The 56,515-nt window shown below is 72.5% G+C and carries 51 protein-coding genes (1 of these 51 cut by a window edge); 30 read left to right on the forward strand and 21 right to left on the reverse strand.

Annotated elements, in window-relative coordinates; genetic code table 11:
* From ACZ7KF_RS23595 to ACZ7KF_RS23605, 3 genes are all read right to left on the reverse strand, one after another.
* Positions 1-186, reverse strand: the 5' portion of a protein-coding gene (locus ACZ7KF_RS23595) for a nuclear transport factor 2 family protein (RefSeq protein WP_471078318.1). 351 nt of this gene lie to the left of the window's left edge; the window shows 186 of its 537 coding nt (coding positions 1-186); it begins with the start codon at positions 184-186; its stop codon lies off the left edge, out of view.
* Positions 183-1,142 (reverse strand): dihydropteroate synthase, encoded by a 960-nt coding sequence (gene folP, locus ACZ7KF_RS23600; protein WP_471078321.1) that lies wholly within the window; start codon positions 1,140-1,142, stop codon positions 183-185. The genes ACZ7KF_RS23595 and folP overlap by 4 nt, the downstream gene beginning before the upstream one ends.
* Before the next feature lie 122 nt (positions 1,143-1,264).
* The gene (locus ACZ7KF_RS23605) at positions 1,265-3,079 is read right to left on the reverse strand and encodes a phosphatidylglycerol lysyltransferase domain-containing protein (protein ID WP_471078324.1); all 1,815 of its coding nucleotides are present in this window, start codon (positions 3,077-3,079) and stop codon (positions 1,265-1,267) included.
* 227 nt (positions 3,080-3,306) lie between these two features.
* Here ACZ7KF_RS23605 and ACZ7KF_RS23610 point away from each other — a divergent pair, with 227 nt between their 5' ends.
* Together ACZ7KF_RS23610 and ACZ7KF_RS23615 are read left to right on the forward strand one after the other, a co-directional pair.
* Positions 3,307-4,434, forward strand: coding sequence for an alpha/beta hydrolase (locus tag ACZ7KF_RS23610; protein ID WP_471078327.1), 1,128 nt, complete (start codon positions 3,307-3,309; stop codon positions 4,432-4,434).
* Positions 4,435-4,543: 109 nt separating this feature from the next.
* On the forward strand, positions 4,544-6,175 hold the full coding sequence (locus ACZ7KF_RS23615) for a hypothetical protein (RefSeq protein WP_471078330.1): 1,632 nt from the start codon (positions 4,544-4,546) through the stop codon (positions 6,173-6,175).
* A 102-nt stretch (positions 6,176-6,277) separates the two neighbouring features.
* Here the strand turns inward: ACZ7KF_RS23615 and ACZ7KF_RS23620 are convergent, their stop codons facing one another.
* Entirely contained in the window at positions 6,278-7,585 is a 1,308-nt protein-coding gene (locus tag ACZ7KF_RS23620) for a PH domain-containing protein (RefSeq protein WP_471078482.1), read from the reverse strand.
* A gap of 116 nt (positions 7,586-7,701) precedes the next feature.
* Entirely contained in the window at positions 7,702-8,205 is a 504-nt protein-coding gene (locus tag ACZ7KF_RS23625; RefSeq protein ID WP_471078333.1) for a PH domain-containing protein, read from the reverse strand.
* Between the two features lie 31 nt (positions 8,206-8,236).
* On the opposite strand from ACZ7KF_RS23625, the gene ACZ7KF_RS23630 reads away from it, so the two are divergent.
* A complete protein-coding gene (locus ACZ7KF_RS23630) occupies positions 8,237-9,388 on the forward strand; it encodes an NADH-quinone oxidoreductase subunit D (RefSeq protein WP_471078336.1) in 1,152 nt (383 codons plus the stop codon).
* An 87-nt stretch (positions 9,389-9,475) separates the two neighbouring features.
* Here the strand turns inward: ACZ7KF_RS23630 and ACZ7KF_RS23635 are convergent, their stop codons facing one another.
* Positions 9,476-10,594: an SAM-dependent methyltransferase gene (locus tag ACZ7KF_RS23635; RefSeq protein WP_471078339.1), complete on the reverse strand. Its 1,119-nt coding sequence runs from the start codon at positions 10,592-10,594 to the stop codon at positions 9,476-9,478.
* 118 nt (positions 10,595-10,712) lie between these two features.
* Here ACZ7KF_RS23635 and ACZ7KF_RS23640 point away from each other — a divergent pair, with 118 nt between their 5' ends.
* Both ACZ7KF_RS23640 and ACZ7KF_RS23645 read left to right on the forward strand, forming a co-directional pair.
* A complete protein-coding gene (locus ACZ7KF_RS23640) occupies positions 10,713-11,918 on the forward strand; it encodes a sensor histidine kinase (protein ID WP_471078342.1) in 1,206 nt (401 codons plus the stop codon).
* Positions 11,919-12,022: 104 nt separating this feature from the next.
* Positions 12,023-12,694, forward strand: a complete 672-nt coding sequence (locus tag ACZ7KF_RS23645; protein ID WP_201820662.1) for a response regulator — start codon at positions 12,023-12,025, stop codon at positions 12,692-12,694.
* Between the two features lie 67 nt (positions 12,695-12,761).
* Here the strand turns inward: ACZ7KF_RS23645 and ACZ7KF_RS23650 are convergent, their stop codons facing one another.
* The gene (locus ACZ7KF_RS23650) at positions 12,762-13,868 is read right to left on the reverse strand and encodes a DUF5937 family protein (RefSeq protein WP_471078345.1); all 1,107 of its coding nucleotides are present in this window, start codon (positions 13,866-13,868) and stop codon (positions 12,762-12,764) included.
* A gap of 306 nt (positions 13,869-14,174) precedes the next feature.
* On the opposite strand from ACZ7KF_RS23650, the gene ACZ7KF_RS23655 reads away from it, so the two are divergent.
* Positions 14,175-14,384 carry a hypothetical protein gene (locus ACZ7KF_RS23655; RefSeq protein ID WP_471078348.1) on the forward strand — a complete coding sequence of 70 codons (210 nt, stop codon included), beginning with the start codon at positions 14,175-14,177 and terminating at the stop codon, positions 14,382-14,384.
* Positions 14,385-14,407: 23 nt separating this feature from the next.
* Here the strand turns inward: ACZ7KF_RS23655 and ACZ7KF_RS23660 are convergent, their stop codons facing one another.
* Positions 14,408-15,592 carry a threonine aldolase family protein gene (locus ACZ7KF_RS23660; protein ID WP_471078351.1) on the reverse strand — a complete coding sequence of 395 codons (1,185 nt, stop codon included), beginning with the start codon at positions 15,590-15,592 and terminating at the stop codon, positions 14,408-14,410.
* Between the two features lie 207 nt (positions 15,593-15,799).
* Here ACZ7KF_RS23660 and ACZ7KF_RS23665 point away from each other — a divergent pair, with 207 nt between their 5' ends.
* The 10 genes from ACZ7KF_RS23665 (at position 15,800) to ACZ7KF_RS23710 (ending at position 24,380) form a co-directional block, all read left to right on the forward strand.
* Positions 15,800-16,954, forward strand: coding sequence for a Rossmann-like and DUF2520 domain-containing protein (locus ACZ7KF_RS23665; protein WP_471078354.1), 1,155 nt, complete (start codon positions 15,800-15,802; stop codon positions 16,952-16,954).
* Complete coding sequence (gene panC, locus ACZ7KF_RS23670; protein ID WP_471078357.1) at positions 16,951-17,943, forward strand: pantoate--beta-alanine ligase; 993 nt, start codon at positions 16,951-16,953, stop codon at positions 17,941-17,943. The genes ACZ7KF_RS23665 and panC overlap by 4 nt, the downstream gene beginning before the upstream one ends.
* Complete coding sequence (locus tag ACZ7KF_RS23675; RefSeq protein WP_471078360.1) at positions 17,940-19,637, forward strand: L-aspartate oxidase; 1,698 nt, start codon at positions 17,940-17,942, stop codon at positions 19,635-19,637. Before panC ends, ACZ7KF_RS23675 begins: the two co-directional genes overlap by 4 nt.
* 28 nt (positions 19,638-19,665) lie before the next feature.
* Positions 19,666-20,643, forward strand: coding sequence for a carboxylating nicotinate-nucleotide diphosphorylase (nadC, locus tag ACZ7KF_RS23680; protein WP_471078363.1), 978 nt, complete (start codon positions 19,666-19,668; stop codon positions 20,641-20,643).
* A 4-nt stretch (positions 20,644-20,647) separates the two neighbouring features.
* Positions 20,648-21,445 carry a type III pantothenate kinase gene (locus ACZ7KF_RS23685; RefSeq protein ID WP_471078366.1) on the forward strand — a complete coding sequence of 266 codons (798 nt, stop codon included), beginning with the start codon at positions 20,648-20,650 and terminating at the stop codon, positions 21,443-21,445.
* A gap of 258 nt (positions 21,446-21,703) precedes the next feature.
* On the forward strand, positions 21,704-22,366 hold the full coding sequence (locus ACZ7KF_RS23690) for a hypothetical protein (protein WP_471078485.1): 663 nt from the start codon (positions 21,704-21,706) through the stop codon (positions 22,364-22,366).
* 100 nt (positions 22,367-22,466) lie between these two features.
* The gene (locus ACZ7KF_RS23695; RefSeq protein WP_471078369.1) at positions 22,467-22,646 is read left to right on the forward strand and encodes a hypothetical protein; all 180 of its coding nucleotides are present in this window, start codon (positions 22,467-22,469) and stop codon (positions 22,644-22,646) included.
* A 229-nt stretch (positions 22,647-22,875) separates the two neighbouring features.
* Positions 22,876-23,298: a BlaI/MecI/CopY family transcriptional regulator gene (locus ACZ7KF_RS23700; protein ID WP_420803421.1), complete on the forward strand. Its 423-nt coding sequence runs from the start codon at positions 22,876-22,878 to the stop codon at positions 23,296-23,298.
* 9 nt (positions 23,299-23,307) lie between these two features.
* A complete protein-coding gene (locus tag ACZ7KF_RS23705; RefSeq protein WP_225824928.1) occupies positions 23,308-23,841 on the forward strand; it encodes an amino-acid N-acetyltransferase in 534 nt (177 codons plus the stop codon).
* A 203-nt stretch (positions 23,842-24,044) separates the two neighbouring features.
* The gene (locus ACZ7KF_RS23710; RefSeq protein WP_043502963.1) at positions 24,045-24,380 is read left to right on the forward strand and encodes a histone-like nucleoid-structuring protein Lsr2; all 336 of its coding nucleotides are present in this window, start codon (positions 24,045-24,047) and stop codon (positions 24,378-24,380) included.
* On the opposite strand, the gene ACZ7KF_RS23715 is transcribed toward ACZ7KF_RS23710, so the two are convergent.
* On the reverse strand, positions 24,359-25,084 hold the full coding sequence (locus tag ACZ7KF_RS23715) for an SCO3374 family protein (RefSeq protein WP_471078373.1): 726 nt from the start codon (positions 25,082-25,084) through the stop codon (positions 24,359-24,361). The genes ACZ7KF_RS23710 and ACZ7KF_RS23715 overlap by 22 nt on opposite strands.
* 430 nt (positions 25,085-25,514) lie before the next feature.
* Here ACZ7KF_RS23715 and ACZ7KF_RS23720 point away from each other — a divergent pair, with 430 nt between their 5' ends.
* Positions 25,515-28,040 carry an ATP-dependent Clp protease ATP-binding subunit gene (locus tag ACZ7KF_RS23720; protein WP_471078376.1) on the forward strand — a complete coding sequence of 842 codons (2,526 nt, stop codon included), beginning with the start codon at positions 25,515-25,517 and terminating at the stop codon, positions 28,038-28,040.
* 78 nt (positions 28,041-28,118) lie between these two features.
* Here ACZ7KF_RS23720 and ACZ7KF_RS23725 read toward each other — a convergent pair whose 3' ends face one another.
* Entirely contained in the window at positions 28,119-31,064 is a 2,946-nt protein-coding gene (locus tag ACZ7KF_RS23725) for an NACHT domain-containing protein (RefSeq protein WP_471078379.1), read from the reverse strand.
* Between the two features lie 62 nt (positions 31,065-31,126).
* Entirely contained in the window at positions 31,127-31,750 is a 624-nt protein-coding gene (locus tag ACZ7KF_RS23730; RefSeq protein WP_471078382.1) for an HAD family acid phosphatase, read from the reverse strand.
* Between the two features lie 446 nt (positions 31,751-32,196).
* Between ACZ7KF_RS23730 and ACZ7KF_RS23735 the strand changes: the two genes are divergently transcribed.
* Positions 32,197-32,748 carry a M23 family metallopeptidase gene (locus ACZ7KF_RS23735; protein WP_471078385.1) on the forward strand — a complete coding sequence of 184 codons (552 nt, stop codon included), beginning with the start codon at positions 32,197-32,199 and terminating at the stop codon, positions 32,746-32,748.
* A gap of 1 nt (position 32,749) precedes the next feature.
* Here ACZ7KF_RS23735 and ACZ7KF_RS23740 read toward each other — a convergent pair whose 3' ends face one another.
* Positions 32,750-33,349: a TetR/AcrR family transcriptional regulator gene (locus tag ACZ7KF_RS23740; protein WP_471078388.1), complete on the reverse strand. Its 600-nt coding sequence runs from the start codon at positions 33,347-33,349 to the stop codon at positions 32,750-32,752.
* Between the two features lie 127 nt (positions 33,350-33,476).
* Here ACZ7KF_RS23740 and ACZ7KF_RS23745 point away from each other — a divergent pair, with 127 nt between their 5' ends.
* The 4 genes from ACZ7KF_RS23745 (at position 33,477) to ACZ7KF_RS23760 (ending at position 36,962) form a co-directional block, all read left to right on the forward strand.
* Positions 33,477-35,048, forward strand: coding sequence for an MDR family MFS transporter (locus tag ACZ7KF_RS23745; protein WP_471078391.1), 1,572 nt, complete (start codon positions 33,477-33,479; stop codon positions 35,046-35,048).
* Between the two features lie 158 nt (positions 35,049-35,206).
* On the forward strand, positions 35,207-35,683 hold the full coding sequence (locus ACZ7KF_RS23750; protein ID WP_471078394.1) for a helix-turn-helix transcriptional regulator: 477 nt from the start codon (positions 35,207-35,209) through the stop codon (positions 35,681-35,683).
* Complete coding sequence (locus tag ACZ7KF_RS23755; RefSeq protein WP_471078397.1) at positions 35,680-36,114, forward strand: VOC family protein; 435 nt, start codon at positions 35,680-35,682, stop codon at positions 36,112-36,114. Before ACZ7KF_RS23750 ends, ACZ7KF_RS23755 begins: the two co-directional genes overlap by 4 nt.
* Positions 36,111-36,962, forward strand: coding sequence for a class I SAM-dependent methyltransferase (locus ACZ7KF_RS23760; protein ID WP_471078400.1), 852 nt, complete (start codon positions 36,111-36,113; stop codon positions 36,960-36,962). Before ACZ7KF_RS23755 ends, ACZ7KF_RS23760 begins: the two co-directional genes overlap by 4 nt.
* 45 nt (positions 36,963-37,007) lie before the next feature.
* Here ACZ7KF_RS23760 and cseC read toward each other — a convergent pair whose 3' ends face one another.
* The 5 genes from cseC to ACZ7KF_RS23785 all read right to left on the reverse strand — a co-directional run bounded on the left by cseC (position 37,008) and on the right by ACZ7KF_RS23785 (position 41,454).
* Positions 37,008-38,360, reverse strand: a complete 1,353-nt coding sequence (gene cseC / locus ACZ7KF_RS23765; protein WP_471078403.1) for a two-component system sensor histidine kinase CseC — start codon at positions 38,358-38,360, stop codon at positions 37,008-37,010.
* Between the two features lie 13 nt (positions 38,361-38,373).
* Complete coding sequence (gene cseB / locus ACZ7KF_RS23770; protein ID WP_471078406.1) at positions 38,374-39,078, reverse strand: two-component system response regulator CseB; 705 nt, start codon at positions 39,076-39,078, stop codon at positions 38,374-38,376.
* 41 nt (positions 39,079-39,119) lie between these two features.
* Entirely contained in the window at positions 39,120-39,722 is a 603-nt protein-coding gene (locus ACZ7KF_RS23775) for a hypothetical protein (RefSeq protein WP_471078409.1), read from the reverse strand.
* A 41-nt stretch (positions 39,723-39,763) separates the two neighbouring features.
* Positions 39,764-40,303: a SigE family RNA polymerase sigma factor gene (locus ACZ7KF_RS23780; protein WP_030751823.1), complete on the reverse strand. Its 540-nt coding sequence runs from the start codon at positions 40,301-40,303 to the stop codon at positions 39,764-39,766.
* Between the two features lie 275 nt (positions 40,304-40,578).
* A complete protein-coding gene (locus ACZ7KF_RS23785; RefSeq protein ID WP_471078412.1) occupies positions 40,579-41,454 on the reverse strand; it encodes an HhH-GPD family protein in 876 nt (291 codons plus the stop codon).
* Between the two features lie 181 nt (positions 41,455-41,635).
* Here ACZ7KF_RS23785 and ACZ7KF_RS23790 point away from each other — a divergent pair, with 181 nt between their 5' ends.
* A complete protein-coding gene (locus ACZ7KF_RS23790; protein WP_471078414.1) occupies positions 41,636-42,463 on the forward strand; it encodes a hypothetical protein in 828 nt (275 codons plus the stop codon).
* Positions 42,464-42,512: 49 nt separating this feature from the next.
* On the opposite strand, the gene disA is transcribed toward ACZ7KF_RS23790, so the two are convergent.
* Complete coding sequence (gene disA / locus ACZ7KF_RS23795; RefSeq protein ID WP_225824945.1) at positions 42,513-43,637, reverse strand: DNA integrity scanning diadenylate cyclase DisA; 1,125 nt, start codon at positions 43,635-43,637, stop codon at positions 42,513-42,515.
* Positions 43,638-43,717: 80 nt separating this feature from the next.
* Positions 43,718-45,127, reverse strand: coding sequence for a DNA repair protein RadA (radA, locus tag ACZ7KF_RS23800; RefSeq protein WP_471078417.1), 1,410 nt, complete (start codon positions 45,125-45,127; stop codon positions 43,718-43,720).
* Between the two features lie 240 nt (positions 45,128-45,367).
* Here radA and ACZ7KF_RS23805 point away from each other — a divergent pair, with 240 nt between their 5' ends.
* The gene (locus ACZ7KF_RS23805) at positions 45,368-47,143 is read left to right on the forward strand and encodes a BACON domain-containing protein (protein ID WP_471078420.1); all 1,776 of its coding nucleotides are present in this window, start codon (positions 45,368-45,370) and stop codon (positions 47,141-47,143) included.
* 280 nt (positions 47,144-47,423) lie between these two features.
* Here ACZ7KF_RS23805 and ACZ7KF_RS23810 read toward each other — a convergent pair whose 3' ends face one another.
* Positions 47,424-48,272 (reverse strand): DUF3109 family protein, encoded by an 849-nt coding sequence (locus ACZ7KF_RS23810; RefSeq protein WP_471078422.1) that lies wholly within the window; start codon positions 48,270-48,272, stop codon positions 47,424-47,426.
* A gap of 71 nt (positions 48,273-48,343) precedes the next feature.
* On the opposite strand from ACZ7KF_RS23810, the gene ACZ7KF_RS23815 reads away from it, so the two are divergent.
* The 4 genes from ACZ7KF_RS23815 (at position 48,344) to ilvD (ending at position 52,945) form a co-directional block, all read left to right on the forward strand.
* A complete protein-coding gene (locus tag ACZ7KF_RS23815) occupies positions 48,344-49,276 on the forward strand; it encodes a Ppx/GppA family phosphatase (RefSeq protein ID WP_471078425.1) in 933 nt (310 codons plus the stop codon).
* Positions 49,277-49,525: 249 nt separating this feature from the next.
* Positions 49,526-50,347: a sugar phosphate isomerase/epimerase family protein gene (locus ACZ7KF_RS23820; RefSeq protein ID WP_471078428.1), complete on the forward strand. Its 822-nt coding sequence runs from the start codon at positions 49,526-49,528 to the stop codon at positions 50,345-50,347.
* Entirely contained in the window at positions 50,344-50,952 is a 609-nt protein-coding gene (locus tag ACZ7KF_RS23825; protein WP_471078430.1) for a TetR/AcrR family transcriptional regulator, read from the forward strand. Before ACZ7KF_RS23820 ends, ACZ7KF_RS23825 begins: the two co-directional genes overlap by 4 nt.
* A 139-nt stretch (positions 50,953-51,091) precedes the next feature.
* Complete coding sequence (ilvD, locus tag ACZ7KF_RS23830; protein WP_225824952.1) at positions 51,092-52,945, forward strand: dihydroxy-acid dehydratase; 1,854 nt, start codon at positions 51,092-51,094, stop codon at positions 52,943-52,945.
* 127 nt (positions 52,946-53,072) lie between these two features.
* Here ilvD and ACZ7KF_RS23835 read toward each other — a convergent pair whose 3' ends face one another.
* Positions 53,073-55,217, reverse strand: coding sequence for a serine/threonine-protein kinase (locus tag ACZ7KF_RS23835; protein WP_471078433.1), 2,145 nt, complete (start codon positions 55,215-55,217; stop codon positions 53,073-53,075).
* A gap of 154 nt (positions 55,218-55,371) precedes the next feature.
* Between ACZ7KF_RS23835 and ACZ7KF_RS23840 the strand changes: the two genes are divergently transcribed.
* Together ACZ7KF_RS23840 and ACZ7KF_RS23845 are read left to right on the forward strand one after the other, a co-directional pair.
* Entirely contained in the window at positions 55,372-55,704 is a 333-nt protein-coding gene (locus ACZ7KF_RS23840) for an SH3 domain-containing protein (protein WP_471078436.1), read from the forward strand.
* A gap of 182 nt (positions 55,705-55,886) precedes the next feature.
* Complete coding sequence (locus ACZ7KF_RS23845) at positions 55,887-56,447, forward strand: EamA/RhaT family transporter (protein ID WP_471078439.1); 561 nt, start codon at positions 55,887-55,889, stop codon at positions 56,445-56,447.
* The last annotated feature ends 68 nt before the right edge of the window (positions 56,448-56,515 follow it).

Consider the following 56,515-nt stretch of genomic DNA (forward strand, 5'->3'; position numbering starts at 1 on the left):
CCAGCCGGGATGCACGCAGGAGATCACCCCGCTGTCCGCGGGGTCGTGGTACTCCTCGTCCACGCCCAGGTCGGCGGGGGTGAGCCAGAGGGAGGAGACCTCCTCGAAGTCGCCGCGTTCGAGTGCCTCGTAGAAGGCGGTGTTGGCGGCTTCCACCTGCTCGACGTCGGTGTGAGGGGCGCTCACCGGTCTCCTTCCGCTCGGCGTGCGCTGTCCGTGCCCGGAGCCCGGCTCGTGCCGGGTGCCCCGTGTCCGCCGTCCGCGCCGGGCGCCGGGTCTGCCGTACGCGCCCCTTCCACGGCCCTCGCGACCCGCACCGCGTCCGCTGTGGCGCGTACCTCGTGCACGCGCACCGCCCAGGCGCCGGCGTGCGCCGCGAGTGCGGAGACGGCGGCCGTGGCCGCGTCGCGCTCCCGGGCCGGCGGGGGCGCTCCCTCCGGACCGGCGAGGACCCGGCCGAGGAACCGCTTGCGGGAGGCGGCGACCAGCAGGGGGTGGCCGAGGGCGCGCAGGCGGTCGAGGTGGGCGAGGAGGGTGAGGTCGTGCTCGGCCTCCTTGGAGAAGCCGAGGCCGGGGTCGACGACGATGCGGTCGGGGGTGACGCCGCCGGCCAGAACGGCTTCCACGCGTGCGTGCAGTTCGTCCACGACTTCGGTGACGACGTCCTCGTAGGTGCCCTTGACGGCGCCGCCCTGGAGGAAGCCGCGCCAGTGCATGACGACGAAGGGGGCGCCCGCGGCGGCGACGACCGGGATCATGGCGGGGTCGGCGAGGCCGCCGCTGACGTCGTTGACGAGGGCGGCGCCGGCCGCGAGGGACTGTTCGGCGACGGACGCGCGCATCGTGTCGACGGAGACGACGACACCTTCGGAGGCCAGGCCGCGGACCACGGGGATGACCCGCCGCAGTTCCTCGGCCTCGTCCACGCGCGTGGCGCCGGGCCGGGTGGACTCGCCGCCGACGTCGACCAGGTCGGCGCCCTCGGCGACCAGGGCCAGGCCGTGCTTGACGGCGACGGTCGTGTCGAACCAGCGGCCGCCGTCGGAGAAGGAGTCGGGGGTCACGTTCACGACCCCCATGACCGCGCACCGGTCCCATGCCGGAAGGCCGGCCACTCGGCCGCGCCCGCTGAGGTTGTTCATACGTTCAGCGTAGGCCCAGGGCGGAGGCGTGAACGCGCGACGGCCCGGGTGGGAGCCCCTGTGCTGGAGGGGGTGGGGCTCCCACCCGGGCCGGTTCCGGGGCCGCGCCACGGCGTCCGGGCTCAGGCGGCTCGGACGTCCCGCTCGGCCACCGCGTGCGCGCACGGGCTCGCGGCGACCGAGCGGCGCCGGCGCAGGAAGCGCGGGAGCGGCAGGGCGAGGTTGACGAAGCCTTCCGCCTGCATGGCGGCGAAGCCGATGCGGGGCAGGTCGGCGGAGGCCCGGTAGACCACGAACCGCGGCTCCCAGCGGGGTTGGAACTTGGCGTTGAACTTGTACAGCGACTCGATCTGGAACCAGCGCGAGAGGAACACCAGCAGCCCGCGCCAGGCGCGCAGCACCGGACCGGCGCCGATCTTCTCCCCGCGCGCGAGGGCGGAGCGGAACATCGCGAAGTTCAGCGAGACCCGGGCGATCCCGAACTTCGGGGCGGCCTGCAGGGCGGCGACGATCAGCAGTTCGTTCATGCCGGGGTCGGCGCCGCGGTCCCGGCGCATCAGGTCCAGGGACACGCCGTCCGTGCCCCACGGCACGAAGTGGAGGATTGCCTTCAGGTCGCCGTACTCGCCCGGCTCGTCGTCGGCCTTGTGGGCGGTGGCGATCAGGCAGTCGCCGTCGGACGGGTCGCCGATGCGGCCGAGCGCCATGGAGAAACCGCGCTCGGTGTCGGTGCCCCGCCAGTCCTCCGCCGCGAGGCGGATCCGCTCCAGCTCGGCCTCGCCGAGGTCACGGATGCGCCGCACCCGGGTTTCGTAGCCGGCCCGCTCGATGCGCTTGACCATCTGGCGCACGTTGCGCATCGCGCGTCCGGCGAGCGAGAAATCCGCGACGTCGACCACCGCCTCGTCGCCCAGTTCCAGGGCGTCCAGACCGGTCTCGCGGGTCCACACCTCGCCGCCCGTCTCCGAGCAGCCCATGACCGCGGGCGTCCAGGAGTGGGCCTTGGCCTCGTCCATGAAGCGTTCGATGGCACCCGGCCAGGCCTCGACGTCCCCGATGGGGTCACCGCTGGCGAGCATCACGCCGGACACGACCCGGTAGGTGACCGCCGCCTTGCCGCTCGGCGAGAAGACGACCGCCTTGTCGCGGCGCAGTGCGAAGTGGCCGAGCGAGTCGCGCCTGCCGTGCTTCTCCAGCAGGGTGCGCAGCCGGGCCTCGTCCTCCTCGGTGAGGCGGGCGGCCGGGTGCTCGGGGCGGAAGGCGAAGTAGACGGTGGTGACCGCGGTCAGCCAGCCGAGGGCGCCGAGAGAGAAGGCGACCGTCCAGGAGGTGTTGCCGTCGTAGTCGAGGGGGCCCTCGAAGCCGAACAGGCCGTAGACGACGTGCGTCAGCCGGTCGGCCAGGCTCGGGTCGCCGAGCATGCGGTTCGGGTGGGCGCTGACGATGACCAGGCCGAGGAGCAAGGAACCCGCGCTCATCAGGACGAAGTTGGCGAGTGCGCGCCAGCGGCTGCGCGGATCGGGCAGGGCGGCGAACTGGCTCCGGTGGCGCAGCAGGGGCACGAGCAGCGCGACCGCGATGAGCACGCCGATGACCGAGTGCCGGTAGGCGAACTGCGCGACCGCGCCCAGCGGAAGCAGCGCGACCGCCGCGCGCCACGCCCGGCGCTTGCGCCGCTTGAGCCCGTGGGCGAGGAGCAGCAGCAGTACGCCGGAGCTGAGGGAGAGCGCCGCCGCGAAGGGGCCGAACGAGCCGGGCAGCACCTCGGCGATGGCGTGCATACGGCTGTGACGGAAGCGCGGGAACACACCCGCGGCGATGTCCAGAACGCCCACGAGCGCGGCCGCCCTGCCGACCAGAGCGGGGACGGCCTCGGGGCGCGGGCCGCGCAGCACGCGCCGCGCCCGGCTTGATCGGCTCGGAACCCCGCCCGACATTTCCCCATCTATCCTGACAGACATCGCATCCCGTAGTTCTGCGAGAGACCTTGAACCCGGGCCCGGTCGGGCATCCGGCGACATTGCGCCCTCTAGGACGGTGTCTCGGGGAGAGAGGTTCACTCCCCAACGGAAAGTCGGGTCAAAGGCCAAGGAAAGCCCCGGGCAAGCCCTCGCGACGATGCGTGGGCCCGGTACGGGCGGAAAGCGCAGGCAGGAAACAGCCCATGGGTCTCACGAGCAACAAAGTGCTGGTGCTGGCGATCGTGATCGCTGCCTTGCTGTTCATCGGCACGGTATGGCTGTGGCCGCGACTGGCCCGGCAGAGCTGGCGGACCGTCAGCGGAAGGGTCGGGCTGCTGCTGTCGACCCAGTTGGCGCTCTTCGCCTCCGTGGGGCTCGCCGCCAACCAGGCCTTCGGCTTCTACGCCAGCTGGGCCGACCTGTTCGGCAAGGAGACCGAGCAGGGGATCGTCGTCGACCACTCGGTCAACGGCAGCACCGGCGGCCCGCTCCAGGTGGTCTCCACCTCGGACGTGCCCGGCGTGCGCGCCGCGCGGCCGGAGGCGGGCGGGCAGATCCAGAAGGTGGACATCATCGGGCGGACGACCCACATCGTCACGCCGGCGTACGTGTACCTGCCGCCGGAGTACTTCCAGCCGCAGTACCGCACGCGGACGTTCCCCGCGGCGGTCGTGCTGACGGGCTATCCGGGCACCGCGCGGTCGCTGGTGGACAAGCTGAACTACCCGAGCACGGCGCAGCAGCTGGCCAAGGACGGGCGGGCGCAGCCGATGATCCTGGTGATGCTGCGGCCGACCGTGGCGCCGCCACGGGACACCGAGTGCGTGGACGTGCCGGGCGGGCCGCAGGCGGAAACGTTTTTTGCCAAGGATCTGCCGGACGCCGTCCTGAGCCACTACCGGGCCGGGAAGCGGCCGGGCAGCTGGGGCGTCATCGGCGACTCCACGGGCGGCTACTGCGCCCTCAAGCTCGCCATGCACCACCCCGGCGTCTACGCGGCCGGCGCGGGCCTGTCGCCGTACTACAAGGCGCCGATCGACCCCACCACCGGTGACCTCTTCCACGGCGACCGGAAGCTCCAGAACCGCGCCGACCTGTCGTGGCTCATCCAGCACGAGCCCGCGCCGGACACCTCGCTGCTCGTCACCAGCAGCAGGATCGGCGAGCACAACTACAAAGACACGATGAAGTTCATAGAGCGGGTGCAGGCCACGAACCGGACCCGAATCTCCTCGATCATCCTCGACAGCGGTGGCCACAACTTCAACACCTGGCGGCGCGAGATCCCGCCGACGCTCCAGTGGATCAGCGGCCGGCTCACCGACCGCTGAACCGTCGTACCGGCCGACATATCCCTGACGTCCCGTGAATCACGCGGTGTGGCTGTGTTTTTACGGGGCGGGGACCCATGATTCGCCTACGCGCGGTAAGTTTCTGGCCATGCCACGTGGACGCCACCGCCATTCCCCTCCTCTGCACCGGCTGTTGCCTCCTTCGGCGATCGCCGGCGTCTCCGCCGTCTGCGCGCTGGGTCCCTGGGTGTTCTCCGAGGCCACGGTGTTGCGTGCGCTGGCCGCCGCCGCCGCGGTGACAGCGGTCGCCGGTGCCGTCGTGATGCGCCGCTGGGACGCGCAGGCGGGCAAGCACGTCGCCGAGCTCACGCGCGCGCGTGCCGGTGACGAATGGCGGTACGAGGAGCGGGTCGCCGAACTGGAGACCGATCTGGAGGAATCCCGCGAACTGCGCGCCAAGCTGGAGCAGCGTCTGCGCGCCAAGCGGGCCGAACTGGCCAAGTTGCGCAACGAGCACGCGGCCCTGCTGCGCCGGTACGCCACGGCGGAGACCGAGCGTGCGAGCGCCCTGGAGGGGCGGCGGCTGCTGGAGCTCGAAGCGGCGCCGGCCGAAGCGGGCCCCGCACCCTCGTCGTCGCCCGCGCTGCCGCCGGGGCGCGGCAAGGAGCTTCCGGCCGCCGGGGCTCCTGTGACCGCGGCGTCCGAGAGCGCCGAGTCCGAGAGTGCCGCGTCCGAGACCGCGGGGTCCGAGACCGCGGGGTCCGAGAGCGCCGAGGCCCGGGCCGGGGAGTCCGGGGCGGCCACGGACGCCGCCGAGGGCGAGCCGGCGGTGCCGTCGGTGTTCTCGGCCGAGGGGGCCCGGCTGTACGTGCGGGCCCTGACGGCTCTGGCCGGCTTCGACCGGAAGGCCCCGGCCGGGTCGGAGGACGAAGACGTGTCAGAGGCAGAGGCAGAGGCAGAGTCCGGGTCCGATGCCGAAGCCGGGCCCGGGGAGGAGACCGAGGCGGGGCTTGAGGGCCAGGCCGCGCTCAAGGACGCCCTGGTTGCCGAGGCCGGGACCGAAGAGGCCGATTCCGAGGAGGCCGGCTTCGAGAGGGCCGGGACCGTGGCCGCGACCGCGGAGGACCGCTCCGAGGACGCCGAAGCCGTGACCGCGCAGCGCAAGCCCGCCTACTCTGCTGAGCCCGCTGAGCCCGCTGAGCCCGCTGAGCCCGTCGAGTTCACCGAGTCCGCCGAGTCCGCCGAGCCCGCTGACTCTTCCGAGCTCGCCGAGTCCTCTGTGCCTGCCGAGTCCGCGGATGCGGCCGTGGCCGGTACACCGGAGGCGGGCGAGGAGGTGGTCTCCGAGGGCGCCGTCGCCGGGACCGGCCCCGCCGCCAAAGGAGAGCACGCGGCGGACGGCGTGACGGAGGGCGCCGGTGCTCCGTCGGCCGCCGAACTCGCCCGTCCCGTGGGACAGCCTCCCGCCGGCCACTTCACGGTGCCGACCGCGGTGGCCGTCGTACCGGCCGCACCCGCGCGGCGCCCCGTGGTCGAGGGCGGCTTCGACTTCTTCGGCACCGAGAAGGACGCGTCGAAGCCCGTGCTGGACTCGGTTCAGAACGAGGACCTGGCCGACGTGGTCGGCCCCGAGGCCCTCGCCGTGCACAAGGCCGAGTCCGAGGCCGGGTTCAAGCCCGCCGACGAGCGGTCCCGGGGCATCGGCCAGGTCATCGACCTGACGGCCCACGACGAGACCGAGCAGATCGACGTACAGGGGTTGCGCAGCGCGGCTTCCTGAGCCGCTGCCGGCCGTACCCACGGCAGCCGGGCCCGGCCTTCCCGCGAGGGGGGCCGGGCCCGACGCGTGAGCGGGCGGTCAGCCGGTGGTCAGCCGGGGTGGTCAGCCGGTGGTCATCCAGCGGTCCGGGAGGGCGTCCCTGCGGCCCGTACGGGACCGCTCCGCCTGCTCGGCCAGGAGCCGCGCCGCGTCGTCCGCGCCCCGCAGACCGGCTGTCACGGTCTTGTCGGCCCCCGTGTCCACGTGGACGTCGGCGAGCCCCCAGGCACGCCGCCAGGGCCCCTGGGTGAGCCGTACGCTCTGCACCTTGGCGTGCGGGACCAGCGAGAGCCGGCGGCACAGCAGGCCGCTGCGGGCGGCGAACACCGCGTCGGTGACCGCGAGCCGGTGCCCGCGCCACCACACCGGCACGCACCACCGGGCCCGGCGCGGCACCGCGGACAGTTCCCGCGGCACCGTCACACCGGGCAGCACGCGCGCGACGACCGATTCGGCGACCGCGCGCGGGGCGACCGGTATCAGCACCGAGTTGGCGGACCCGGCCACGTCCAGCTCCACCCGCACCCAGCCCGGGAACCGCCACAACAGGGGCTCCACGAGCCGTACCGTCTGCACCCGGCCGGGCGGCACCGTCTCGTGCGCACGGTCGAGGAGTCCGCGGTCGATGTGCAGTCCGTCCGGGGACTCGCTCACCGTCCAGTCGAACTCGCCGACGAACCGGCCCACGCTGCTCGCGCCGGCCGCGCCGAGCAGGGGCAGCGCGGAGGCGAGGACGGTCCAGAGGTTGTGCGTGGTGAGCCACAGCACGGTCGGTACGACCAGGGCGGCGCACAGCGAGCCCCAGGTGGAGCCCGTCAGCAGCAGGGAGCGCGCCAGCTCGCGCGGGGGCACCCGCAGCAGCGCGTGTGCCGGCGCTTCTCCGATTTCGCGCGCCGTCTCGGGCGCGAAACCCGCCGCGCGCGCGAGCAGCTCCGCGCGCAGGTCGCGCGCCTCCCGCTCGCCCAGGAAGGCCAGCTCGTCCTTGTCGTCGGTGCCGACGACGTCGATCCGCAGCTTCGCGACGCCCGCCAGGCGCGCGAGGAGGGGGCGGGAGACGTCCACGGCCTGGATGCGCTCCAGCCGGATGTGCGCGGTGCGCCGGAACAGCAGTCCGGTGCGTATGCGCAGTTCGGCGTCGGTGACCGCGTAGTGCGTGAACCACCAGGACAGGAAGCCGTAGAGACCGGCCGCGGGCACCAGCACCGCGACGCCCAGCAGGAGCATGGTGCCGGTCAGCCGCGTGAGCTGCTCCTGTGTGCCGTTCGGGTCGTGCACGGCCCAGCCGGCCAGTACGGCGAGCGGCGCCCATGCCCGGCGGAAGGGGGTGACCGGGTGCAGCCGGCGCTCGGTGACGGGCGGGCGCTCGGCTATGCCACCGTCCCCGCCGTTCCTTTCGTTCTCGCCGTGCCTACCGTCCCTGCCGCCCCCGCTGTCCCTTCCGTTCTCGCCGTCCCCGCCGTTCTCGCGGGCGGCGCGGTCCGGGGACGTCACAGGCCCGCCGATCGTGCCTCGCCCAGCTCGGTGAGCCGGTCGCGCAGACGTTCCGCCTCGGCCGGGTCCAGGCCGGGGATGGTCGCGTCGGTCGCCGCGGCGGCCGTGTGCAGCTGCACGGTGGCCAGCCCGAAGCGCCGCTCCAGCGGCCCGGAGGTCACCTCCACCAGCTGCATCCGCCCGTACGGCACCACGGTCTCCTCGCGCCACAGCACTCCGCGGCTGATCAGCAGGTCGTCGGCGCGCTCGGCATACCGCCAGGAGCGCCAGTTGCGCCCCAGCAGCCGCCAGCACCAGGCGGCGGCCACCGGCGGCAGCAACGCCCAGGCCGCCCAGGCCGGCCCCACGAGCAGCCCCAGCGGCAGTCCCGCGGCGAGCGCGAGCACCCCCGTCCACACCACCAGCAGCAGCCGGCGCACGCGCAGCAGACCGGGCCGCAGCCCGCGCCACACCGGCCGGTCCGCCGGTGCTCCGGTCTCTTCCAGGCTCCCCGTCTCCATGACGCCAGCGTACGTAGGGGAAACTGGGGCCATGACTCCTACGACGGAGACCACGGTCGGCATCGGCGGTGCGGCGGAGAGCACCGACATGGTGCTCAACATCGGGCCCCAGCATCCGTCCACGCACGGCGTGCTGCGGCTCAGGCTCGTGCTGGACGGTGAGCGCATCGTGCGCGCCGAACCGGTGATCGGCTACATGCACCGGGGTGCGGAGAAGCTCTTCGAGGCCCGCGACTACCGGCAGATCATCATGCTCGCCAACCGCCACGACTGGCTGTCGGCGTTCTCCAACGAGCTGGGCGTGGTCCTCGCCGTGGAGCGGATGCTCGGCATGGAGGTCCCCGAGCGGGCGGTGTGGACCCGCACCCTGCTCGCCGAGCTGAACCGGGTGCTGAACCACCTGATGTTCCTCGGCTCCTACCCCCTGGAGCTGGGCGGGATCACGCCGGTGTTCTACGCGTTCCGGGAGCGCGAGGTGCTCCAGAACGTCATGGAGGAGGTCTCCGGCGGGCGCATGCACTACATGTTCAACCGCGTCGGCGGCCTCAAGGAGGACCTGCCGGCCGGCTGGACGGCACGCGCGCGTGAGGCCGTCGCCGCCGTCCGCTCGCGCATGGACGTCTTCGACGACCTGGTGCTCGGCAACGAGATCTTCCGGGGCCGCACGCGCGGGGTCGGGGCGCTCGCTCCGGAAGCGGTGCACGCCTACGGAGTGAGCGGGCCCATCGCGCGCGCCTCGGGTGTCGACTTCGACCTGCGCCGCGACGAGCCGTACCTGGGGTACGGCGACCTCCAGGACGTCCTCAAGGTCGTCACCCGGACCGAGGGCGACTGCCTCGCCCGCTTCGAGGTGCTGCTGGAGCAGACCCACAACGCGCTCGATCTCGCCGACGCCTGCCTGGACCGGCTCGCCGAGCTGCCGCCCGGACCGATCAACCAGCGGCTGCCGAAGGTGCTGAAGGCGCCCGAGGGGCACACGTACGCGTGGACCGAGAACCCGCTCGGCATCAACGGCTACTACCTGGTCAGCAAGGGCGAGAAGACCCCGTACCGGCTGAAGCTCCGCTCGGCCTCGTACAACAACATCCAGGTCCTGACCGAGCTGCTGCCGGGGACGCTGGTGGCGGACATGGTGGCGATCCTGGGCTCGATGTTCTTCGTGGTCGGCGACATCGACAAGTAGACCGCGGCCGGGGCCGGAGCCGGAGCCGGAGCCGGAGTCGGGGCCGGAGTCGGGGCCGGCTGAACGGCTTGGTTCCGGCGGCGCGGCCTATGAGTCCTGCTCCAGGGGGTCCGGGATGCCCACCGGCTGGAGCAGCCAGCCGAAGTCGCCGAGGCCGCCCGGCGCGGTCAGCTCCGCGGCCTCGCCGGCGCTCGCGAGGGCGCGCACGTAGGCGGCGGGGTCCGTGGAGGCCAGCGCGAGCGGGGGGCGTGCGCCGGTGAGGTCCAGGGCGCGCAGGGCCGCGCGTTGTGTGAGCAGGCGTGCGCGGGAAAGCTCACGCGCCGTGCCGCTGATCCCCTGCGCCGTGCCCGAGGGCGCGCGGGCCGGCGTACGCGCCGGAGGGGGCGGCTGGTGGTCCGGGCTCGGTGCCGTCGCGCACGCGTCCAGCGCCACATGCGCCGTGATGTCGCACGAGCCGTCCGGCACGGGTGCCGTCTCGCGTCCCTCCCGGAAGCCGGTGAGCGTTCCGAACGGGGGGCGTGTGTCCACGGTGTGCGCGTAGTCCACGGCCACCGCGAGCCCCCGCTCCACCCGGTCCACGGCCGACGCCCAGGCCCGGTCCCGCGGCAGCCCGATCTCCGCCCGCAGGCCCTCCTCGGCCGGCAACGGCCACCAGCGCGCGAGCCACTCGGCCTCCTCGCCCGCCACGGGCTCCCCGAGCCGCTCGGCGCCGTCCTGCGCGACGAGGACCAGCCGGGGCACACCCGCGGAGTCCACCTCGACGACGTCGACGGGCACGTTGTCGAGCCATTCGTTGGCGAACAGCAGCCCGGCGACCGCGTCCGGCGGATCGCTCCGCCAGACGATCCGTTCGTCCAGGCCGGCCGGCCGGTCGGCGATCTCGACGGCGTACGCCCGCGCGCGTGCGGCCACGTCGGCCGGCAGGGCGGCGAGCACCCCGGTGACCAGCTCGCCGCGCCCCGCGCCCAGGTCGACGAAGTCCAGCACGGCGGGCCGCCCGAGCGCCGCGTCGACCCGGCACAGCAGCCGGGCCACGGCCCGCGCGAACAGCGGGGAGGCGTGCACGGACGTACGGAAGTGGCCGGCCGGCCCCTCCGGGCGCCGGTAGAAGCCCCCGGGGCCGTACAGTGCCGTGTCGGCCGCCGCGCGCCAGCCGCGCGGGCCGGAATTCCCGCGGAAGCCGTCCGCCGTGTTCCCATCCGTCACCGGACCAGACTAGGCGCCCAGATGATCACGGCCTCCACCTTGCGGAGTACGCGCGCCGGGCGCGGATCGGCCCTCCGGTTGACCCGTGCACGCATCCGGTTTCCCTACTCTGGGTTACGTGCAGCGCCTCTATGACTTCCTCCGCCGCCACCCGACATGGGTCGACACCTTCTGGGCCGTCGTCCTGCTCGGGGTGTCCGGGGTGAGCGTGGTCAATCTCGACAGGGTGGAGGAACACCACGGGACGATCCCCCTGGGGATGGCCGTGTCCGTCGTCCTCTGCGTCGTCGTGGCGCTGCGCCGCCGTCTCCCGGAGCCGATGCTGGTGGTCGCTCTCGTCACGGGGCTGGCCCAGGTGGTCCTGGACGTCGAGACGACCATCGCCGACTTCGCCATGCTGGTGATCACCTACACGGTCGCGGCGGTCGGTGCGCGCTGGGCCTCCCGGCTCGCCCTCGCCGCCGGCCTCTGCGCGGCGGTCGTGGCCCAGATCCGCTGGCCGGACCAGCACAGCAGCTTCATCGGGCAGATCGCGATAGCCGTCTTCCAGACGGTGCCCTTCGCCCTCGCCTGGGTGCTCGGCGACTCGATGCGCACCCGGCGCGCCTACTTCGCCCAGCTGGAGGAGCGCGCGGCCCGTCTGGAGAAGGAGCGCGAGGCACAGTCGAAGGTCGCGGTCGCCGCCGAACGCGCCCGTATCGCGCGCGAGCTGCACGACGTCGTCGCGCACAACGTGTCGGTGATGGTGGTGCAGGCCGACGGCGCCGCCTACGTCATGGATGCCGCGCCCGACCAGGCGAAGAAGGCCCTGGAGACGATCTCCTCCACCGGGCGCCAGGCGCTGGCCGAGATGCGCCGCCTGCTGGGCGTGCTGCGCACCGGTGAGCACCAGGAGACCGGCGAGTACGTCCCGCAGCCCGACGTCGAGCAGATCGACGACCTCGTGGAGAAGTGCCGCAGTTCCGGCCTCCCGGTCGACTTCAAGGTGGAGGGCACCCCGCGCCCGCTGCCCAGCGGAGTGGAGCTGACCGCGTACCGGATCGTGCAGGAGGCGCTCACCAACACCCGCAAGCACGGCGGGCCCAACGCGGGCGCGAGCGTGCGGCTGGTCTACTTCGACGACGGTCTCGGCCTGCTGGTCGAGGACGACGGCAAGGGCGCCCCGCACGAGCTGTACGAGGAGGGCGGCGCGGACGGGCAGGGACACGGCCTGATCGGCATGCGCGAGCGGGTCGGCATGGTCGGCGGCACCCTGGACGCGGGCCCGCGCCCCGGCGGAGGATTCCGCATCAGCGCCCTGCTGCCGCTCAAACCGGCGCACTGACCCCGCCCACGCTCACCTGAAGACCCCGCACCACCCCTGGCCGCGGCGGCCGGAGACGGCTCACCGCGGCGGGGACGGCAACCGAAGACACGGAAGAGGACCCGATGACGATCCGCGTGATGCTCGTCGACGACCAGGTGCTGCTGCGCACCGGGTTCCGGATGGTGCTCGCCGCCCAGCCGGACATGGAGGTCGTCGCGGAGGCGGGCGACGGCGTGGAGGCCCTCCAGGTGCTGCGGTCCACCGCCGTCGACGTCATCCTGATGGACGTCCGTATGCCGAAGCTGGACGGCGTGGAGACCACCCGGCGGATCTGCGCGGAGCCGGACGCCCCGAAGGTGCTCATCCTGACCACGTTCGACCTGGACGAGTACGCCTTCTCCGGGCTGAAGGCCGGCGCCTCCGGCTTCATGCTCAAGGACGTGCCGCCCGGCGAGCTGCTGACGGCCATCCGTGCCGTGCACAGCGGTGACGCGGTCGTCGCGCCGTCCACCACCCGGCGCCTGCTCGACCGTTTCGCGCCGATGCTGCCCTCCGCCGGCAAGGAGCCCCAGCACAAGGAGCTGGAGCGGCTGACCGAGCGGGAGCGCGAGGTGATGGTGCTGGTGGCGCAGGGCCTGTCCAACGGCGAGATCGCGGCCCGGCTGGTGCTGAGCGAGGCGACGGTGAAGACCCATGTGGGCCGCATCCTGACCAAGCTCGGTCTGCGCGACCGGGTGCAGGTCGTCGTGCTGGCGTACGAGACGGGACTGGTGCGGGCGGGCGGCCACGGCTGACCGGACAGGGCCGGCGTCGGCCGCCGGGGCGGCCGGGGCGGCCGGGGAGGACGCGGTGGCGAGCCCGCTAGCGGAGTATGCCCTCCAGGAAGTCGCTGCCCAGCCGGGCGACGACGGTGAGGTCCAGCTGGTGCATCACGTACCGGCCGCGGCGGCGGGTGGATATCAGGCCCGCCTTCTTCAGGACGCTCAGGTGCCGGGATATCTCGGGGGCCGTCATCTCGTGGAACTGCGCCAACTCGCCGGTGGTGTAGGCGCTGCGCGCCAGATGGCGGCAGAGCCGCATCCGCACGGGGTGGGACAGGGCCGTCATCCGCAGCGCGAGCTGTTCCACGGAGGGCGGGGCCGCCGGCTCGGGTGAGCCGACCGGGTAGTGCAGCACGGGCTGCCAGCCGTAGCGGTGCAGGACGGTCAGGTGCGGCCAGCCCAGGCTCGTCGGAACGAGCAGGAGCCCGCCGTCCACGGTGGCCGAATGGCCGATGCCCAGCTTGTCGACCGTGATCGTGGCGGCTTCCTTGTCGAGCGTCACGGTGGGCGACACCGCCGCCAGCGCCTCGGCCAGCCCCCGGCGCAGGAGGAGGTCCGTCTTGTGGCGGGCGTCCGCCGCGAGCTGGTGCCGGAGTCTGGACCAGGTCTCCGCGAAGAACGCCTCGTCGCAGTCCTGCACGAACTGCCGCAGCCAGGCCCGGATCCGCGGCGGGTCGGCCAGCAGCCGCTCGGCGAACCGGGCCTGCCGGGGTCCCCGCGCGGCGGCCACGTCCAGCGCCCGCCGGCGCACGTCGGCGTCGGCGAGCGCGGAGGGGCCGCGCGAGCCGTACGGCAGCGCACAGGTGAACTCCATCGCGGCGTCCACGAACTGTTCGTCCGTCAGTTTGTCCAGCAGGCCGAGGTCCTCGGCGAGGGTGGCGCCGGGCAGTGTGCTCCGGCCCGCGACGCCCGCGAACGGCAGGAACAGGTCCGAGAAGGTCGAGCGCCAGAGGAAGTCCGCCTCGCACATCCGGTCCGCCAGATGCGGGTCCAGCCGGGCCGTCACGCCGGTCACCCAGCCCTGCAGACCCGGGTGGTGCCCCGGCTCCGCCAGCGCGTGCAGCGCCATGCCCAGCTCGGCCAGGGGCGAGGGGACGACGGCGACCCTCTCCGGCCGCAGCCCCGCGATGTCGATGCGCACGCTCATGACTCCATGGTGCCCGCCGCCACCGACAACGAGGTTCCCGATTGACGGGGCACGTCAATCGACGCGACGTCGCCCCGCGGAGCGGCGCACTGTGGAGCACCGGGGCAGCCGCGGAGCCCGACCAGTCACCGAGCGCTCGCCGACGCTTCGGCGATCCGTCAGCGAGCCACCAGCGCTCCCTCAACATCCACCAGTGATCAGCCAGTGATCAGCCAGTGATCGGCCTCTGATCGGCCCATGACCAGTCGGTGATTCAGGCAGCGATCAGACAGCGATCACTCGCACGTCCCGAGAAAGCCGTCCGTCATGAGCATCACCCAGCAGTACCTCCTCGACAGCCACCGCGCGCGCCTGCACGACCAGCCGGAGCCGCCCGCACCGGGCCGCCACGACGCCGCCCTGGTCCGCGAGCTGCGCGACTACCGCCGCTTCCGCGCGGTGATCGCGGAGCGCCCGGCGCGCGGCCGCCTCCGGCACGCCCTGGCGCGCTGGCTGCGCCCCCGCGTGCTCGGCTGAGCCGGGTGCCCCGGCACACCCGGCTACGCCTTCTCCGGCAGGCGGTCCACGAACTCCCGTACAGCCGCGCGGACGTCGTCGGCGGTCCACTCCAGGCCCCTGCTCCGGACGACGACCTCCGTGAACGCCAGGCCGGGGCCGCCGGCGTCCCAGGCGTTCGCGAAGAGCAGCACCGAGGTCTCCTCGGCCTGGCGCACGGCGGCCTCGGCCAGCACGTCCGGCTCGTACGGCAGCCAGACCTGGAACTCGTGGGTGTGCGGCACCTCCGGGTGGACGCGGGCCCAGGGCACCCCGGCCGCCGCGAAGCCCTCGCGCAGCGCCTCGGCCACCACGCGCGCGTGCCGCACGTAATCCGGCAGCCGGGGCACCTCACGGTCCAGTCCGACGAGCGCGGACAGCGCGGTCGGGAACTGCTGGAAGACCATGCCGCCGTACCGGTGCCGCCAGGTCTTCGTCTCCTCCACCAGCGTCCTGGGGCCGGCGAGCACGGCGCCGCCGAAGCCGCCGACGGACTTGTAGAGCGACACGTAGACGCTGTCGGCCAGGCCCGCGATCTCCTCCAGCGGGCGCCCGAAGTGCTCCGTGCACTCCCACAGGCGCGCGCCGTCGAAGTGCACCACCGCGTCACGCTCCCGCGCCGCCTCGACGACCTCGGTCAGCTCCTCCCAGGTGGGCAGTACGAAACCGGCGTCCCTGAGGGGCAGCTCCAGCATCAGCGCCCCGAAGGGCTCTTCGAAGTCGCGTATCTCGGCCGCCGTGGGCAGCCGGTGCCCGCCGCCCACCCGGACCGGGCGCAGGCCGCTCACCCGGCTGAAGGCATGCCGTTCGTGCACCTCCGGATGGGACAGGGGGTGCAGGGCCACCGTCGGGTTGCCGGTGCGGTCAGCCCAGCAGCGCAGGGCCACCTGCTGGGCCATGGTGCCGGTGGGGAAGAACGCGGCGGCCTCCGTGCCCAGCAGCGCGGCGACCCGGTCCTCCAGGGCGGCCACGATCCGGTTGCCGTAGACGTCGGCCGGCTCGTCCAGGTCGTAGACCTCGGGCGCCGCGTCCGTCAGGTACGAGAGACGGTCGCGGATCGAGCTCCCCCACCCCGCGCGGGACAGGGTGCGCCGCGCCTGACGCTGCGCGGCGGCGCGCCGCTCCCGCAACCGTTCCGCCGGTGACTGGTCCGTGCTCTGCTCGATGCCCTGTGGGGCTGTCTCGGTCATGCCCTGGATCATGCCGTCCCGGCCCGGCGGGGGCACCGCGATTTCGGCGCGGAGGCCCGGCGCCGGGGCCCGGCCCGGGGGCCGCGCGCGGACGTGGGGAAACCCACAGCCTGTGGACAACCGGTCGGCCCGGAACCGAGATAGCGTTAACATGACGAGAAATCGTCCGGTACCCAGAGCGGACTGGAACGGGAAGGCCACCGTCGCGTGAGTACAGTCCACCAGCCAGACCTCAAGGACCGCCCCGCGCGGCTCACCGTCGGCGTCGTCGGCGCCGGCCGTGTGGGCCCCGCTCTGGCCGCGTCCCTCCAGCTCGCCGGGCACCGCCCGGTGGCCGTCTCCGGTGTCTCCGACGCCTCCCGCAGGCGCGCCGAGACCATGCTCCCGGACGTCCCGCTGGTGCCGCCCGCCGAGGTGCTCCAGCGCGCCGACCTGGTGCTGCTCACGGTCCCCGACGACGCCCTGCCGGGCCTGGTGGCCGGCCTCGCCGAGACCGGGGCGGTACGGCCGGGCCAGCTGCTCGTGCACACCTCCGGCCGGTACGGCGTGGGCGTCCTCGGCCCGGCCCTGCGCGCGGGCGCGCTGCCGCTGGCCCTGCACCCGGCGATGACCTTCACCGGCACGCCCGTGGACGTCCAGCGCCTCGCGGGCTGCTCCTTCGGCGTCACCGCGCCCGAGGAGCTGCGGCTGGCCGCCGAGGCCCTGGTCATCGAGATGGGCGGTGAGCCGGAGTGGATCAGCGAGCAGAACCGCCCGCTGTACCACGCGGCCCTCGCCCTCGGCGCCAACCACCTCGTGACCCTGGTCGCCCAGTCGATGGAGCTGCTGCGCAAGGCGGGCGTGGAGGCGCCCGACCGGATGCTCGGCCCGCTGCTCGGCGCAGCCCTGGACAACGCACTGCGCTCCGGCGACGCCGCCCTGACCGGGCCGGTCGCGCGCGGGGACGCCGGCACGGTCGCCGCGCACGTCACCGAGTTGCGCGAGCACGCCCCGCAGACCGTGGCGGGCTATCTGGCGATGGCCCGCGCGACCGCCGACCGCGCGCTCGCGCACGGCCTGCTGAAGCCGGAACTCGCCGAGGACCTCCTCGGGGTACTCGCGGAGGGGAGCCACGGCGGCCGGGCGCACCACGGAGGCGACGGAACCGGCGGTACGGCCGGCACCGAAGGCACCCGCGGCACCGATGGCACCGACGGCACGACCGGCACCGACGGCACCCGCGGCACCGATGGCACCGACGGCACGACCGGCACCGAAGGCACCCGCGGCACCGATGGCACCGACGGCACGACCGGCACCGAAGGCACCCGCGGCACCGATGGCACCGACGGCACGACCGGCACCGAGGGGAACGACCGATGACCACCGCCCTGCTGAGCACCGCCGAAGAGCTGCACACGCGCGTGCGCCACGGCCGCCGCGCCGTCGTGATGACCATGGGCGCCCTGCACGAGGGCCACGCGACCCTGGTCCGCGCCGCCCGGGCGATCGCGGGTCCGGACGGCGAGGTCGTCGTCACGGTCTTCGTCAACCCGCTGCAGTTCGGCGCGGGGGAGGACCTGGACCGCTACCCGCGCACGCTGGACGCCGATCTGAAGCTCGCCGAGCAGGCGGGCGCGGACGCCGTGTTCGCGCCCTCCGTGGACGAGGTCTACCCCGGCGGCGAACCCCAGGTGCGCATCTCCGCCGGCCCCATGGGCGAGCGCCTGGAGGGTGCCTCGCGGCCCGGCCACTTCGACGGCATGCTCACCGTCGTCGGCAAGCTGCTGCACCTCACCCGGCCCGACGTGGCGCTGTTCGGGCAGAAGGACGCCCAGCAGCTGGCCCTGATCCGGCGCATGGTGCGGGACCTGAACTTCGGCGTCGAGATCGTCGGCGTACCGACCGTGCGCGAGGAGGACGGGCTCGCCCTGTCCAGCCGCAACCGCTACCTCTCGGCCGAGGAACGCCGGACCGCGCTCACGCTCTCCCGCGCGCTGTTCGCCGGCCGGGACCGGCACGCCGCGCAGGAGGCGCTGCGCGCGCGGGCCCGGGAAGTGCCCTCCACGCGCGCGCGTGCCGAGGCGCTGAGCGCCATAGGGGAGTCCCGCGCCGCGGCCGACGCCCACGCGGTGGCCACCGCCGTGCCCGGCGCCCCGGCGGCCGTCCGTGCCGCCGCCCGGCAGGTTCTGGACGAGGCCGTACGCTTCGACCCGCCGCTCCGGCTGGACTACCTGGCGCTGGTCGACCCCGCCGACTTCACCGAGATCGGCGACGACTTCACCGGCGAGGCCGTCCTCGCCGTCGCCGCCCGGGTCGGCACGACCCGGCTGATCGACAATCTTCCCCTCACCTTCGGAGCCGCCTCGTGACCAGCACAGGCATACGACTGCACGCGCCCGCCCCCGGCTGGGCCATCTCCGCGGACGTGGTCGTCGTCGGCTCCGGCGTGGCCGGGCTGACCGCGGCCCTGCGCTGCGAGGCAGCGGGGCTCACCACGGTCGTGGTCACCAAGGCCCGCCTGGACGACGGGTCCACGCGCTGGGCCCAGGGCGGCATCGCCGCCGCCCTGGGCGAGGGGGACACGCCCGAGCAGCACCTGGGGGACACCCTGGTCGCCGGGGCGGGACTGTGCGACGAGGAGGCCGTACGGATCCTTGTCACCGAGGGCCCCGACGCGGTACGGCGGCTGATCTCCACCGGCGCGCACTTCGACACCGACGACGAGGGCGACATCCACCTCACCCGGGAGGGCGGCCACCACCGGCGCCGGATCGCGCACGCGGGCGGCGACGCCACCGGCGCGGAGGTCTCCCGGGCGCTCGTGGAGGCCGTGCACGCGCGCGGGGTGCGCACGATCGAGAACGCGCTCGTGCTGGACCTGCTGACCGACGCCGAGGGCCGCACGGCCGGTGTCACGCTGCACGTGATGGGCGAGGGCCAGCACGACGGCGTGGGTGCCGTCCACGCCCCCGCGGTGGTCCTCGCGACCGGCGGCATGGGCCAGGTGTTCTCCGCGACCACCAACCCGTCGGTGTCCACCGGCGACGGTGTGGCGCTGGCGCTGCGCGCGGGCGCGGAGGTCTCCGACCTGGAGTTCGTGCAGTTCCACCCGACCGTGCTGTTCCTCGGCCCGGACGCCGAGGGGCAGCAGCCGCTCGTCTCCGAGGCGGTGCGCGGCGAGGGCGCCCACCTGGTCGACGCCGACGGCGTGCGCTTCATGATCGGACAGCACGAGCTGGCCGAGCTGGCGCCCCGGGACATCGTCGCCAAGGGCATCCTGCGGCGGATGCTGGAGCAGGGCGCCGAGCACATGTTCCTCGACGCCCGGCACTTCGGCGCCGACATGTGGGAGCACCGCTTCCCGACGATCCTGGCGGCCTGCCGGGCCAACGGCATCGACCCGGTCACCGAGCCCATCCCGATCGCCCCGGCCGCCCACTACGCCTCCGGGGGCGTCCGCACCGACGCCCGGGGCCGGACCACCGTGCCCGGCCTGTACGCGTGCGGCGAGGTCGCCTGCACCGGCGTGCACGGCGCCAACCGGCTCGCCTCCAACTCGCTCCTCGAAGGGCTCGTCTACGCCGAGCGGATCGCCGCCGACATCGCCGCGACCCGCGCCGGCAACGGCCTCCCCGCGCGCGTGCCCGCGCCGGTCCCGCACCCGGACAGGCCCGCGCACCCGCTGCTCGCCCCCGAGACCCGGTTCGCCATCCAGCGGATCATGACCGAGGGCGCGGGCGTGCTGCGCTCGGAGGAGTCCCTCGCCGGGGCCGCGCAGCAGCTCCAGAAGCTGCACGCGGAGGCCCGGGACGCGCTGGAGGAGAACGGCAAGACCGCCGAGCCCGGCGTGGACACCTGGGAGGCGACGAACCTCCTGTGCGTGGCCCGGGTCCTGGTCGCCGCCGCCCGGCTGCGCGAGGAGACCCGCGGCTGCCACTGGCGCGAGGACCGGGCCGAGCGCGACGACACGGACTGGCGGCGCCACATCGTCGTACGGCTCAATCCGGACCGGTCGCTGGCCGTACGCACCACCGACACCGCAGACTTCCCCCCTATCCGGTAACACAGCGGCCCCAGGAGCAGTGACAGACGTGAGCACCGACGACCTTCCTCTCGCCCCGACCGGTGGCTGCGGCGACGGCTGCGCCTGCGGCGCCGAGGGCGACGAGGAGTACCTGGAGTGCGGGCTGGACCCCGCGCTCGCCGAGCTGCTGGCCGCCGCCGGACTCGACCCCGTCGAGGTCGAGGACATCGCCAACGTCGCCATCCAGGAGGACCTGGACGGCGGCGTGGACGTGACCACCGTGTCGACCATCCCCGAGGAGGCGGTGGCCACCGCCGACTTCACCGCGCGCGAGGCGGGCGTCGTGGCCGGCCTCCGGGTCGCCGAGGCCGTGCTCTCCGTGGTCTGCACGGACGAGTTCGAGGTCGAGCGGCATGTCGAGGACGGCGACCGGGTCGAGGCCGGGCAGAAGCTGCTGTCGGTCACCACGCGCACGCGTGACCTGCTCACCGCCGAACGCAGCGCGCTGAACATCCTGTGCCGGCTGTCCGGCATCGCGACCGCCACGCGCGCGTGGGCGGACGCGCTGGAGGGCACCAAGACGAAGGTCCGGGACACCCGGAAGACGACGCCGGGCCTGCGCTCGCTGGAGAAGTTCGCGGTCCGGAGCGGCGGGGGCGTCAACCACCGCATGTCGCTGTCCGACGCGGCGCTGGTGAAGGACAACCACGTGGTCGCCGCCGGCGGCGTGGCGCAGGCGTTCAAGGCCGTACGGGAGGCGTTCCCGGAGGTGCCGATCGAGGTCGAGGTCGACACCCTGCACCAGCTGCGCGAGGTCGTGGACGCGGGCGCGGACCTGATCCTGCTGGACAACTTCACGCCCGGCGAGTGCGCGGAGGCCGTCGGTATCGTCGGCGGCCGGGCGCTGCTGGAGGCGTCCGGGCGGCTCACGCTCGCCGACGCGCGCGCGTACGCCGACACCGGCGTGGACTTCCTGGCGGTCGGCGCGCTCACCCACTCCTCGCCGATCCTGGACATCGGCCTGGACCTGCGCGAGGCGGAGTGACGTCATGCTCCTGACGATCGACGTCGGCAACACCCACACCGTCCTCGGCCTGTTCGACGGCGAGGACATCGTCGAGCACTGGCGCATCTCCACGGACGCGCGCCGCACGGCGGACGAGCTGGCGGTGCTGCTGCAGGGGCTGATGGGCATGCACCCGCTGCTCGGCGACGAGCTGGGCGACGGCATCGACGGCATCGCGATCTGCGCGACCGTCCCCTCGGTGCTGCACGAGCTGCGCGAGGTCACCCGGCGCTACTACGGCGACGTCCCCGCCGTCCTGGTCGAGCCGGGCGTGAAGACGGGCGTGCCGATCCTCACCGACAACCCCAAGGAGGTCGGCGCGGACCGGATCATCAACGCGGTCGCGGCCGTCGAGCTGTACGGGGGCCCGGCGATCGTCGTGGACTTCGGTACGGCGACCACGTTCGACGCGGTCTCCGCGCGCGGGGAGTACGTCGGCGGGGTGATCGCGCCCGGCATCGAGATCTCCGTGGAGGCGCTCGGCGTGAAGGGCGCGCAGCTGCGGAAGATCGAGGTGGCCCGGCCGCGCAGCGTGATCGGCAAGAACACGGTCGAGGCCATGCAGGCGGGCATCGTGTACGGGTTCGCCGGCCAGGTCGACGGAGTGGTCGGGCGGATGGCGCGGGAGCTGGCCGACGACCCGGACGACGTGACGGTGATCGCCACCGGCGGACTCGCGCCGATGGTGCTGGGGGAGTCCTCCGTGATCGACGAGCACCAGCCGTGGCTGACGCTGGTCGGGCTGCGTCTGGTGTACGAGCGGAACGTCTCGCGGATGTGAGGGATCGCCGGCACCCGAACCGGGTGCCGGCGGTCTCCCGCGGCGGCGACACCGGACCGGGTGCCGGCGCCCACCCATGGCGTCGGCGTCTTCCGTGGCCGTCGGCGTCCACCCATGGCGTCGGCGTCCCCCCGCCGGTGGCCCCGGACGAGCGAAACCGGGAGCGACACGCGGCGACACAACAACGTGATCTGTCACTTTTGTCCGATTAGTCGGTAACGTCGCCGCATGCCCACGCCATACGGATCCCGCGGCGGCATGGCGTTCGGCGTGGAGGAGCTGCGAGTGCTCCGCCGCGCCCTCGCCCTCGCCCTCCACCCCGGCCACGCCTCCGCCGAGGACGTGCAGGACTGCCATCGCCTCGCCGAGTCGCTCGACGAGGCGATGCGCGAGGGGGCCAGACTGCGCGCCTTCCTGGTGGCCGACCTGGGCCGCTACCGGGACGCCCTGCCGGGTACGGCCGCCGGCTACCTCACCCTCCTGGAGGAGGCGCTGGGGGCCGGGCACCGGCCGACGGCGGACGACCTCGCCGCGCTCCGGGCGCTGCGCGGCAACCCCGCCGCGGCGGCACTGCTGGACCGTTGCCAGGCGCTGGCCGAGCACGACGTACGGGCGCGGTTCGCGCAGGGTGCGCGCAAGGTGCCGGCGCCCGCCGTACCGCCCGCGCGGACGCGTCTGCTGGCCCTTGCGGGCGGCGCGGGGGACCCCGGGGTCCGCCGGGAGGGCGAGCAGGCCGAGGGGCCGTCCGAGCCCGCGCCGAAGCCCGCGCCCGGCCCCTCGGAGCGCCCCGCGCCGGAACCCGACGCGCCGGAGCCGGGCGCGCCGAAGCGACCCATCCCCACGCCGGGCGAGGTCTTCCCGCGCCGCAAGCCGGCGCCGCCGGCCGGGCCGACGGAGTCCCGGCAACTGGCCGCGGGCTGACCGGCCGGCGGGGATCCCCGCCCCCGGACGAGGGTGAATGTGGCGGGTGATCGACGCACCCCGCCCCTTTCGCCCCATCCGCCGTGACTACTCTGGTGCCATGGACTACGTCTCCGCGCTCGTGCCCCCGGCCGTCATGGCCGTGTTCTTCATCGGACTGGTCAGGGTGATCGTGAAGACCCAGGGCGGGGCCGCCAAGACCAAGGAGGACGCGGCCGTCGACGCGGCCCTCGCCCGCGTGGAGGGCGGCCCCAAGACCTCCGCCCCCGGCGACGCCTGAGCGGACCGAAGGGCCGAAGGACCGGCGGACCGCCGGTCCTTCGGCGTACCTCCGTACCCCCCGGCCGGCCGCCCCGACGCACGACTCCCGGCGTACGGCGCTTTGCCGGCCGTACGCCCTTTTTGTTCGCGTTTGTAGTCCTAGCGCACGTCCGGCACGCCAATGCCGGGATCTCCCACTATTGTTCTGAGCTGTGCCTCGCCCATTGGGAGAACTCGAAGACGCGGTCATGACGCGGGTGTGGAAGTGGAACCGCCCGGTGACCGTTCGAGAAGTCCTGGAAGACCTCCAGCAGGAACGCTCCATCGCGTACACCACCGTGATGACCGTTTTGGACAATCTCCATCAGAAGGGCTGGGTGCGCCGTGAGGCGGAAGGCCGGGCCTATCGATATGAGGCCGTGTCGACACGCGCCGCCTACGCCGCCGCCCTCATGAACGACGCGTGGTCGCAGAGTGACAACCCGGCCGCCGCTCTCGTCGCCTTCTTCGGCATGATGAGCGAGGAACAACGGCAGGCCCTGAGGGACGCCGTGCGCATCGTGCAGGGGCCGCTGGAAACCCGGGAAGCCCCTGAAGCCCGGCAACAGGAAGCGCCGCAAGCCAGGCAAGAGGAGAACCCCGGCTCGGCAGAGGGCGCGGACGGGCGATAGCGTCCGCTCATGTCAGCAGAGCGTCCCGAAGTCTCCGCAAAAGCCATCACCGTCCGGCGGGCCCGGACCAGCGATGTCCCCGCCGTGCGCCACCTCCTCGACGCCTACGTCCGTGACCGCATCCTGCTCGACAAAGCCACCGTGACGCTTTACGAGGACATCCAGGAGTTCTGGGTCGCGGAACGCGACGACAACGCCGAGGTGGTCGGCTGCGGTGCGCTGCACGTCATGTGGGAGGACCTCGCGGAAGTCCGCACTCTGGCGGTGAAGCCGGGGCTGAAGGGAGCCGGCGTCGGCCACCGGGTTCTGGAGAAGTTGCTCCAGACCGCTCGCTGGCTCGGCGTTCGACGAGTTTTCTGCCTGACCTTCGAAGTGGACTTCTTCGGGAAGCACGGCTTCGTGGAGATCGGGGAGACTCCGGTCGACACCGATGTGTACGCGGAGCTGTTGCGTTCCTATGACGAGGGCGTCGCCGAGTTCCTCGGTCTCGAACGAGTGAAGCCGAACACCTTGGGCAACAGCCGGATGCTTCTGCATCTGTGATCGTCATTGCCCCGGTTCCCTATGTCCGAAACGCGCATGTTTCCGGACGTGGGCGGTCCGCTGAGTCACTCCCGAGGGTTTGTGTTTTTCCGGCAAAAGCGGTTTGCTTTCCGACGTACTGCAGTACTGCATATAACAGGGGCGGCGAAACGGCGGGCGCCGCACACCCCTGGTCCTCAACGTTATCGATGAAAGGAAAAGCGGTGGCACAGAAGGTTCAGGTCCTTCTTGTCGACGACCTCGACGGCGGCGAGGCGGACGAGACCGTGACGTTCGCACTGGACGGCAAGACGTACGAGATCGATCTCACGACTGCCAATGCGGACAAGCTGCGCAGCCTTCTTGATCCCTATGTGAAGGGCGGGCGGCGTACCGGCGGCCGTGCTTCGGGTGGGCGTGGAAAGGCGCGCGCCGCTTCCGGCGGCAGCCAGGACACTGCGGCGATCCGCGCCTGGGCGAAGGAAAATGGTTACGAGGTCAACGACCGCGGCCGTGTTCCCGCGTCCATCCGCGAGGCCTACGAGAAGGCCAACGGCTGATTCCGCCACTCGGCGGGATTCCCGGCGCACGCGCGCCGCAGTCGGACCCGGTGACACCACGCTGCCACCGTGTCCACCAGTCGTACGAGATCGGGGACGCTCCCCTCGCGTCCCACGGCCGACGCGGCCGTAACGACGGGCATGGCCGGCATGGCCGGCAGCGAGTCCTCGACCGCGCGTCCCGGTCCAGGGGGCCGCAGCCACACGGCGGCCCCCTGCACCCCTTTCCCGTACACGGATTCGAGGCACACGGATTCGGGCCGTACGGGTTCGAGTCCCATGGCAGCGGCGGCCGCCGCGGGCGGCAGCGGCGCCTCCAGCGTGTCTCCCTCGCCGAGGGCCCGCAGGTCCAGGGCCACGCCGCCCCACTCCAGCCACTCCAGCAACCCGGGCAACTCCTCCGCGCTGCCCGCGGCCACCAGCAGCTCCATCCGGTCGCCCCGCAGGGCCACCGGAGAGCCCGGCGCGAGATGCCGCAGTGCCGCCGCGCCCGCCTCGGCCGGCACGTCCAGGACGTCGAACCGCACCCCCGTGGGCAGCCGCAGCGGCAGGCCGGGCACTGTCGGCCACTCCAGACCGTTCTCGTACCAGCGTCGGACCCGGGTGGCCGGGTCGGCGGAGAAGCCGCCCCCGTCCGGTGCGTCCGGATCGGGGGGTCGGCGGGAAAGAGGAATCGTGGAGGTCGTGGGGACCGGGCCAACCATGCCAAGTCCAACCGCCGAATCCCCCTTCGGGTTACGCTGGGTGTCCCGCCCGCTGCGCAGAGTGCCGGAAGTGGGGGCGCGCGGGGGCCCGGGGAGGCGCAAGGTTGTTCGCCCATAGCGGAGGGAACCGGTGCGCGCGGCATGGAGTGTCAGTCCCTGCGGGTAAGACATGCCTAGTGGGAGGGGGCGACGCGCGGGAAGGGCCGTCTCACGTTCGCCATCGGCGTAGTGGCGAGTGGGGTAACTGCCTGGCCTGCGGGAACATCGTCTCGCACCATCGGGTTGGAGCAGATGTCGGCGTTCGGGGTCAGGAGGCCATCGACGGTGTCGGCAGTTGGAATGAGCGGTCCCCGCTTGCGGGACTAAGCTGCGGAAGGACAGGGAGGGGAAGTTCCCCCCACTGCCTGACCGCTCTGAGGAGCGATTAACGATGTTCGAGAGGTTCACCGACCGCGCGCGGCGGGTTGTCGTCCTGGCTCAGGAAGAAGCCCGGATGCTCAACCACAACTACATCGGCACCGAGCACATCCTCCTGGGTCTCATCCACGAGGGCGAAGGTGTCGCCGCTAAGGCCCTGGAGAGCCTCGGCATTTCGCTTGAGGCGGTCCGCCAGCAGGTGGAGGAGATCATCGGTCAGGGTCAGCAGGCCCCGTCCGGTCACATCCCCTTCACCCCCCGTGCCAAGAAGGTCCTGGAGCTGTCGCTCCGCGAGGCCCTTCAGCTGGGCCACAACTACATCGGCACGGAACACATCCTGCTCGGCCTGATCCGCGAGGGCGAGGGCGTCGCCGCCCAGGTCCTGGTCAAGCTGGGCGCAGACCTCAACCGGGTGCGGCAGCAGGTCATCCAGCTGCTCTCCGGCTACCAGGGCAAGGAGACCGCCACCGCCGGCGGCCCGGCCGAGGGCACGCCTTCGACCTCTCTCGTCCTGGACCAGTTCGGCCGGAACCTCACCCAGGCCGCTCGTGAATCCAAGCTCGACCCGGTCATCGGGCGCGAGAAGGAGATCGAGCGGGTCATGCAGGTGCTGTCCCGCCGTACGAAGAACAACCCGGTCCTGATCGGTGAGCCCGGCGTCGGCAAGACCGCCGTCGTCGAGGGCCTCGCCCAGGCCATCGTCAAGGGCGAGGTGCCCGAGACGCTCAAGGACAAGCACCTCTACACGCTGGACCTCGGCGCCCTGGTCGCCGGCTCCCGCTACCGCGGTGACTTCGAGGAGCGCCTGAAGAAGGTGCTCAAGGAGATCCGCACCCGCGGCGACATCATCCTGTTCATCGACGAGCTGCACACGCTGGTCGGTGCGGGTGCCGCCGAGGGCGCCATCGACGCCGCTTCGATCCTGAAGCCGATGCTGGCCCGCGGTGAGCTGCAGACCATCGGTGCGACCACGCTGGACGAGTACCGCAAGCACCTGGAGAAGGACGCGGCCCTGGAGCGCCGCTTCCAGCCCATCCAGGTCGCCGAGCCGTCCCTGCCGCACACGATCGAGATCCTCAAGGGTCTGCGTGACCGGTACGAGGCCCACCACCGGGTCTCCATCACGGACGAGGCGCTGGTCCAGGCCGCCACCCTGGCCGACCGGTACATCTCGGACCGCTTCCTGCCGGACAAGGCGATCGACCTGATCGACGAGGCCGGCTCCCGGATGCGCATCCGCCGGATGACCGCGCCGCCGGACCTCCGCGAGTTCGACGAGAAGATCGCCGCTGTCCGCCGGGACAAGGAGTCCGCGATCGACTCGCAGGACTTCGAGAAGGCCGCCTCCCTGCGTGACAAGGAGAAGCAGCTCCTGGCCGCCAAGGCCAAGCGGGAGAAGGAGTGGAAGGCCGGCGACATGGACGTCGTCGCCGAGGTCGACGGCGAGCTGATCGCCGAGGTCCTCGCCACGGCCACCGGCATCCCGGTCTTCAAGCTGACCGAGGAGGAGTCCAGCCGCCTGCTCCGCATGGAGGAGGAGCTGCACAAGCGGGTCATCGGCCAGAACGACGCCGTCAAGGCGCTGTCGAAGGCGATCCGCCGTACGCGCGCCGGCCTGAAGGACCCGAAGCGTCCGGGTGGTTCGTTCATCTTCGCCGGCCCGTCCGGTGTCGGTAAGACCGAGCTGTCCAAGGCGCTCGCCGAGTTCCTCTTCGGCGACGAGGACGCGCTGATCTCCCTCGACATGTCGGAGTTCAGCGAGAAGCACACGGTGTCGCGTCTCTTCGGTTCGCCCCCCGGCTACGTGGGCTACGAGGAGGGCGGCCAGCTGACCGAGAAGGTCCGCCGCAAGCCGTTCTCCGTCGTCCTCTTCGACGAGGTCGAGAAGGCCCACCCGGACATCTTCAACTCGCTGCTGCAGATCCTGGAGGACGGTCGCCTGACCGACTCCCAGGGCCGGGTCGTGGACTTCAAGAACACGGTCATCATCATGACGACCAACCTCGGTACCCGGGACATCTCCAAGGGCTTCAACCTCGGCTTCGCCGCCGCGGGTGACACGAAGACCAACTACGAGCGCATGAAGAACAAGGTCTCGGACGAGCTGAAGCAGCACTTCCGTCCCGAGTTCCTCAACCGCGTCGACGACGTGGTCGTCTTCCCGCAGCTGACGCAGGCCGACATCCTGCGGATCGTCGACCTGATGGTCGGCAAGGTGGACGAGCGCCTGAAGGACCGGGACATGGGCATCGAGCTGTCCCAGTCCGCCAAGGAGCTGCTGGCCAAGAAGGGCTACGACCCGGTGCTGGGCGCGCGTCCGCTGCGTCGCACGATCCAGCGCGAGATCGAGGACACGCTGTCGGAGAAGATCCTCTTCGGCGAGCTGCGTCCCGGTCACATCGTGGTCGTGGACACCGAGGGCGAGGGCGACGCCCAGACCTTCACCTTCCGGGGTGAGGAGAAGTCGGCGCTGCCGGACGTCCCGCCGATCGAGCAGGCGGCCGGCGGTGCCGGGCCGAACCTGAGCAAGGACGCGTAAGCCTCCGGCGATCGGCCGAGTGGCCGAGTGAGAGGGGCCGGTGCCTTCTGGGCACCGGCCCCTCGCGGCTTTCCGGGATCAGTTCACGGTGACCTCGGCGTGCGGGAAGAGAGCGGCGTAGCGCGCGTCGGGGAGCCGTTCTTCCAGCCCGTTCTCCAAGGACACCGAGCGGACTCCCGGCAGCCGCGCCGCAACGGCGGAGAGCCCCTCGTAGCTGCTGACTCCGGACAGCTCCAGATCCTCGACGTGCGGCAGCTCGGGCAGCTGCTCAAGGATGTCCACACCGTTCAGCCTGAGACTGAGGGACCGCAGACCGGTCCAGTGCTCCAGCCCGCGCAGCCCGGTGGAACGCAGGCTCTGGTGGCTCAGGTGGAGGTATTCCAGCGGCGCGTCGACCGGCAGGGCCTCGCGGAGGTCGGGGCCCGGCAGATCCGCGCCCCACACCACGAGGCTGGTGAGCGATGTCAGGGACCGCAGGCCCGTCAGGTCCCGGACGCCGAGGAGAACCAGGCTGGTCAGCGGAAGCGCGGCCAGGTGACGCAGTCCCGTCGCGGCCGGGCAGGAGATCAGCTGGAGGGTGCTCAGCGAGCTGAACGGCAGCAAGGCGCCCAGGTCGAGGAGTTCGGGATTGTGCTCCAGCAGGAGCGCCGTCACCACCTCGGGGGCCGCGGAGTGGGCGGCCACGATGTCCTCGGCCGTGTGCGAGCCGTCGAAGCGCAGAAGGGGCCAGGGGCGCATCCGGGCCAGGGCGGCCCGCTGTTCGGCGCTCCGGCAGTCCAGCAGGAGGTCCGTACGGTCCAGGTGGTCCAGGACCTCCGTCGCGTACTGCTCGCTCTCGAAGCGCCCCCACGTCCCCACCAGCTGCCGCCTTACCACCAGGCTCGGATGCTCCCGGAATCGCCGCAGCACCGCCAGCGCCCCCTCGGGCTCCTCCTCCCCCAGGAGCGAGGCGGTGACCGTCACCCCCCGGGCCTCCTGGTCCGTCAGCCCCTCTGGGCCCGGGAGCAGTTCCAGCACCAGGGGACCGGCCTCGGCCAGTGCCCTCGCGTCCCCTGTCGTCCGGGGCGGTATCAGTGCCCCGGCCCGCGCCTCCACCTCCGCGCGCACCGCCGGCTCCAGGGCCGCCGCATGTTCCAGGCAGGCCAGTGCCAGCAGGGTCAGCCGGGGTGTGTCCCGGTCGAGCAACCGCCGGAGGATCGAGGACCGTTCGCGGGGCCGGGCATGCGCCACCGCCATGCGGATGACGTCCTCCCACTGGCTGTCGCCGGCGTGGCCGACCAGGACGTCCAGGTGGCCCTCCGCCACCGCGTACCGGGCCGCCAGGTAGTCCTGGAAGGTGCGGTGGACGAAGTCCACGACGCCCTCCGCCGGTTGACGCAGCGTTCCGCTTCGCAGCAGCAGCGCCCGCAACACGGTCGCCGCGTCGCCCTGGGCCGAGGCGACCGTGGGCAGACACCGCTCCACGATGCCCTCGGCCGTGGCGATGTCCGTCTCCGTGCGGCCGCTCAGCACCAGCGCGTACGCCAGCCGCTGGAGCAGCTCCAGCTGCACTTCCTCGCCCAGTTCGACACCCGTCCCCCGTTCCCGGTCCCGGCGGCCGAGCAGCATCGTGAGGGCGGCGTCGTACAGCTCCTTGCGTCCGGTGGGGAGATAGCCCCGGCGTTCCCGGTGCAGGGCGCAGATCAGGCCGCACATCAGGGGGTTGGTGGCCAGCCGGGCCAGGTCCCTTTTGGTGCGCAGGGAGTCGAGGAGCGGGCCCTCGAACTCCTGGGCGTCCGCCGCCTGGTGCCAGCGGTGTACGAAGGTCGCGATCTCGGAGCGCCGCATCGGGGCCAGGGCCAGTTCCCGGAAGCCTTCCTGGGCCAGCCAGTCGGGGCGTACGGCGGTGGGGCGGGAGGTCAGGAGCCAGTCGTTGCCGGGGTAGGCCGTGAGCAGGGAGCGCAGCCAGTCGCGGGTGCGGTGGCGGTCGGCGGCCGGGATCTCGTCCAGGCCGTCCACCAGGACCAGACCCCGGCCGGCGGTCAGGACGCGGTCGGCCCAGCCCTCCGGCGGGGTCAGCGGGCAGCCGACCGCTTCCAGGAAGCCGGCCGGCGCGGGCAGCGGGCCGGTGCGGACCAGGGTGCGCAGGGGGAGGACGTACGGGACGCGGCCGGTGCCGCGGGCCGCGGTGACCGCCAGCCACTGCACCAGCGTCGTCTTGCCGGAGCCGGCGTCGCCGCGCAGCAGCACCCGGGAGCCCCCGGCCAGGGCCTCCTCGGCGGGCAGCCGGCCGGGGGTGACGGGCGGGCGTCCCCCGTCCTCCGGCGGCGTCTCCTCCGCGGCCGTCGCCTCCAGGCTCAGGTAGGCGACTTCCAGGGGCCAGCGGTCGGGGGAGTCGCGCAGATCGATGCCGTAGATGGTGATGTGGTTGTGCCGGTCGGCGACGTAGGGCAGGTAGCGGCGTTCGAAGGCGAGGTCCAGGGCGTCGGGGCGCGGGGTGCGGGCGATCAGTTCGTCGACCCGGGCGATCAGTTCCCGCTGGGTCCGGGTCTGCTCCACCAGGGTCCGGGCCACGAACGTGGAGCGGCGGGTGAAGAACTCCAGGATGTGCAGACAGGCCCACTCGGTCGCCGAGTCGAGGAAGGCGCGGGCGTCGGCGGACAGGCCGTCCGGGGGCGGTGCGTGGCGGTGCAGCAGCTGTGCGAGGTCGTGGCTGCCGAGCCGCACGGCCTGTACGTCGTCCATGTCCAGGTCGCCGAGGGCGAGCAGCCGTCGCGTCAGGGTGTCGGTGACGGCCGTCTCCTCGTCGGGCGGGAACGGCGGTTCACCCGGGGAGGACACGGCCTCCGCCACCACCCGGCCGGCGAGCCTGCGGATCTCCTGCTCGCCCAGGGTGTGCTTCTCGCCCCGGAACGACACCAGCGCCGACAGCCGCACCGGCCGGTCGACCAGTCCCGCGCCCGGTCCGTCCTGGCGGAACAGTTTCTTCACCAGCGGGCCGAGCAAGCTGGAGGCCAGCTTGCCGCCCAGTACGGCCGGCTCCATCCGCCACCCCCCCGTGTGCGTACGACGTAAGGATGGAGCCTAGCCAGCGGGCGCGGCCCTCGTTACGACAACTGGCCGTCGTAGTCGGGCAGCTTGAACGTCTTCTCGGCGTGGCCGCCGGAGAGGTCCGTGGGACTGTTGCCGATGTTCGCGATGATCGTGTAGCCGTCGTTCTCGATGCCGACGCGCTGGGCGGTCTTGTAGGCGGCGACGTCCTTGAAGAGGTCGAACAGGCCGCGGACGTGGAGACCGGAGACGTCGTAGCCGTCGTGTTCGAGGTTGTACTCGGTGGGCCAGTACAGGATGCCGGGGCGGGCGGTGACGAAGAAGAGGGAGACGCCGTGCTCCTGGGCGTAGCGGGCGGCGTCCAGGACGGGCTTGTTGGCCGGCTGGGGGTAGCTGAAGCCGAAGTCCGTCTCCAGCGTGGTGTTGTCGATGTCGAAGACGATCGCCTGCTTCTCGCCCGGCTGGGCGGCGGCGATGCGGGCCTTCAGATACGGCAGGGCCTGGTCCATGACCGCCTGGCAGTCCCGCTGCCAGGTCGCGTGGTCGACCTTGGCGGCGGCGGTGCTCGTGGTCGCGGCGTCGGCCGGGGCGGCCGTCGCGGCCGGGGCGGCCAGCGCGGCCAGTGCGGTCACGGAGACGGCGGTCGCGGAGATGCTGCGCGCCCGGGGGCGTCTGGTCATCGGTGGGGGTCCTCTCGCGTCTCTGAATGTCAGGGGCATGATCTGAGGCGAGGGTGGCGCGAGGGGAACCGTAGGGTTACTGGACGGTAGGTGCATAGAGGTCTGCATCACATTTCCAGGACCGTCGGTTTGGGCGGCCGGTGATTAGGGGCACAGGCCGGAAGTTGCCTACTAACGGGCATAGTGAGTGGAAATAGGCGGATAAAAAGGACTTTTGTCGCCGAAGGTGTCAGGGGAAAACCCCGTCGTCAGAGGCGGTGTCCGCCGGGCGCGGCGCGTGTCAAGAGGTGGTTGGTTTTGTACGCACCTACTACTTGGCGCCGTAGATGGGCCCTTTGTCGGCTCTCGGGTTGCTCGGTTATCAAGGGATGGCCGCACCGGCAGAGGTCCTCGTGGACTTCCGTTCGCCGGGTGGCCGACCTGCTCCCCGACATCACGAGGTCCCGATGTTCCGACGCTTCACGTCCCGCTCCGCTCGTACGTCCTCGCACCGCAACCGCGTGGCCGTCCTGGCTGCCGGAATCGGCGCCACGGCCGTGCTGGGCACCGGGGTCGCGAGCGCCGCCACCGCGTCCGCCGGCTCCTGGGTCGACCCGGTGAAGAGGTACACGCTCTCCGCCAGCTTCATGCAGGCCGGCAGCCACTGGGTCGCCAAGCACAGCGGCCAGGACTTCGCCGTCCCGACCGGCACCGAGGTCCTCGCCGCGCACGGCGGCACCGTCGTCAAGGCCGGCCCCAACGGCGCCGGTGACGGCCCCGCCTACGGCAACGCCGTCGTCATCAAGCACGGCAACGGCACCTACTCGCAGTACGCGCACCTGTCCCGGATCGACGTCAGGATCGGCCAGGTCGTCGCGACCGGCCAGCACATAGCCCTGTCCGGCTCCACCGGCAACTCCACGGGTCCGCACCTGCACTTCGAGATCCGTACGACCCCGAACTACGGCTCCGCCGTCGACCCGGTCGCGTTCCTGCGCGCCAAGGGCGTGACGGTCTGACCTAACCCTGCTCGTGGGCGTGCTCGTGCGCCTGCCTGACCAGGTCCAGGGCGACCTCGAGAACGGCTTCGCGCTTCTTCCCGGGGTCGCCTTCCAGGTCCTGCATCAGGAACATCCCGGCGTGCAGCGTGAACATCGCGCTGACCGAGCGCACCTGGTCGACCAGGTGCGCCTCGGGGTCGATGAGGATGTTCCGCAGGCCGCGCATCCGGTCCTTGAAGATGTCGCCGATGCGCAGTTCCCGCACCGTGGCCTGGTTCTCCTGCATGAAGCGGAAGAGCGGTTCCGCGCCGGAGAGCGCCTCGCTGTAGCGGCGGACTATCTCCTGCTTGGTCTCCAGGGTGTGCGGTTGCCGGCCGCCCCACTCGATGAGGTCCTCGATCGGCTTCGTCAGGTCCTCGAAGAGGCTGACGATGATCTCTTCCTTCGTCTTGAAGTGGTAGTACAGGGCCGCCTTGGTGACGTCGAGTCGCTCGGCGATCTCCCGCAGGGAGGTCTTCTCGTAGCCCTGCTCCGCGAAGAGTTCGAGCGCCACGTCCTGGATGCGCTGGCGTGTGTTGCCGCGGCGCTGCTGCTTGGTGCCGTCCATGGTGACGCCCATCCTCGTACTCCTCGCGCTTCCGCGAAACTTACTTGACGCCCGGCTAGTAGCGGGTCTACCTTCCCAGTGTAGTGAGAACTAGCCGGGCGGCAAGTAAGTAGTCGTCGCAGGGGGAATGGGAAAGACGATGGCGGACAACGTCGAAAGTGTCACAGAGGGCAAACAGCCCAGAAGTGTGCGAGTAGTACTGCTCGCGCTCATGATCGCGATGATGCTCGCGATGCTCGACAACATGATCGTGGGTACGGCGATGCCCACGATCGTGGGCGAACTGGGCGGCTTGGAGCACCTCTCCTGGGTCGTCACCGGTTACACCCTGGCCACCGCGGCCTCCACCCCGATCTGGGGCAAGCTCGGTGACATGTTCGGCCGCAAGGGCGCCTTCCTCAGCTCGATCGTGATCTTCCTGATCGGTTCGGCGCTGAGCGGCATGGCCCAGGACATGGGCCAGCTGATCGGCTTCCGGGCCGTGCAGGGTCTGGGCGCCGGCGGTCTGATGGTCGGCGTCATGGCGATCATCGGCGACCTCATCCCGCCGCGGGAGCGCGGCAAGTACCAGGGCATGATGGCCGGCGTCATGGCGCTCGCGATGATCGGCGGTCCGCTGGTCGGCGGCACCATCACCGACAACTGGGGCTGGCGCTGGGCCTTCTACATCAACCTGCCGCTCGGCGCCGTGGCGCTGGCACTGGTCACCGCGGTGCTGCACCTGCCGAAGAAGCGCTCCAAGGCCGGCATCGACTACCTCGGCGTGGTGCTGCTCACCGTCGGCATCACCGCGATCGTGCTGGTCACCACCTGGGGCGGCACCGAGTACGCCTGGACCTCCGCGCGGATCATGGAGCTGACCGGCATCGGTGTCGTCGCGCTGGTCGGGTTCGTGTTCTGGCAGACCAGGGCCGCCGAGCCGGTCCTGCCGCTGCACATCTTCCGCAGCCGCAACTTCACGCTGATGTCCGTCATCGGCTTCATCACCGGCTTCGTGATGTTCGGTGCCACGCTCTTCCTGCCGCTGTACCAGCAGGCGGTGCAGGGCGCGTCCGCCACCAACTCGGGTCTGCTGCTCCTGCCGATGCTCGGCGCGATGCTGGTGACCTCGATGGTCGCCGGCCGGGTCACCACCAACAGCGGCCGCTACAAGGTCTTCCCGATCGCGGGCGGCGTGCTGATGATCATCGGCCTCTACCTGCTGTCGACCATGGACACCGGGACGACGCGCCTGACGTCCGGCGTCTACATGGCCGTGGTCGGTGCCGGCATGGGCTGCCTGATGCAGATCACCATGCTGGTCGCGCAGAACAGCGTGGAGATGAAGGACATGGGCGTGGCGTCCTCGTCCACCACCCTGTTCCGGACGCTCGGCTCCTCGTTCGGTGTCGCCATCATGGGCGCGCTGTTCAACCACCGGGTGCAGGACGTCATGACCGAGCGGGCCGGCGCGCTGGGCAAGGGCATCACCGAGAAGTCGGCGCAGCTGGACGCGGCGAGCCTGGCGAAGCTGCCGGCGGCGGCCCGCGAGGCCTACCAGCACGCGGTGTCCGCGGGCACGCACTCCGCGTTCCTGCTCGGCGCCGGGATCGCGGTGCCGGTGCTGATCGCGGCGCTGTTCGTCAAGGAGGTGCCGCTCAAGGGCGGCCCGCAGAAGCCCTCCGCCGAGGGTGCCGACGCGGCCCCCGCGGCGATGGTCGAGGCCGTCTGACGTCTCCCTCGGTTCCCTCGGTCCGAAGGCCCCGGTGCGTGTCCGCCACCGGGGCCTTCGGCCGTTCCCGCCCGCCCGCCCGGTGCGGCGGAGCCGGGCGCACGGGGCGTTCCCGCCGGTCCGCGCCCGATGTCAGTGCCCCGTGTCACCATCGGGCCATGGACAAGCTCCGCTGCCTGCGCCTGGCCAAGGACGCCATGGACCGGAACTGGGCCGACCCCGGGCTCGACCTGGACGCGGTGGCGGCCCACGCGGGGTACTCGCGCTACCACTTCCTGCGCGCCTTCAAGGAGACCTACGGCGAGACCCCCGGCCGGTATCTGACCCACCGGCGCATCGAGCGCGCCGAGGAGATGCTGCGCAGCGCCGACCTCACGGTGACCGAGATCTGCACACGGGTCGGCTTCAGCAGCCTCGGCACGTTCTCCGCCCGCTTCAAGGAACGGACCGGACTCACCCCGAGGGAGTACCGGACCGAGCACGTCGGCCGCGGCGCCGCCCTCATACCCGGCTGCTACGCCATGCTCTGGGCCGGCGGCTTCGGCACCGCAACATCGAAGAAGCGCACCGCGCCCCGCCCTGCCTACGGTGACGAGCGGGAACAGCAGCCGCGCGACAGGAGAGCGGAGCCATGATCAAGGGCTTGGGCATCACCACCGTATGGACCACCGACCAACAGCGGACGAAGGCCTTCTTCACCGAGAAGCTGGACTTCGAGGTGCGCGGCGACCTCGCCCTGGGTGACATGCGCTGGGTCACCGTCGGCGCCAAGGACCAGCCCGACGTGGAGCTGGCGCTGATGAGCCTGGACGGCCCGGGTCTGGACCCCGAGTCCGCCGAGGCGTTGAAGAAGCTGGTCGCCAAGGGGGTGCTGGGAGCCGGAGCGTTCCGTACGGACGACTGCCGGGGTGACTACGAGAGGTTCCGCGCCCGCGGGGTGGAGTTCCTCCAGGAGCCGCAGGAGCGGCCGTACGGCATCGAGGCCGTCTTCCGGGACGACAACGGCAACTGGTACTCGCTGACCGAGCGCAGCGAGGAGCTGGACTTCTCCAAGGACTTCGGGTGACCGCGGAGTCCGCCGTGCTGCCGGACCACACGGCGGTACGGGTGGCCCTGTGGCGGGCGCTGCATCTGCGGGCCGATCCGCCGCCGCACGTCATCGAGGACGAGGTCGGACTGCGCCTGGCGGATCCCGGCGACGGCTGGCGCTCCCGCCCGGACATGGACGAGCGGGACACCCGCCCCGTGCGGGCGTCCATCGCGGCCCGCGCCCGGTTCGTCGAGGACCTCGTCGCGGAGCAGGCCGCGCGGGGAGTGGACCAGTACGTCGTCCTCGGCGCCGGGCTGGACAGCTTCGTCCAGCGCCGGCCGGAGGTCGCCGCGGGCCTGCGGGTGTTCGAGGCGGACCGGCCCGGACCGCAGGAGTGGAAGCGGCGGCGGCTGACCGAACTCGGGTACGGCGTCCCGGACCGGCTGCGGCTGGTGCCGGTCGACTTCGAGGGGGACTGGTGGGGGCAGCTGCTCGCGGCCGGTCTCGACCCGGGCCGCCCGGCGGTCGTGGCCTGCACCGGCGTCACGATGTATCTCACCCGGGACGCCATCGCGGCGAGCTTCCGGCGGATCGCCACGCTCGCCCCGGGCTCCCTGCTCGCCACCACGTTCCTGCGGCCGGCCGAGGACGTCGAGCCCGAGCTGCGGCCCTTCCAGCAGGCGGCGGAACGGGGCGCGCGGGCCTCCGGCACACCGTTCCTCAGCTACTTCACACCCCCGCGGATGCTGGCCCTGACCCGCGAGACCGGCTTCCGCGACGCCCGTCACATCTCGGCGGAGGAACTGACCCGGCGCTACTTCGCCGACAGGACGGACGGGCTGCGGCCGTCGAGAGCGGAGGAACTGGTGGTGGCGACCACCTGAGCAACCCGCGGCGAACACGCCCGGCGGCACCGGGCGGTCACCGTGTCAGCCGCCCCCGGACGACGGCAGCATCGGGTAGCTGCCGGTGTTGGTCGGCGCGTGTTCCGGCAGCCACAGAACGGCCACCGCGCCCTCCGCGGGGACGTGGGCCGGTGCGCCCGGCGGCCGTACGTTGCGGAACGTCAGCCGGGCGCCGATCACCCGGGCCTGGCCGGCCGCGATGGTCAGCCCCAGCCCGTGCCCCTGCCCGGCGCGGTCCTTGCTGCCGGTGCGGAACCGGCTCGGCCCTTCGGCGAGCAGCTCCTCGGGGAACCCGGGGCCGTGGTCGCGGACCCGGATGACCCGGCCCTCCACGGTGACCTCGATCGGCGGTCTGCCGTGCCGGGCGGCGTTGGCGAGCAGGTTGTACAGCACCCGCTCCAGCCGCCGCGGGTCGGTCGTGACCTCCGACTCGTGCACCACCCGTACGGCGATGTCCGGATCCTTGGCCGCCACCCGGCGCGCGACGAACTCGCCGAGCATGATGTCCTGCAACTCCGCCCGCTCCGAGGCACTGTCGAGCCGGGCCACCTCCAGGACGTCCTCGACCAGCGTGCGCATCGCCTTCGCCCGGTCCAGCACGAGTTCCGTGGGCCGGCCGGGCGGCAGCAGCTCGGCGGCCGTCAGCAGACCCGTCACCGGCGTGCGCAGCTCGTGCGCGATGTCGGCGGTGACCCGCCGCTCGGCCTCCAGGCGCTGCCGCAGCGCGTCCGCCATGGCGTCCACCGCCCGCGCGAGATCGTCGGTCTCGTCCCGTACGACACCGCCGATGGCCGCGCGCACCCGGACGTCGGTCTCCCCCTTGGCGACCTGGTTCGCGGCTGCCGCCGCCTTGCGCAGCCGGCGGGAGAGCTGACCGCCGATCAGCACGCCCAGCGCGCTGCCGCCGAGCACGACCGCGACCGAACCGATGACCAGGGCCTGGTCCAGGTCTTTCAGCATGTCGGTGCTGCGGTCCGGCAGATGGAGGTGCACGGACAGCACATGCCCGTCCTTCACCGGCACGGCCGCCCAGATGTCCGGATCCCTGCCGTGCTGGGAGACGTCACTGGCCCGGCGGCCCCGCTCCACACTCCTGCGCAGCGCGACCGGCAGCTCCGGGTCGTCGACCTTGACGTACGGGAAGATCGGCCCCCGGTTCAGCTCGTAGTTGCGCTGGGCCAGCAGCAGACGGTCGTTGGCCAGGTCGCGCGCGTTGTCGAGCATCGAGACGCGGGCCGCGTTGTGCACGACCAGGCTCAGCACGATCGCCACCAGACCGGCCACCAGGGCGATCGCCGCGCTGAGCTTCCATCTGAGCCCGGTGCGCAGGCCGACGCGCTCCATGCGCCGGGCCGGGTACCGAAGAATCCCCCGCATACCGCCGCTCCGCTCAGGCCTTCAGCTTGTAGCCGAAGCCGCGGACCGTCTCGATCCGGTCCTGGCCGATCTTCTGTCGCAGCCGCTGCACGTGCACGTCCACGACCCGGGTGTCCCCGCCCCAGCCGTAGTCCCATACGCGCTCCAGCAGCTTGTCGCGGGAGAGCACGGTGCCCGGCGCGGAGGAGAACTCCAGCAGCAGCCGCATCTCGGTCGGCGTGAGCGCCACCGGCTCCCCGGCCCGGCGCACCTCCATGCCGTCCGTGTCGATCACCAGGTCACCGAAGCTCAGCGTGCCGCCGGTGACCGCGGCCGCGGACTCCTCCGCCTGCGCGGACCCGCCGGCGTGCCCGAAGCGGCGCAGCACCGCGCGGATCCGGGCCACCAGGACGGCACCGTCGAACGGCTTGGTCACGTAGTCGTCGGCGCCCGCCTCCAGACCGAGGACGACGTCGATGGAGTCGGCGCGCGCCGACAGCATGATCACCGGCACGGTCGACTCGTCCCGGATCCGCCGGCACAGGCTGACGCCGTCCAGGCCCGGCACCATGACGTCCAGCAACGCGATGTCGGGGCGGTTCGTGCGGAACGCCTCCAGTCCCGACAGTCCGTCGGGCATGGCGGTCACCGCGAAGCCGTCCCGCTCCAGGGCGAGCTGGGTGGCCTCACGGATGACGTCGTCGTCCTCGACGAACAGGACGTGGGTCTGGTCTGCCATCCGGGTGCTCTCAGTCCTCATGGTCTTACGTGGGGGTCGGGTCAGTTGTCCGGCATGGGGGTCGGGCCCGCGCCGGCGGCATCGCTGTACTCGTTGCGGGTGGGCTTGCCCGGGAGGAACCGGCCCGCCTTCCAGGTGTAGGGGGTCACGACGTCACCGGACGGGCTGGAGATCGAGTCGTCCTGCTCGTAGAACTGCCTGGTCACCGACAGGGTTCCCTGGTCGATCTCCGCGTAGACCGGGGACTCCTCGCTCTTGAAGACGTTCGTGAACACGCCGTCCTCGTCCCGGTACACGTACGAGCCGATGCCGACCCAGTCGGCACAGGTCATCACGTTGATGACGACGTCGTCCACCGAGGCGCCGGTCAGATCGCCGTACGAGACGTCGACCTGGTACTCGTCGCCGTCGCACGGCTTCAGCTCCCGTTTGACCGTCCCCGACACCTCGGGGTCGTGCTTGAGCAGCGCGATGGGATCCACCTTCCGGTACCTGCCGACGGTGCTGGGGGAGGTGGGGGAGGCGCCGACGCCCGTCATCGCGGAGGCGTGCGCCGGGCCCTCGTCCCGTGCGCCGGTGCCCCCGCCGCCGCACGCGGCGACCAAAAGGCCGAGGGCGGCGAGCGCGGCCCCCACCGCGATCACCGCCTGTGTACTTCCTCGGGCCCCGTCGGGCCCGGACCCGGTCAGGCCGCGCAACGCTCCCGCTCCTCACGCTCCAGCGCGCGTGCGTCCAGATCGCGGGCCTCCAGCTCCTCACGGAGCCGGGCGAGCGCCCGGTGCAGCGTGCTCTTGACCGTTCCGGCCGACATGCCGAGGGCCGCGGCCGTCTCCTCTGTGGACATCTGCTCCCAGTGTCGCAGCACCACGACACTGCGCTGCTTCGGTGCCAGCACCTTCATGACGTCCATCAGCAGGGCCCGGTCGGCGTGCTGCTCGGTGGAGTCGTCCACGGAGGCGTCCGGAAGCTGCTCGGTCGGCACTTCCTCCAGCTTGCGCGCCCGCCACCACTCGGTCCGCGTGTTGATCATGACCCGGCGCAGATAGGCGTCGGCGAGCCGCTTGTCGGCGATCCCTTCCCAGCGGCCGTACGTCCGTACCAGCGCGGTCTGCAGCAGGTCCTGGGCGTCGACCGGGTCCGGGACCAGCCGGCGGGCGCTGCGCAGCAGCGCGTCCTGCCGGGTGCGGACGTACTCCTCGAATTCGAGCACCTCGCCCTGCGCCATGATCAACCGCCTCCGTTCCCCGTTGTACTTCCGGCTCGTGCCCGAAGTCCTGCCGTTCCCCGTGTCCGGTGGTCCGCCGGGCACGGGGAAAAAGCTACGGAGTGGTTGTCACGGGGCTGTGCGTACCAGCCTGCGGCTGGCAATCGGCTATCCGTCGGTTGTGTAACGGAAGGCGGATCGGGGTAGAGAGGGCGAGGTGTATGTCCGAGTGTGGGAGGTTTTATGCCGCCGCATTCTCCGTAACGGGCGGCCGAAGGCTGTGATGTGGCTGTCCGTCAGCTCAGCGGCAGCCGATACAGACCGCCCGGCATCGGCTCCACCAGGCCGTCCGAGACCAGGCCGTCGAGCGCGCGGGCCCGCTGCACGGGCTCGTGCCACACCCGGTCCAGCGCCGCCTGCGGCACCGGCGAGAGCGCCTCCCGCAGCACGGCCAGCAGCTTGCCGCGCACCTGCCGGTCCGTGCCGGCGTACGTCTGCCCGCGGCGCGGCGGCCCCGAGTGCTCCGGCTTGCCCGCGAGCCGCCAGGCGCACTGCGCGGCGATCGGGCACCGCAGGCACTCCTCGTTCTTCGCCGTGCACACCAGCGCGCCCAGCTCCATGGAGGCGGCGGCCCAGCGTGCGGCGGTCCGCTCGTCCTCCGGCAGCAGCTCGCGCGCCAGCCGGCGCTCGGCGGCCGTGGTGGCGTTCGGCGGGTACTGCACACCCGTGACGGCCCGCGCGAGGACCCGGCGCACATTGGTGTCCAGCACCGCGTGCCGCTGTCCGTAGGCGAAGGAGGCCACCGCGGCGGCCGTGTACTCGCCGATGCCCGGCAGCGCCAGCAGCTGCCCGTGATCCGTCGGCACGTCCCCGCCGTGCCGTTCCGTTATGGCGACCGCCGCGCCGTGCAGCCGCAGGGCGCGGCGCGGGTAGCCGAGCCGGCCCCAGGCGCGCACCGCCTCGCCGGGCGCCTCCTTGGCGAGGTCGGCGGGGCGCGGCCAGCGGGCCAGCCACTCCTCGTAGACGGGCAGCACCCGGCTCACCGGGGTCTGCTGGAGCATGAACTCGCTGACCATCACGCCCCACGGGCCCGCCTCCGGGCGGCGCCAGGGGAGGTCGCGGGCGTGGGCGTCGAACCAGTCGATCACAGGGGCGTGCAGCTTCTCAGTCATGGCCTTTCCGATCCTGCCATGGGTTGGCGGGCATGATGCGTGACTCCATGGTGACTGAGCGTGGCGAAACGTGAAGAACCGTGCCGTCCGCGGCAGTTACCGGGATGATGATCCGGAAAAGTTGACGTCGGCGCGGCGGGTGACGCGAGCAAGCGCGCGGATCTCTCGTACAGTTTTCGCCGTGGGATCTCTGCGCAATCCGGTCGGGCCGCTTCCCTCCACCATCTACTGGCGTCGGAGGGTCGTACTGCTGTCCGTGGTCGCTCTGTTGGCGCTCGTGGGCTTGTGGATCGTCACCGCCGGCGGCGGAGGCGGCAAGAAGGACGACGACGCCTCCAACGGCAAGAACCCCACACACACGATCACTCCCGGACCGACACCGTCCGGCTCCGCGATCAGCCAACACCCCGGCGGACGCGACGAGTCGGGGGGCGGCGACTCCGGCGGCAGCGGCTCCGGTGGGAGCGGTTCCGGCGGCAGCGGCTCCGGCGGGAGCGGTGACTCCGCGGGGGCGACCGCCGGCTCTTCCGGTTCCGACGGCGGCTCGGGCGCGGCCTCCGGCGGCGGCGTCGGCGCGGGCGACGCGCTCCCGGCATCCTCCACGCTGCCCGACTGCCCTGCCGGCGCGGTCACGTTGAGCCTGCGCAGCGTGCACAACTCCTACTCGCCGGACCGGACGCCGACCTTCGAAATCACCGCGAAGAACGGCTCGTCGGCCGACTGCAAGGTGGATCTCGGCCCGAAGAACGCGGTGTTGACCATCACCCCCGCGGACGGGGACGACGCGTACTGGTCGTCGGCCGACTGCCCCAAGGACGCGGGGAGCCGGGTGTTCCGGGTGCCCGCGGGCAAGAGCATCACCTACACCGTGAAGTGGGACCGCAAGCCGAGCGCTCCGCACTGCGCGACGCCGTCCCCCGGCACGGCCAGGACCGGTACGTATCTGCTGGAGGCCAAGGCACCGGGGCACAGCAAGCTGCAGGCCTCGTTCGTGCTGTCGGCGGACTGAGTTCCGGACGCCACGGGGGCGTCGCGCCGGGGGGCGCCCGGACGTCGCCTCAGACGTATCGCTCCAGGATGGAGGACTCGGCCAGCCGCGACAGACCTTCCCGGACGCTCCTCGCCCGGGCCTCGCCCACGCCGTCCACGGTCTGCAGGTCGTCCACACTCGCGGCCAGCAGCTTCTGCAGGCCGCCGAAATGCTCCACCAGGCGGTCGATGATGGCGCCCGGAAGGCGCGGGACCTTGGCCAGCAGCCGGAAGCCGCGCGGGGACACCGCGGAGTCCAGCGTCTCCGGCGAGCCGGTGTAGCCCAGCGCACGCGCCACCGTGCCCATTTCGAGCAGTTCCGCGTGCGTCAGCGCGTCCAGCTCGGCCAGGGCCTCGTCGACCGTGCGGGACCGCTTCGCCGTCGGCTCGGGGACGTAGTCCCGGACGACCAGCTCGCGGTCCGGCTCGACCCCGGCGATCAACTCCTCCAGCTGGAGGGCGAGCAGCCGTCCGTCCGTGCCCAGCTCGACCACGTACTCGGCGATCTCGGTGGCGATGCGGCGCACCATCTCCAGCCGCTGCGCGACCGCGGAGACGTCCCGGACCGTCACCAGGTCCTCGATCTCCAGTGCCGACAGCGTGCCCGCGACCTCGTCCAGCCGCAGCTTGTACCGCTCCAGCGTGGCCAGCGCCTGGTTCGCGCGGGAGAGGATCGCCGCCGAGTCCTCCAGGACGCGCCGCTGACCGTCCACGTACAGGGCGATCAGCCGCATCGACTGCGAGACCGAGACCACAGGGAAGCCGACCTGCTTGCTCACCCGGTCCGCCGTGCGGTGCCGCGTGCCCGTCTCCTCCGTGGGGATCGTCGGGTCCGGCACCAGCTGGACGCCCGCGCGCAGGATCTTCGACAGGTCCGACGACAGCACGATGCCGCCGTCCAGCTTGCACAGCTCCCGCAGCCGGGTCGCGGCGAACTCCACGTCCAGCACGAAACCGCCCGTGCACATCGCCTCGACCGTCTTGTCGGAGCCGAGGACGATGAGCCCGCCGGTGTTGCCGCGCAGGACGCGCTCCAGGCCGTCACGCAGGGCCGTACCCGGCGCCACGGCGCTCAGTGAGGCGCGCATCAGGCGATCGGAACCGGCGCTCCCACCGGACTTTCCGGGAGCTGCTGCCCGGTCGTTGGCTGCCACTGCACTCCTCCGGTCGCAGGTTCTGACGCGCTTCCGTACCCGCACTCGGTTCGTACGGACGGGCGAGACCTGGGCAAAGTCTACCGGCGCTCCTCCGCCTCCCGTGGGGCCTCTCGGCGACGGGAGCGCGGCAGAACCCGGAGCGCGTCCCCTATGTCGGCGACTTCCAGGACCTTCATGCCCGACGGCACCTTCCCCGGATCCGTCGGCACGAGCGCGTGCGTGAAGCCCAGCCGGTGTGCCTCGGCGAGCCTGCGCTGCACGCCCGTGACCCGTCTGACCTCGCCCGCGAGCCCCACCTCGCCGATGGCCACCAGGTTCTTCGGCAGCGGGGTGTCACTGGCGGCGGAGGCCAGGGCGAGCGCGACGGCGAGGTCGGCCGCCGGCTCCGACAGCTTCACGCCGCCGACCGTCGCCGAGTAGATGTCCCGCTTGCCGAGCGCACTGATCCGGCCGCGCTGCTCCAGGACGGCCAGCATCATCGACACGCGTGAGGTCTCCAGCCCGGACGTCGTACGGCGCGGGGAGGGGATCTGGGAGTCGACGGTGAGCGCCTGCACCTCGGCGACCAGCGGACGGCGGCCCTCCAGGGTGACGGTCAGGCAGGTGCCCGGGACCGGTTCGGCGCGCCGGGTCAGGAACAGGCCGCTGGGGTCGGCGAGGCCCGTGATGCCCTCGTCGTGCAGCTCGAAGCAGCCGACCTCGTCCGTCGCCCCGTACCGGTTCTTCACGCCCCGCACCAGGCGCAGACGCGCGTGCCGGTCGCCCTCGAAGTGCAGGACGACGTCCACCAGGTGCTCCAGCAGGCGGGGGCCCGCGATGGCGCCGTCCTTGGTGACGTGGCCCACCAGCAGCGTGGACATGCCGCGCTCCTTGGAGGCGCGGATCAGGGCGCCGGCGACCTCCCGGACCTGGGCCATGCCGCCGGGGGCGCCCTCGATCTCCGGGGAGGCCACCGTCTGCACCGAGTCCAGGATCAGCAGGGACGGCTTGACCTCGTCCAGGTGGCCGAGGACGGCGGACAGGTCGGTCTCGGCGGCCAGGTACAGGTCGTCGTCGAGGGCGCCGATGCGGTCGGCGCGCAGCCGCACCTGGCTCGCCGACTCCTCGCCGGTGACGTAGAGAGTGCGGTGCTCGGCACTGGCGGACTTGGCGGCCACGTCCAGCAGCAGGGTGGACTTGCCGACGCCCGGCTCGCCCGCGAGCAGGACGACCGCGCCCGGCACGAGACCGCCGCCGAGCACCCGGTCCAGCTCGGGCACGCCGGTCGAGCGGGCGGTGGCCTGGCGGCCGTCGACCTGGCCGATGGGCACGGCGGAGTTGGTCACCCGGCCCGGGGCCGTCGTCCGGACCGCGGGCGCGCCGTACTCCTCGACGGTGCCCCAGGCCTGGCACTCGGGGCAGCGGCCGAGCCACTTGGCCGTCTGCCAGCCGCACTCGGTGCAGCGGTAGGACGGGCGGTCCTTGGTGGTCTTGGTACGGGCAGCCATGCGGAAACCGTAGCCCGCGGCACTGACAACGGGACCCGCGGCCGCGCACGAAGGGCCCGCGCACACGGGCGGAAGACCCGCGAGTGGTGGAGGAGTGATCCTTTCCCGGCCACCATCCACCGGGATCCGGCCGCGGAACAAAAGGTTCCTGTCCCCTTATGAGGGATCGTTTCACCCGTACGGATTAAAACTGCTCAAGGTTCCGGAAGGGGCACTCCAACGCCGCCTACGGTCGCACGGGTGATGAGCAGCAGTCCGGAGACCGCCACCCGCACGACCGGTGCGCACCGCGCGCACCGCGACGCCCGTGAGGGACGCGAAACACGACGCGCAGCGCGTGAGGCACGCGACCGCGCCGCCGCGCGCACGATCGCCCGGCATCCGCCGGCGCGCTACGAGCCGTACCTGGACGGCCTGTTCACCTACTGCCTGGCGGTGCTGTGCGACCACGACACGGCCACCGCCGCCCTCGGTGACGTCATCGCCCTGGCCGAGCGGCGCGGGCAGCGCGTCCCGCAGGCCGCCGCCGACCGCAGGGCCTGGCTGTACGCGCTGGCCCGCTGGGCGTGTCTGCGCAAGCTGGCCGAGGCCAAGCAGAAACGTCAGGCCACCCACGCGGCGGGCCGCACCGGCGCCGGGAGGGGAACCGGCGCGAGACCCCCGGCAGGCTCCGGCAGAGCCGCCGGGAAGCAGACCCCCGATCCGGCCACCACCCCGCAGGTCCAGGAGCAGCGGCGCCGTGAACTCGCCCTGCTGGCCTGGCCCGAGGCGGCCGGCACCACTCCCGAGCAGCGCGAGGCCCTCGAACTCGCCGTCCGGCACCACCTCGCCGCCCACGAGGTCGCCGCCGTCCTCGGCATGGAGCCCGCCGCCGCGCGCGAGCTGCTCGCCTCCGCCGCCTGCGAGGTCGAACGCACCCGCGCGGCCCTCGCCGTGGTCGAGACGGGCGGCTGTCCGAGCGTGGCCCACCTCACCGGCGACAGCCGGCTGGTCCTCAGCACGGCCCTGCGCCGCGAGCTGGTCCGGCACGTGGACGACTGTCCCCGCTGCCGCCGCACCGCCGAGCGCGCCGTCCCCGGCCGCTGGCCCGGCGCCTCGGTCACCCCCGCCGAGCTGCCCGTCCTGGAGGCCCCGCGCGCGGCCCTGCACACGGCCCTGGCGCATCACGCGCGCGTGCGCGGCACCGCCGTGCCCCGTTTCGACCGGCGCGGCTTCCCGATGGACCCCAAGGACCGCGCGGCCCGCCGCGACCGGCTGCGCGCGCGTGCCGTCACGACGACGGTCGTCGCCACGGTCGTCGCCGCGCCCGTCCTCGCCCTCTGGGCCGCCTACCGGGGCGGGCCGGCCGGGGAGGACGACGGCCCCTCCGCGACCGCGCGCGAGGCGCAGGGCCCGGACGTGCTGGGCAGCGACCCGGCCGGCGGCTACGAGAACACGGGGAACGCCCGCGTGAACCCCGGCACCCGGATCGGCAAGGACGGCGAGGCGGACGTCTCGGTGGAGGTCGTCAGCGTCGGCGGAGCGGGCACGAAGGGCGTGGGCCGGCTGGACGTCAGCGCCGCCAACGACGGTGACACGACCCTGATCACCCTCACGGCCTCCGGCGCGTCCGAGGTCCGCTGGTCGGCGTCCACGCCGGCCGCCTGGCTCTACTTCAGCCGGTCCGCGGGGACCCTCCGGCCCGGCCAGACGTTGACGATCAAGGTGTACGTCGACCATCTGCGGCAGCCCTCCGGCCACTGGCGCGCGCGGGTGGCGGTGGCCCCGGCGGGCGCGGTGGTCACCATCGACGGGTACGGCACGGCACCGAGCCGCCCGACACCCCGCCCCCCGTCCGCCGACCCCACCACGCCGGCTCCGCCCACCGAGCCGCCCACCGAGCCCCCCACCACCCAGTCCCCGCCCCCCACGGACCCGCCCTCCACCCCGACGACCCCGCCTCCCACCGACACCCCACCCACGACCCCGACCCCGACGGCCACCACCCCGGACACACCGAGCCCGTCGGACACCTAGGACCCCGCGGCGGAGGCGACCGGTCGGGACCGGGCGCGCGCGAGTGGCAGAGCTGTTCCGGGGATCGGACGGGCTGCCCCCGCTCCGCGAGGGGAACCGCAGGTCAGGTCGTACCCCGGCGGGGGCGCACCGAGGGCAGGGCGGAACGGAGCCGCCGATCCCCCTCAGAAGGCAGCGGGGCCCGGGTCGTAAGGCGGCGGGACTCGGGTCGTAAGGCGGCGGGACTCGGGTCGTAAGGCGGCGGGGCTCGGGTGATCGGCGCCGGAACGGGGTGACCGGCTTACCGGGGCGGGTCCGCCGGGTGGGGGGCCAGGAGCGGGAGTTGCGACGCCAGGCGCTGCTCGCACAGCTCGACCAGGCGGTCGTAGCCGGCCTTGCCCATCAGTTCCGTCAGCTCGGCCCGGTAGGAGACGTACACCGGCTCACCGGCTCCGTGCGCCGACGTCGCCGAGGTGCACCACCAGTGCAGGTCGTGGCCGCCCGGACCCCAGCCCCGGCGGTCGTACTCGCCGATCGACACCTGCAGCACACGCGTGTCGTCCGGCCGGTCGATCCAGTCGTACGTCCGCCGGATCGGCAGCTGCCAGCACACGTCCGGCTTGGTCTCCAGCGGCTCCCGGCCCTCCTTCAGCGCCAGGATGTGCAGCGAGCAGCCCGCGCCGCCCGCGAACCCCGGCCGGTTCTGGAAGATGCAGGAGCCCTGGAAGGGCCGCGTCTGCCGGGACCCCTCCTCGTCCTCGGAGACCCATCCGTTCCGCGTGCCCTCGTCGTGGTGCTGCCAGACGTCCGGCGTGAGCCGCGCCACGTGCCCGGCGACCCGCTTCTCGTCGTCCTCGTCGGAGAAGTGCGCCCCCAGCGAGCAGCACCCGTCGTCCGCCCGGCCCGCCTGGATGCCCTGGCAGCCACTGCCGAAGATGCAGTTCCAGCGAGAGGTCAGCCATGTCAGATCGCAGCGGAAGACCTGCTCGTCGTCCGCCGGATCGGGAAACTCCACCCAGGCACGGGCGAAGTCGAGCCCCTTTTCGTCGCTCATCTTCGCCTCCTTGGAGGTTTTGGCGGACTTGCGGACCTTGTCCGTCTTGTCTGCCTTATCCGCCTTGTCAACCTTTGCCTTTTTCGTCTTTGGCACCCGTCCAGGGTAAGTGGCCCAGGGCCGCTCCGGGGACCGTGGACGGACGTTCTGGCAGTAGCGTTCCGTCCATGAGACTCGGTGTCCTGGACGTGGGTTCGAACACGGTGCATCTGCTGGTGGTGGACGCCCACCCCGGTGCGCGCCCGCTGCCCGCGCATTCGCACAAGGCCGACCTTCGGCTCGCCCAGCTCCTCGACGACAGCGGTGCCATCGGCGACGACGGCATCGGCAAGCTGGTCGGCGTCGTGCGGGACGCGCTCCAGGCCGCCGAGGACAAGGGCGTCGAGGATCTGCTGCCGTTCGCGACCTCCGCCGTCCGCGAGGCCACCAACGCCGACGACGTCCTCGCGCGCGTGGCCGACGAGACCGGCGTCCGCCTCCAGGTCCTCGCCGGTGCCGAGGAGGCCCGGCTCACCTTCCTCGCCGTGCGCCGCTGGTTCGGCTGGTCCGCGGGGAAGCTGCTGGTCCTGGACATCGGCGGCGGCTCCCTGGAGATCGCCTACGGCATGGACGAGGAGCCGGACGCGGCCGTCTCCCTCCCGCTCGGCGCCGGCCGCCTCACCGCCGGCTGGCTGCCCGGCGACCCGCCCGATCCGGACGCCGTCCGCGCCCTGCGCCGGCACGTGCGCACGGAGATAGGCCGCACGGTCGGCGACTTCAGCCGCAGGGGCGCCCCCGACCACGTGGTCGCCACCTCCAAGACCTTCAAGCAGCTCGCCCGCATCGCCGGCGCGGCCCGCAGTGCCGAGGGCCTCTACGTCCAGCGCGAACTCAAGCGCGAGTCCCTGGAGGCATGGGTCCCGCGTCTGGCCGGCATGACCGAGGACCAGCGCGCCGAACTGCCCGGAGTCTCCGAGGGCAGGGCCGGACAGCTCCTCGCGGGCGCCCTGGTGGCCGAGGCCGCGATGGACCTGTTCGGCGTGGAGAGCCTGGAGATATGCCCCTGGGCGCTGCGGGAAGGCGTGATCCTGCGGCGTCTCGATCACATGGGGTCCGATTAGCGACGCCCCGAGGGAGCACGGGTCCGTACCGCAGCGCGGCCCCGGTGTCCGGCTTCGCCGCGCGGGCGTGGCCGGTTCGTGCGGCCCCGGTGTCGGGCTTCGCCGCGCGGGCGTGGCCGGTTCGTGCGGCCCCGGTGTCCGGCTTCGCCGCGCGGGCGGGGTCGGCCACAACCGACCCGCCCCCGCCCGAATGGCAAACCTCACAACGGCGAACAGGCACCCAACACCGGCACCACCCAACGCCGTAAGGTGACGGACGTGGCTCAACCAACTGACGTGCGCATCGCGCTGTCGACCGCCTCCGTGTACCCGGAGTCGACGGCGACGGCCTTCGAGATCGCCGCGCGCCTCGGTTACGACGGTGTCGAGGTCATGGTCTGGACCGACCCGGTCAGCCAGGACATCGAGGCGTTGCGCCGCCTCTCGGACTACCACGGCATTCCGATCCTGGCCGTCCACGCCCCCTGTCTGCTGATCACCCAGCGGGTCTGGTCCACCGACCCCTGGGTCAAGCTCCAGCGGGCCCGGGCGGCGGCGGAGAAGCTGGGTGCCTCCACCGTCGTCGTGCATCCGCCGTTCCGCTGGCAGCGGCAGTACGCCCGGGACTTCGTCGACGGCATCTGGCGGATGGCGAACGAGACGGACGTACGGTTCGCCGTCGAGAACATGTACCCCTGGCGTTACCGCGACCGCGAGATGCTCGCCTACGCACCCGACTGGGACGTCACCAACGACGACTACCGGCACTTCACGATCGATCTCAGCCACACGGCGACGGCCCGTACCGACGCCCTGGACATGGTCGACCGCATGGGGGACCGGCTGGGGCACGTCCACCTCGCCGACGGCCGGGGCTCGGCCAAGGACGAGCACCTGGTGCCCGGCCGCGGCACCCAGCCCTGCGCCGAGTTGCTGGAGCGCCTGGTGCACACCGGTTTCGACGGCCATGTCGTGATCGAGGTCAACACCCGGCGGGCGATGTCCGGCGCCGAGCGCGAGGCCGACCTCGCCGAGGCCCTGGAGTACACGCGCAAGCACCTCGTCCCCGCGGCGCGGGTGCCCCGGCGATGACCGCCGAGCCCGCCCCCCGCCGCCGCGGGCGCCCCCCGCGCACCGAGTCCGCCGACACCCGCGACCGCATTCTCGGCGCCGCCCGCGAGGAGTTCTCCGCGCGCGGGTACGAGAAGACGTCCGTCCGCGGCATCGCCAAGGCGGCCGGCGTGGACTCCGCGCTGGTGCACCACTACTTCGGCACCAAGGAGCAGATCTTCGAGGCGGCCATCGAGGTCGCCTTCGCGCCCGCGCTGAACGCGCCGGAAGCGGTGGCCGAGGGCTCGGTGGAGGGCGTGGGGGAGCGGCTCACCCGTTTCGTCTTCGGTGTCTGGGACAACCCCACGACCCGCGCGCCCCTCCTCGCGATCCTCCGCTCCGCCCTCGACAACGAGACCGCCGCCGCCGTCTTCCGCCGGCTCGTCGCCGCCCAGCTGCTGCGCCGGGTCGCCGCCCAGCTGGACCTGCCGGACGCGGAGCTGCGCGCCGAGCTGGCGGCCGCGCAGATCGTGGGTACGGCGCTGATGCGCTACGTGATCAAGCTGGAGCCGCTGGCCTCGGCGGACCTGGAGCAGATCATCGCGCGGGTGGCACCGGTGGTGCAGGCCCACCTGACGCAACCCTGACAACCGCGGTTTCTGGAACGGTCGTCCCGCATTCCGGACACCCGTGTCCATCCCTTGGAGCACCGGCGTACGCTCGACCATGCAGTCAGAACTCTCTGGCAGCAGGTCTTCCAGTAGGTCTTCGAAGGAGCGAGCGACGATGCCCGAGCTGAGGTCCCGCACAGTCACCCACGGCCGCAACATGGCGGGCGCCCGCGCCCTTATGCGTGCCTCCGGTGTACCGGGCGCGGACATCGGCCGGAAGCCGATCATCGCCGTGGCGAACTCCTTCACCGAGTTCGTGCCGGGCCACACCCACCTCCAGCCGGTCGGCCGGATCGTCAGCGAGGCGATCAAGGAGGCCGGCGGCATCCCGCGCGAGTTCAACACCATCGCGGTCGACGACGGCATCGCCATGGGCCACGGCGGCATGCTGTACTCCCTGCCCTCCCGCGACCTGATCGCGGACTCGGTCGAGTACATGGTCGAGGCCCACTGCGCCGACGCCCTGGTCTGCATCTCCAACTGCGACAAGATCACCCCGGGCATGCTGATGGCGGCCCTGCGCCTGAACATCCCGACGGTGTTCGTCTCCGGCGGTCCCATGGAGTCCGGCCGCGCCACCCTGGTCGACGGCACGGTCCGCACCCTCGACCTGGTCGACGCGATCTCCGACGCCGTCAACGACAAGATCTCCGACGAGGACATCCTCCGCATCGAGGAGAACGCCTGCCCCACCTGCGGCAGCTGCTCCGGCATGTTCACCGCCAACTCGATGAACTGCCTGACCGAGGCCATCGGCCTCTCCCTGCCCGGCAACGGCTCGGTCCTCGCCACCCACACCGCGCGCAAGCAGCTCTACGTCGACGCGGCCCGCACGGTCATGGACCTCACCCGCCGCTACTACGAGCAGGACGACGACACGGTCCTGCCGCTCAACATCGCCACCTTCCAGGCCTTCGAGAACGCCATGGCCCTGGACATCGCGATGGGCGGCTCCACCAACACGATCCTGCACCTGCTGGCCGCCGCCCAGGAGGCGGGCGTCCCGTTCGGCCTGGACGCGATCGACACCGTCTCGCGCCGCGTGCCCTGCCTGGCGAAGGTGGCCCCCAACGTCGCCAAGAACCGCACGTACTACATGGAGGACGTGCACCGCGCCGGCGGCATCCCCGCCCTCCTCGGCGAACTGCACCGCGCCGGCCTGCTCAACGAGGACGTCCACGCCGTCCACAGCCCCTCGCTGGCCGACTGGCTGAAGACCTGGGACGTCCGCGGCGGCTCCCCCTCCCCGGAGGCCGTGGAACTGTGGCACGCGGCGCCCGGCTGCGTCCGCTCCGCCGAGGCCTTCTCCCAGTCCGAGCGCTGGGAGGCCCTGGACGACGACGCCGAGAACGGCTGCATCCGCTCCGCCGAGCACGCGTACTCCAAGGACGGCGGCCTGGCGGTGCTGCGCGGCAACCTCGCCGTCGACGGCTGCGTGGTGAAGACGGCCGGCGTCGACGAGTCCATCTGGACCTTCGAGGGTCCCGCCGTCGTCTGCGAGTCCCAGGAGGAGGCCGTCCAGCGGATCCTCACCCAGCAGGTCAAGGACGGCGACGTCGTCGTCATCCGCTACGAGGGCCCCAAGGGCGGCCCCGGCATGCAGGAGATGCTGTACCCGACCTCGTACCTGAAGGGCCGCGGCCTCGGCAAGACCTGCGCGCTGATCACCGACGGCCGCTTCTCCGGCGGCACCTCCGGCCTCTCCATCGGCCACGCCTCCCCGGAGGCGGCCTCCGGCGGCACCATCGCCCTCGTCCAGGACGGCGACCGCATCCGCATCGACATCCCGGGCCGCTCGATCGAGCTGCTGGTCGACGAGGCGGAGCTGGCCCGCCGCGAGCAGGCCCTGAACGGCGTCTACGCCCCGAAGAACCGCGACCGCAAGGTCTCCGCCGCCCTCCGCGCCTACGCGGCCATGGCGACGAGCGCCGACAAGGGCGCGGTGCGCGACGTCTCCCGGCTGGGCTGACCGGTCATGACAGGGGCCGCCTCCCGGTGGGGGCGGCCCCTTCGCCGTCTCGCGCGCCGCCCTCGTGTGCTCGGTCTTCTCCCGCCGCCCTCGTGGCCTCGGCCTTCTCCTCCCGGACTCCCGGGACTCACCAGGCCGCGGGCGAGCGGCTGTCCACGGTGAAGACGGTGCCGTCGGGCGCGGTGGCACCGATCCGGGTGCCGACCGGCACCGGAGCGGGCGGAACGCTCATGACCCGGGACGAGTCGGCGCCCAGCCGCGCCGGTGTCTGCCCGATCAGCCGGCCCTTGCGGGCGTCGACGGCGAGCAGCCGGCCGTCGCCGGCGGTGAAGTACACCCGCTCGCCCCGCGCCACGGGCAGCGAACCACGGCTCACCGACGTCTCCAGATGCCACAGGTGCCTGCCCGACTCCACGTCCACGGCGTCCAGCGAGCCTCCGGTGGCCAGCACATAGACGACGTTCCCCCGCACGGTGGCGTGCGCGCCGTCCAGTACGGCGGGCAGCGCGACGCGCCGGGTCGCACCCGTCTTCGGGTCGTAGCGGACGATCTCCTCGGCGCCGTAACCGCTGTCGACGGCCAGGAAGAACACGGACCCCTCGCCCTGGGCGGCGAACGGCTTGAGCCAGCCCCGCAGCCGGGCGTCCCAGCGCACCTCGCCGGTGCGCGGATCCACGGCGCTCACCCGGGTGCTCGAACCGTCGGCCGACGTACGCGTCGCGTACGCGGTCCCCGCCGCCGCGCCCGGGAACGCGACGAAGGACGGCACCCCCTGGCCCGGGAACGTCCGCCGCCACCGTGTGGTGCCGGTCGCGCCGTCCACGCCGGTGACCGCACCGTCGGCACCCGCGAGCAACGCCGTGTCACCGGCGTACCGCACCGTCGTCCCCGCGGGCAGCCGGCGCTGCCACACCTCCTCGCCCGTGTCCGCGTCGAGCCCCGCGAGCCGCGATCCGCCGTCCGTGTAGGGCTGCACCAGGCCGCCGGCCACCACCGGGGGCCCGCTGGTGGCCCCGGTGCCGACGGGGCGCCGCCACAGCAGCCTGCCGTCGGCCGCGGACAGCGCGAAGACGACACCCGGCCGCGCGCAGAACAACTTCCCGGTGGCGTAGGCGCAGTGCGGCATGCCCTTGCCGGTGACCGCCGGGCGGGCGGTCCAGGTCCCCGAGGCCGCCGTCAGGGCCGGCGCACTCTCCTTCTTCGGCGCGCGCTCGCCCCCGCCGAACAGCCCGGACCCCCCGGACGGCCCCCACAGCCCGGCCGCCGCCAGGCCGCCCACCAGCGCCAGCCCGAGAGCGCCTGCTCCCAGCCCCAGCAGCGCCCGTCTGCGTCCCGAGCGCCTGACCGGGGGCCGTCCGGCCGGCCCGGAACGGCCCGGCACCGCCGGTGCGGGCCCGTCCTCGCCCGCCCGCTGCGCCGGTATGAACGCCTGGGTGTCGTACGAGGCCGCCACCGAGCGCAGCTCCCGCATCAGCTCGTCCGGCGTGGGCCGGTCCTCGGGCTCCTTCGCCAGACACCGCAGCACCAGCGGCGCGAGACTCTCCGGCACGCCGGTCAGATCCGGCTCGTCATGGACCACCTGGTAGGCGACGACATACGGACTGTCGGAGTCGAACGGCCCGCGACCGGTGGCCGCGTGCACCATGACCGAGCCCAGCGCGAAGATGTCGGCGGCCGGCCCCACTTCCCGGGGCCGCCGGAACTGCTCCGGCGCCATGAACGGCGGCGTACCGATCAACTTGCCCGTCTCGGTGCGCAGTTCGCTGTCCTTCGGCCGGGAGATGCCGAAGTCGATGACTTTCGGCCCGTCCTCGGCGAGCAGCACGTTGCTGGGTTTCAGATCCCGGTGCACCACGCCGACCCGATGGATGTCCCGCAGCGCCTCGGCGAGCCCGGCCATCAGCCGGCGCAGCTGCCCGGTCGGCATCGGACCCTTCCGCTTCACCTGCTCGGATAGGGTCGGCCCCGGGATGAAGAGGGTGGCCATCCAGGGGCGTGCGGCCTCCGGATCGGCGTCGACGACGGGTGCGGTGAAGGCACCGCTGACCCTGCGGGCAGCGGCCACCTCCTGCCGGAAACGGCCCCTGAACTCGGGATCCCGGGCGAACTCGGCGTGTACGACCTTCACCGCGAGCTTCATCCCCGAGGTGCTCCGGGCGAGGTGTACGACCCCCATGCCACCGGATCCCAGACAGGACTCCAGCCTGTAGTGCCCGGCGTATTCGGGAAGTTCCGCTTCCGCGCTCGCTCCCGTATTGCGCTGTGGCGCCATGGACCACCCCCGTGCTTTTCGTCCGTGCGCGCGACGCACGGAGCCTAGTCGATGACTCGTACGAGACAGAGGCGGCTTGCTAGCGTCTGCGTGCGAGTCGCGCGAACGCGTTTCGCGCCGAATTCCAGGGAACCGACGGGGGAGGAACACCTTCATGTCTGTTGACCGCGCACCAGCAGCCGAGGGCACCGACAGCACCGACAGCGCCGACGGCGTCACGACGCGGGCGGCGGCAGCCGTCCGCACCTACGCCGTCGCCCCCGGCGTCCGCCTGAACGTCCGCAGCGGCCCCGGCACCGGGTACAACCTGGTCCGCGTCCTGCCGGAGGGCGTCCGGGTGCCGATCTACTGCCAGTCGCCGGGTACCACGGTGTCCGGCCCCTACGGCACGACGAACATCTGGGACCTCATCGACAACGGCGAGTACGTCTCGGACGCGTTCGTGCACACGGGCAGCGACGGCTACGTCGCGGCCCGCTGCGGCTGACACCGGACCGCCCGCACGGGGGCACGCCCGGCCCGGGAGCCGGCCGAGGCCCGGTCCCCGTGACATCGGAGCCCACCCGGTCCGGGCGCCCGTGACATCGGAGCCCGCCCGGTCCGGGCGACCGTGACACCGGAGCCCGCCCCGCCCGGGGCCCCGTCGACTCCCGGAGCCATAATCGTCCCGTGAGCGACGAAACCGGCACCCCGGACACCTCGGCGGGCTCCCCCGGCGGCGCGGCCCCGGACGACGGGGCCGCCCAGGGCGCCGACATGCCCCAGAGCGGCGGCCCCCGCCCCGAGCCCCTGCGCTTCTTCGGCACGTCCTGGGTGGACCACGACAACGGCTACCCGGTCCGCCGCGCCGGCGTCGCCGTCGGCTCCCTCGCCGCGGCCGTCGCCTCCTGCCTGGTGCTGCGCTTCGCGTACGAGGGCATCCGGATCGCCGACACCGGCTCCTTCGTGACCGTGCTCGTGGTCGCCATGTTCGCCATCTGCAGCGCCCTCGCCTTCCGCAACACCTGGGACGGGTTCGACAAGCGCCACGACCCGCAGCGCCAGGCGTCCCTGCGCGGCCTGCTCGCCATCGGCTTCGTCGGCTCCCTCCTCGCCTACTTCTTCCGCTCCCTCACCGAGGCCCCGGGCGAGAAGCTGCACCGTGAGGAGTACGACAGGGCCCGCGAAGCCCACGAACGCCGCACCACCCGCCGCACGGGCAACCCCTCGAAGAAGAAGCGCCGCCGGTAGAACCCCGGCAGCGCGCCCGGGGAGCCGACGGCCCGGCGCCGACGTGAGGGACGGGCCACGGCGCTGCG

The organism is Streptomyces sp. NPDC038200 (assembly GCF_055600785.1).

Coding starts and splice junctions, on each gene's coding strand:
- folP (WP_471078321.1), bottom strand. CDS start 1,142: ATGAACAACCTCAGCGGGCGCGGCCGAGTGGCCGGCCTTCCGGCATGG.
- ACZ7KF_RS23605 (WP_471078324.1), bottom strand. CDS start 3,079: ATGTCGGGCGGGGTTCCGAGCCGATCAAGCCGGGCGCGGCGCGTGCTG.
- ACZ7KF_RS23610 (WP_471078327.1), top strand. CDS start 3,307: ATGGGTCTCACGAGCAACAAAGTGCTGGTGCTGGCGATCGTGATCGCT.
- ACZ7KF_RS23615 (WP_471078330.1), top strand. CDS start 4,544: ATGCCACGTGGACGCCACCGCCATTCCCCTCCTCTGCACCGGCTGTTG.
- ACZ7KF_RS23625 (WP_471078333.1), bottom strand. CDS start 8,205: ATGGAGACGGGGAGCCTGGAAGAGACCGGAGCACCGGCGGACCGGCCG.
- ACZ7KF_RS23630 (WP_471078336.1), top strand. CDS start 8,237: ATGACTCCTACGACGGAGACCACGGTCGGCATCGGCGGTGCGGCGGAG.
- ACZ7KF_RS23645 (WP_201820662.1), top strand. CDS start 12,023: ATGACGATCCGCGTGATGCTCGTCGACGACCAGGTGCTGCTGCGCACC.
- ACZ7KF_RS23650 (WP_471078345.1), bottom strand. CDS start 13,868: ATGAGCGTGCGCATCGACATCGCGGGGCTGCGGCCGGAGAGGGTCGCC.
- ACZ7KF_RS23655 (WP_471078348.1), top strand. CDS start 14,175: ATGAGCATCACCCAGCAGTACCTCCTCGACAGCCACCGCGCGCGCCTG.
- ACZ7KF_RS23660 (WP_471078351.1), bottom strand. CDS start 15,592: ATGACCGAGACAGCCCCACAGGGCATCGAGCAGAGCACGGACCAGTCA.
- panC (WP_471078357.1), top strand. CDS start 16,951: ATGACCACCGCCCTGCTGAGCACCGCCGAAGAGCTGCACACGCGCGTG.
- ACZ7KF_RS23685 (WP_471078366.1), top strand. CDS start 20,648: ATGCTCCTGACGATCGACGTCGGCAACACCCACACCGTCCTCGGCCTG.
- ACZ7KF_RS23690 (WP_471078485.1), top strand. CDS start 21,704: ATGGCGTTCGGCGTGGAGGAGCTGCGAGTGCTCCGCCGCGCCCTCGCC.
- ACZ7KF_RS23695 (WP_471078369.1), top strand. CDS start 22,467: ATGGACTACGTCTCCGCGCTCGTGCCCCCGGCCGTCATGGCCGTGTTC.
- ACZ7KF_RS23700 (WP_420803421.1), top strand. CDS start 22,876: ATGACGCGGGTGTGGAAGTGGAACCGCCCGGTGACCGTTCGAGAAGTC.
- ACZ7KF_RS23705 (WP_225824928.1), top strand. CDS start 23,308: ATGTCAGCAGAGCGTCCCGAAGTCTCCGCAAAAGCCATCACCGTCCGG.
- ACZ7KF_RS23715 (WP_471078373.1), bottom strand. CDS start 25,084: ATGGTTGGCCCGGTCCCCACGACCTCCACGATTCCTCTTTCCCGCCGA.
- ACZ7KF_RS23720 (WP_471078376.1), top strand. CDS start 25,515: ATGTTCGAGAGGTTCACCGACCGCGCGCGGCGGGTTGTCGTCCTGGCT.
- ACZ7KF_RS23725 (WP_471078379.1), bottom strand. CDS start 31,064: ATGGAGCCGGCCGTACTGGGCGGCAAGCTGGCCTCCAGCTTGCTCGGC.
- ACZ7KF_RS23730 (WP_471078382.1), bottom strand. CDS start 31,750: ATGACCAGACGCCCCCGGGCGCGCAGCATCTCCGCGACCGCCGTCTCC.
- ACZ7KF_RS23735 (WP_471078385.1), top strand. CDS start 32,197: ATGTTCCGACGCTTCACGTCCCGCTCCGCTCGTACGTCCTCGCACCGC.
- ACZ7KF_RS23740 (WP_471078388.1), bottom strand. CDS start 33,349: ATGGGCGTCACCATGGACGGCACCAAGCAGCAGCGCCGCGGCAACACA.
- ACZ7KF_RS23745 (WP_471078391.1), top strand. CDS start 33,477: ATGGCGGACAACGTCGAAAGTGTCACAGAGGGCAAACAGCCCAGAAGT.
- ACZ7KF_RS23750 (WP_471078394.1), top strand. CDS start 35,207: ATGGACAAGCTCCGCTGCCTGCGCCTGGCCAAGGACGCCATGGACCGG.
- ACZ7KF_RS23755 (WP_471078397.1), top strand. CDS start 35,680: ATGATCAAGGGCTTGGGCATCACCACCGTATGGACCACCGACCAACAG.
- cseC (WP_471078403.1), bottom strand. CDS start 38,360: ATGCGGGGGATTCTTCGGTACCCGGCCCGGCGCATGGAGCGCGTCGGC.
- cseB (WP_471078406.1), bottom strand. CDS start 39,078: ATGGCAGACCAGACCCACGTCCTGTTCGTCGAGGACGACGACGTCATC.
- ACZ7KF_RS23780 (WP_030751823.1), bottom strand. CDS start 40,303: ATGGCGCAGGGCGAGGTGCTCGAATTCGAGGAGTACGTCCGCACCCGG.
- ACZ7KF_RS23785 (WP_471078412.1), bottom strand. CDS start 41,454: ATGACTGAGAAGCTGCACGCCCCTGTGATCGACTGGTTCGACGCCCAC.
- radA (WP_471078417.1), bottom strand. CDS start 45,127: ATGGCTGCCCGTACCAAGACCACCAAGGACCGCCCGTCCTACCGCTGC.
- ACZ7KF_RS23815 (WP_471078425.1), top strand. CDS start 48,344: ATGAGACTCGGTGTCCTGGACGTGGGTTCGAACACGGTGCATCTGCTG.
- ACZ7KF_RS23825 (WP_471078430.1), top strand. CDS start 50,344: ATGACCGCCGAGCCCGCCCCCCGCCGCCGCGGGCGCCCCCCGCGCACC.
- ilvD (WP_225824952.1), top strand. CDS start 51,092: ATGCCCGAGCTGAGGTCCCGCACAGTCACCCACGGCCGCAACATGGCG.
- ACZ7KF_RS23835 (WP_471078433.1), bottom strand. CDS start 55,217: ATGGCGCCACAGCGCAATACGGGAGCGAGCGCGGAAGCGGAACTTCCC.
- ACZ7KF_RS23840 (WP_471078436.1), top strand. CDS start 55,372: ATGTCTGTTGACCGCGCACCAGCAGCCGAGGGCACCGACAGCACCGAC.